The 52100-nt window shown below is 69.9% G+C and carries 78 protein-coding genes and 1 pseudogene (1 of these 79 running past the window's edge); 6 read left to right on the top strand and 73 right to left on the bottom strand.

Annotated features, from left to right (window positions below; all coding sequences use genetic code 11):
• On the top strand, positions 1–214 hold a 214-nt coding region (locus tag AB0L60_RS39960; protein ID WP_364625311.1), incomplete at its 5' end, for a hypothetical protein.
• Positions 215–236: 22 nt separating this feature from the next.
• Here the strand turns inward: AB0L60_RS39960 and AB0L60_RS39965 are convergent.
• Complete coding sequence (locus AB0L60_RS39965; protein ID WP_364625314.1) at positions 237–1208, bottom strand: tyrosine-type recombinase/integrase; 972 nt, start codon at positions 1206–1208, stop codon at positions 237–239.
• Positions 1209–1788: 580 nt separating this feature from the next.
• On the opposite strand from AB0L60_RS39965, the gene AB0L60_RS39970 reads away from it, so the two are divergent.
• Positions 1789–2028 carry a helix-turn-helix transcriptional regulator gene (locus AB0L60_RS39970; RefSeq protein ID WP_364625317.1) on the top strand — a complete coding sequence of 80 codons (240 nt, stop codon included), beginning with the start codon at positions 1789–1791 and terminating at the stop codon, positions 2026–2028.
• Between the two features lie 287 nt (positions 2029–2315).
• On the opposite strand, the gene AB0L60_RS39975 is transcribed toward AB0L60_RS39970, so the two are convergent.
• A complete protein-coding gene (locus AB0L60_RS39975) occupies positions 2316–2468 on the bottom strand; it encodes a hypothetical protein (RefSeq protein ID WP_364625319.1) in 153 nt (50 codons plus the stop codon).
• A gap of 282 nt (positions 2469–2750) precedes the next feature.
• Positions 2751–3932 carry a helix-turn-helix transcriptional regulator gene (locus AB0L60_RS39980; RefSeq protein ID WP_364625322.1) on the bottom strand — a complete coding sequence of 394 codons (1182 nt, stop codon included), beginning with the start codon at positions 3930–3932 and terminating at the stop codon, positions 2751–2753.
• Between the two features lie 133 nt (positions 3933–4065).
• On the opposite strand from AB0L60_RS39980, the gene AB0L60_RS39985 reads away from it, so the two are divergent.
• Together AB0L60_RS39985 and AB0L60_RS39990 are read left to right on the top strand one after the other, a co-directional pair.
• Complete coding sequence (locus tag AB0L60_RS39985; protein ID WP_364625325.1) at positions 4066–4602, top strand: flavoprotein; 537 nt, start codon at positions 4066–4068, stop codon at positions 4600–4602.
• 71 nt (positions 4603–4673) lie between these two features.
• Positions 4674–4877, top strand: a complete 204-nt coding sequence (locus tag AB0L60_RS39990) for a hypothetical protein (RefSeq protein WP_364625328.1) — start codon at positions 4674–4676, stop codon at positions 4875–4877.
• A 360-nt stretch (positions 4878–5237) separates the two neighbouring features.
• Here AB0L60_RS39990 and AB0L60_RS39995 read toward each other — a convergent pair whose 3' ends face one another.
• From AB0L60_RS39995 to AB0L60_RS40210, 44 genes and pseudogenes are all read right to left on the bottom strand, one after another.
• Entirely contained in the window at positions 5238–6113 is an 876-nt protein-coding gene (locus AB0L60_RS39995) for a hypothetical protein (RefSeq protein WP_364625330.1), read from the bottom strand.
• Positions 6110–6673, bottom strand: coding sequence for a hypothetical protein (locus AB0L60_RS40000; RefSeq protein ID WP_362706215.1), 564 nt, complete (start codon positions 6671–6673; stop codon positions 6110–6112). The genes AB0L60_RS39995 and AB0L60_RS40000 overlap by 4 nt, the downstream gene beginning before the upstream one ends.
• 37 nt (positions 6674–6710) lie before the next feature.
• Positions 6711–7220: a hypothetical protein gene (locus tag AB0L60_RS40005; protein WP_362706212.1), complete on the bottom strand. Its 510-nt coding sequence runs from the start codon at positions 7218–7220 to the stop codon at positions 6711–6713.
• Between the two features lie 136 nt (positions 7221–7356).
• Positions 7357–7608, bottom strand: a complete 252-nt coding sequence (locus tag AB0L60_RS40010) for a hypothetical protein (protein ID WP_362706209.1) — start codon at positions 7606–7608, stop codon at positions 7357–7359.
• Positions 7605–7844, bottom strand: a complete 240-nt coding sequence (locus tag AB0L60_RS40015) for a holin (protein ID WP_364625335.1) — start codon at positions 7842–7844, stop codon at positions 7605–7607. The genes AB0L60_RS40010 and AB0L60_RS40015 overlap by 4 nt, the downstream gene beginning before the upstream one ends.
• Entirely contained in the window at positions 7844–8698 is an 855-nt protein-coding gene (locus AB0L60_RS40020; RefSeq protein ID WP_364625338.1) for an N-acetylmuramoyl-L-alanine amidase, read from the bottom strand. Before AB0L60_RS40020 ends, AB0L60_RS40015 begins: the two co-directional genes overlap by 1 nt.
• Positions 8699–8763: 65 nt before the next feature.
• Positions 8764–9096 (bottom strand): H-type lectin domain-containing protein, encoded by a 333-nt coding sequence (locus tag AB0L60_RS40025; protein ID WP_364625341.1) that lies wholly within the window; start codon positions 9094–9096, stop codon positions 8764–8766.
• 9 nt (positions 9097–9105) lie between these two features.
• A complete protein-coding gene (locus AB0L60_RS40030; protein WP_364625344.1) occupies positions 9106–11901 on the bottom strand; it encodes a hypothetical protein in 2796 nt (931 codons plus the stop codon).
• A complete protein-coding gene (locus AB0L60_RS40035; protein WP_364625347.1) occupies positions 11882–12571 on the bottom strand; it encodes a hypothetical protein in 690 nt (229 codons plus the stop codon). Before AB0L60_RS40035 ends, AB0L60_RS40030 begins: the two co-directional genes overlap by 20 nt.
• Positions 12541–13470: a glycosyltransferase family 4 protein gene (locus tag AB0L60_RS40040; RefSeq protein WP_364625350.1), complete on the bottom strand. Its 930-nt coding sequence runs from the start codon at positions 13468–13470 to the stop codon at positions 12541–12543. The genes AB0L60_RS40035 and AB0L60_RS40040 overlap by 31 nt, the downstream gene beginning before the upstream one ends.
• Positions 13467–14144: a galactosyltransferase-related protein gene (locus AB0L60_RS40045; protein WP_364625353.1), complete on the bottom strand. Its 678-nt coding sequence runs from the start codon at positions 14142–14144 to the stop codon at positions 13467–13469. The genes AB0L60_RS40040 and AB0L60_RS40045 overlap by 4 nt, the downstream gene beginning before the upstream one ends.
• Positions 14141–14683 (bottom strand): class I SAM-dependent methyltransferase, encoded by a 543-nt coding sequence (locus AB0L60_RS40050; RefSeq protein ID WP_364625356.1) that lies wholly within the window; start codon positions 14681–14683, stop codon positions 14141–14143. Before AB0L60_RS40050 ends, AB0L60_RS40045 begins: the two co-directional genes overlap by 4 nt.
• Before the next feature lie 12 nt (positions 14684–14695).
• Positions 14696–17017: a phage tail tape measure protein gene (locus AB0L60_RS40055; RefSeq protein ID WP_364625359.1), complete on the bottom strand. Its 2322-nt coding sequence runs from the start codon at positions 17015–17017 to the stop codon at positions 14696–14698.
• A 9-nt stretch (positions 17018–17026) separates the two neighbouring features.
• Positions 17027–17377: a hypothetical protein gene (locus AB0L60_RS40060; protein ID WP_364625362.1), complete on the bottom strand. Its 351-nt coding sequence runs from the start codon at positions 17375–17377 to the stop codon at positions 17027–17029.
• 38 nt (positions 17378–17415) lie between these two features.
• Positions 17416–17739, bottom strand: a complete 324-nt coding sequence (locus AB0L60_RS40065; RefSeq protein ID WP_364625365.1) for a hypothetical protein — start codon at positions 17737–17739, stop codon at positions 17416–17418.
• A gap of 88 nt (positions 17740–17827) precedes the next feature.
• Complete coding sequence (locus AB0L60_RS40070; protein ID WP_364625368.1) at positions 17828–18451, bottom strand: hypothetical protein; 624 nt, start codon at positions 18449–18451, stop codon at positions 17828–17830.
• Between the two features lie 14 nt (positions 18452–18465).
• Positions 18466–18855 carry a hypothetical protein gene (locus AB0L60_RS40075; RefSeq protein WP_364625371.1) on the bottom strand — a complete coding sequence of 130 codons (390 nt, stop codon included), beginning with the start codon at positions 18853–18855 and terminating at the stop codon, positions 18466–18468.
• Positions 18855–19139 carry a hypothetical protein gene (locus AB0L60_RS40080; RefSeq protein WP_364625374.1) on the bottom strand — a complete coding sequence of 95 codons (285 nt, stop codon included), beginning with the start codon at positions 19137–19139 and terminating at the stop codon, positions 18855–18857. Before AB0L60_RS40080 ends, AB0L60_RS40075 begins: the two co-directional genes overlap by 1 nt.
• 1 nt (position 19140) lies before the next feature.
• The gene (locus tag AB0L60_RS40085) at positions 19141–19491 is read right to left on the bottom strand and encodes a hypothetical protein (RefSeq protein WP_364625377.1); all 351 of its coding nucleotides are present in this window, start codon (positions 19489–19491) and stop codon (positions 19141–19143) included.
• An 18-nt stretch (positions 19492–19509) separates the two neighbouring features.
• Entirely contained in the window at positions 19510–20091 is a 582-nt protein-coding gene (locus AB0L60_RS40090) for a hypothetical protein (RefSeq protein WP_364625380.1), read from the bottom strand.
• Positions 20091–20267 (bottom strand): hypothetical protein, encoded by a 177-nt coding sequence (locus AB0L60_RS40095; RefSeq protein WP_364625383.1) that lies wholly within the window; start codon positions 20265–20267, stop codon positions 20091–20093. Before AB0L60_RS40095 ends, AB0L60_RS40090 begins: the two co-directional genes overlap by 1 nt.
• A gap of 65 nt (positions 20268–20332) precedes the next feature.
• Complete coding sequence (locus AB0L60_RS40100) at positions 20333–21541, bottom strand: phage major capsid protein (RefSeq protein ID WP_364625386.1); 1209 nt, start codon at positions 21539–21541, stop codon at positions 20333–20335.
• Complete coding sequence (locus AB0L60_RS40105) at positions 21538–22392, bottom strand: HK97 family phage prohead protease (RefSeq protein WP_364625389.1); 855 nt, start codon at positions 22390–22392, stop codon at positions 21538–21540. Before AB0L60_RS40105 ends, AB0L60_RS40100 begins: the two co-directional genes overlap by 4 nt.
• 17 nt (positions 22393–22409) lie before the next feature.
• Positions 22410–24458 (bottom strand): phage portal protein, encoded by a 2049-nt coding sequence (locus tag AB0L60_RS40110; RefSeq protein WP_364625392.1) that lies wholly within the window; start codon positions 24456–24458, stop codon positions 22410–22412.
• Between the two features lie 14 nt (positions 24459–24472).
• Entirely contained in the window at positions 24473–26047 is a 1575-nt protein-coding gene (locus tag AB0L60_RS40115) for a terminase TerL endonuclease subunit (RefSeq protein ID WP_364625395.1), read from the bottom strand.
• Positions 26048–26233: 186 nt separating this feature from the next.
• On the bottom strand, positions 26234–26689 hold the full coding sequence (locus AB0L60_RS40120; protein WP_364625398.1) for a P27 family phage terminase small subunit: 456 nt from the start codon (positions 26687–26689) through the stop codon (positions 26234–26236).
• A 537-nt stretch (positions 26690–27226) separates the two neighbouring features.
• Complete coding sequence (locus AB0L60_RS40125) at positions 27227–27478, bottom strand: hypothetical protein (protein ID WP_364625401.1); 252 nt, start codon at positions 27476–27478, stop codon at positions 27227–27229.
• Complete coding sequence (locus AB0L60_RS40130; RefSeq protein WP_364625404.1) at positions 27462–27689, bottom strand: hypothetical protein; 228 nt, start codon at positions 27687–27689, stop codon at positions 27462–27464. The genes AB0L60_RS40125 and AB0L60_RS40130 overlap by 17 nt, the downstream gene beginning before the upstream one ends.
• Before the next feature lie 70 nt (positions 27690–27759).
• On the bottom strand, positions 27760–28179 hold the full coding sequence (locus tag AB0L60_RS40135) for a hypothetical protein (RefSeq protein WP_364625407.1): 420 nt from the start codon (positions 28177–28179) through the stop codon (positions 27760–27762).
• Between the two features lie 295 nt (positions 28180–28474).
• Positions 28475–28606 (bottom strand): annotated as a pseudogene (locus AB0L60_RS40140) (RNase adapter RapZ); the annotation flags it as partial.
• 70 nt (positions 28607–28676) lie between these two features.
• Positions 28677–28898 carry a hypothetical protein gene (locus AB0L60_RS40145; RefSeq protein WP_364625409.1) on the bottom strand — a complete coding sequence of 74 codons (222 nt, stop codon included), beginning with the start codon at positions 28896–28898 and terminating at the stop codon, positions 28677–28679.
• 117 nt (positions 28899–29015) lie between these two features.
• Positions 29016–30002, bottom strand: a complete 987-nt coding sequence (locus tag AB0L60_RS40150; RefSeq protein WP_364625412.1) for a hypothetical protein — start codon at positions 30000–30002, stop codon at positions 29016–29018.
• A 116-nt stretch (positions 30003–30118) separates the two neighbouring features.
• Positions 30119–30592, bottom strand: a complete 474-nt coding sequence (locus AB0L60_RS40155; protein ID WP_364625415.1) for a hypothetical protein — start codon at positions 30590–30592, stop codon at positions 30119–30121.
• 25 nt (positions 30593–30617) lie between these two features.
• A complete protein-coding gene (locus AB0L60_RS40160) occupies positions 30618–31565 on the bottom strand; it encodes a hypothetical protein (RefSeq protein WP_364625418.1) in 948 nt (315 codons plus the stop codon).
• A gap of 65 nt (positions 31566–31630) precedes the next feature.
• A complete protein-coding gene (locus AB0L60_RS40165) occupies positions 31631–31879 on the bottom strand; it encodes a hypothetical protein (RefSeq protein ID WP_364625421.1) in 249 nt (82 codons plus the stop codon).
• Positions 31876–32547 carry a nuclease-related domain-containing protein gene (locus AB0L60_RS40170; protein WP_364625424.1) on the bottom strand — a complete coding sequence of 224 codons (672 nt, stop codon included), beginning with the start codon at positions 32545–32547 and terminating at the stop codon, positions 31876–31878. The genes AB0L60_RS40165 and AB0L60_RS40170 overlap by 4 nt, the downstream gene beginning before the upstream one ends.
• Positions 32548–32574: 27 nt before the next feature.
• Entirely contained in the window at positions 32575–33771 is a 1197-nt protein-coding gene (locus AB0L60_RS40175; RefSeq protein ID WP_364625427.1) for a hypothetical protein, read from the bottom strand.
• Positions 33772–33803: 32 nt separating this feature from the next.
• Positions 33804–34127 carry a hypothetical protein gene (locus tag AB0L60_RS40180; RefSeq protein WP_364625430.1) on the bottom strand — a complete coding sequence of 108 codons (324 nt, stop codon included), beginning with the start codon at positions 34125–34127 and terminating at the stop codon, positions 33804–33806.
• A gap of 91 nt (positions 34128–34218) precedes the next feature.
• Complete coding sequence (locus AB0L60_RS40185) at positions 34219–34428, bottom strand: hypothetical protein (RefSeq protein WP_364625433.1); 210 nt, start codon at positions 34426–34428, stop codon at positions 34219–34221.
• Between the two features lie 35 nt (positions 34429–34463).
• Positions 34464–34649, bottom strand: coding sequence for a hypothetical protein (locus AB0L60_RS40190; protein WP_364625436.1), 186 nt, complete (start codon positions 34647–34649; stop codon positions 34464–34466).
• 18 nt (positions 34650–34667) lie between these two features.
• Positions 34668–34886, bottom strand: a complete 219-nt coding sequence (locus tag AB0L60_RS40195; RefSeq protein ID WP_364625439.1) for a hypothetical protein — start codon at positions 34884–34886, stop codon at positions 34668–34670.
• Between the two features lie 71 nt (positions 34887–34957).
• Positions 34958–35107, bottom strand: a complete 150-nt coding sequence (locus tag AB0L60_RS40200) for a hypothetical protein (RefSeq protein WP_364625442.1) — start codon at positions 35105–35107, stop codon at positions 34958–34960.
• Positions 35107–35781 carry a hypothetical protein gene (locus tag AB0L60_RS40205; RefSeq protein ID WP_364625445.1) on the bottom strand — a complete coding sequence of 225 codons (675 nt, stop codon included), beginning with the start codon at positions 35779–35781 and terminating at the stop codon, positions 35107–35109. The genes AB0L60_RS40200 and AB0L60_RS40205 overlap by 1 nt, the downstream gene beginning before the upstream one ends.
• Positions 35778–36182, bottom strand: coding sequence for a hypothetical protein (locus AB0L60_RS40210; protein ID WP_364625448.1), 405 nt, complete (start codon positions 36180–36182; stop codon positions 35778–35780). Before AB0L60_RS40210 ends, AB0L60_RS40205 begins: the two co-directional genes overlap by 4 nt.
• A gap of 138 nt (positions 36183–36320) precedes the next feature.
• On the opposite strand from AB0L60_RS40210, the gene AB0L60_RS40215 reads away from it, so the two are divergent.
• A complete protein-coding gene (locus tag AB0L60_RS40215; RefSeq protein WP_364625451.1) occupies positions 36321–37112 on the top strand; it encodes a GntR family transcriptional regulator in 792 nt (263 codons plus the stop codon).
• A 94-nt stretch (positions 37113–37206) separates the two neighbouring features.
• Here the strand turns inward: AB0L60_RS40215 and AB0L60_RS40220 are convergent, their stop codons facing one another.
• The 14 genes from AB0L60_RS40220 to AB0L60_RS40285 form a co-directional block, all read right to left on the bottom strand.
• Positions 37207–37548: a hypothetical protein gene (locus AB0L60_RS40220; RefSeq protein ID WP_364625454.1), complete on the bottom strand. Its 342-nt coding sequence runs from the start codon at positions 37546–37548 to the stop codon at positions 37207–37209.
• Between the two features lie 362 nt (positions 37549–37910).
• Positions 37911–38834: a hypothetical protein gene (locus tag AB0L60_RS40225; protein ID WP_364625457.1), complete on the bottom strand. Its 924-nt coding sequence runs from the start codon at positions 38832–38834 to the stop codon at positions 37911–37913.
• 88 nt (positions 38835–38922) lie between these two features.
• Positions 38923–39459: a 3'-5' exoribonuclease gene (locus AB0L60_RS40230; protein WP_362706106.1), complete on the bottom strand. Its 537-nt coding sequence runs from the start codon at positions 39457–39459 to the stop codon at positions 38923–38925.
• A 19-nt stretch (positions 39460–39478) separates the two neighbouring features.
• Positions 39479–39952 carry a hypothetical protein gene (locus tag AB0L60_RS40235; protein WP_364625459.1) on the bottom strand — a complete coding sequence of 158 codons (474 nt, stop codon included), beginning with the start codon at positions 39950–39952 and terminating at the stop codon, positions 39479–39481.
• Positions 39953–40019: 67 nt separating this feature from the next.
• Positions 40020–40808, bottom strand: a complete 789-nt coding sequence (locus tag AB0L60_RS40240) for a hypothetical protein (protein WP_364625462.1) — start codon at positions 40806–40808, stop codon at positions 40020–40022.
• Positions 40805–41410, bottom strand: a complete 606-nt coding sequence (locus AB0L60_RS40245) for an HNH endonuclease signature motif containing protein (protein ID WP_364625465.1) — start codon at positions 41408–41410, stop codon at positions 40805–40807. Before AB0L60_RS40245 ends, AB0L60_RS40240 begins: the two co-directional genes overlap by 4 nt.
• Positions 41407–41538: a hypothetical protein gene (locus tag AB0L60_RS40250; protein WP_364625468.1), complete on the bottom strand. Its 132-nt coding sequence runs from the start codon at positions 41536–41538 to the stop codon at positions 41407–41409. Before AB0L60_RS40250 ends, AB0L60_RS40245 begins: the two co-directional genes overlap by 4 nt.
• Positions 41535–41726 carry a hypothetical protein gene (locus AB0L60_RS40255; RefSeq protein WP_364625471.1) on the bottom strand — a complete coding sequence of 64 codons (192 nt, stop codon included), beginning with the start codon at positions 41724–41726 and terminating at the stop codon, positions 41535–41537. Before AB0L60_RS40255 ends, AB0L60_RS40250 begins: the two co-directional genes overlap by 4 nt.
• Positions 41723–42379, bottom strand: a complete 657-nt coding sequence (locus AB0L60_RS40260) for a hypothetical protein (protein ID WP_364625474.1) — start codon at positions 42377–42379, stop codon at positions 41723–41725. Before AB0L60_RS40260 ends, AB0L60_RS40255 begins: the two co-directional genes overlap by 4 nt.
• Before the next feature lie 71 nt (positions 42380–42450).
• The gene (locus tag AB0L60_RS40265) at positions 42451–42777 is read right to left on the bottom strand and encodes a hypothetical protein (protein ID WP_364625477.1); all 327 of its coding nucleotides are present in this window, start codon (positions 42775–42777) and stop codon (positions 42451–42453) included.
• Positions 42777–42977: a DUF6011 domain-containing protein gene (locus AB0L60_RS40270; protein WP_364625480.1), complete on the bottom strand. Its 201-nt coding sequence runs from the start codon at positions 42975–42977 to the stop codon at positions 42777–42779. The genes AB0L60_RS40265 and AB0L60_RS40270 overlap by 1 nt, the downstream gene beginning before the upstream one ends.
• Complete coding sequence (locus tag AB0L60_RS40275) at positions 42974–43624, bottom strand: hypothetical protein (protein WP_364625483.1); 651 nt, start codon at positions 43622–43624, stop codon at positions 42974–42976. Before AB0L60_RS40275 ends, AB0L60_RS40270 begins: the two co-directional genes overlap by 4 nt.
• Positions 43621–44355 carry an ATP-binding protein gene (locus tag AB0L60_RS40280; protein WP_362706082.1) on the bottom strand — a complete coding sequence of 245 codons (735 nt, stop codon included), beginning with the start codon at positions 44353–44355 and terminating at the stop codon, positions 43621–43623. The genes AB0L60_RS40275 and AB0L60_RS40280 overlap by 4 nt, the downstream gene beginning before the upstream one ends.
• Positions 44356–44365: 10 nt before the next feature.
• Positions 44366–45220: a hypothetical protein gene (locus AB0L60_RS40285; RefSeq protein ID WP_364625487.1), complete on the bottom strand. Its 855-nt coding sequence runs from the start codon at positions 45218–45220 to the stop codon at positions 44366–44368.
• Positions 45221–45341: 121 nt separating this feature from the next.
• Between AB0L60_RS40285 and AB0L60_RS40290 the strand changes: the two genes are divergently transcribed.
• On the top strand, positions 45342–45704 hold the full coding sequence (locus AB0L60_RS40290; RefSeq protein WP_364625490.1) for a hypothetical protein: 363 nt from the start codon (positions 45342–45344) through the stop codon (positions 45702–45704).
• Between the two features lie 95 nt (positions 45705–45799).
• Here the strand turns inward: AB0L60_RS40290 and AB0L60_RS40295 are convergent, their stop codons facing one another.
• From AB0L60_RS40295 to AB0L60_RS40350, 12 genes are all read right to left on the bottom strand, one after another.
• Positions 45800–46204: a WhiB family transcriptional regulator gene (locus AB0L60_RS40295; RefSeq protein WP_364625492.1), complete on the bottom strand. Its 405-nt coding sequence runs from the start codon at positions 46202–46204 to the stop codon at positions 45800–45802.
• On the bottom strand, positions 46201–47052 hold the full coding sequence (locus AB0L60_RS40300; RefSeq protein ID WP_364625495.1) for a hypothetical protein: 852 nt from the start codon (positions 47050–47052) through the stop codon (positions 46201–46203). The genes AB0L60_RS40295 and AB0L60_RS40300 overlap by 4 nt, the downstream gene beginning before the upstream one ends.
• The gene (locus AB0L60_RS40305) at positions 47049–47381 is read right to left on the bottom strand and encodes a hypothetical protein (protein WP_364625498.1); all 333 of its coding nucleotides are present in this window, start codon (positions 47379–47381) and stop codon (positions 47049–47051) included. Before AB0L60_RS40305 ends, AB0L60_RS40300 begins: the two co-directional genes overlap by 4 nt.
• Positions 47378–48106 carry an exonuclease domain-containing protein gene (locus AB0L60_RS40310; RefSeq protein WP_364625500.1) on the bottom strand — a complete coding sequence of 243 codons (729 nt, stop codon included), beginning with the start codon at positions 48104–48106 and terminating at the stop codon, positions 47378–47380. The genes AB0L60_RS40305 and AB0L60_RS40310 overlap by 4 nt, the downstream gene beginning before the upstream one ends.
• On the bottom strand, positions 48103–48627 hold the full coding sequence (locus AB0L60_RS40315) for a hypothetical protein (protein ID WP_351627863.1): 525 nt from the start codon (positions 48625–48627) through the stop codon (positions 48103–48105). Before AB0L60_RS40315 ends, AB0L60_RS40310 begins: the two co-directional genes overlap by 4 nt.
• 56 nt (positions 48628–48683) lie before the next feature.
• On the bottom strand, positions 48684–49739 hold the full coding sequence (gene bet / locus AB0L60_RS40320; protein ID WP_364625504.1) for a phage recombination protein Bet: 1056 nt from the start codon (positions 49737–49739) through the stop codon (positions 48684–48686).
• Positions 49736–49942, bottom strand: a complete 207-nt coding sequence (locus AB0L60_RS40325; RefSeq protein ID WP_364625507.1) for a hypothetical protein — start codon at positions 49940–49942, stop codon at positions 49736–49738. Before AB0L60_RS40325 ends, bet begins: the two co-directional genes overlap by 4 nt.
• Positions 49939–50529, bottom strand: a complete 591-nt coding sequence (locus AB0L60_RS40330) for a hypothetical protein (RefSeq protein ID WP_364625510.1) — start codon at positions 50527–50529, stop codon at positions 49939–49941. The genes AB0L60_RS40325 and AB0L60_RS40330 overlap by 4 nt, the downstream gene beginning before the upstream one ends.
• Positions 50526–50687, bottom strand: a complete 162-nt coding sequence (locus AB0L60_RS40335) for a hypothetical protein (protein WP_364625513.1) — start codon at positions 50685–50687, stop codon at positions 50526–50528. Before AB0L60_RS40335 ends, AB0L60_RS40330 begins: the two co-directional genes overlap by 4 nt.
• 71 nt (positions 50688–50758) lie before the next feature.
• Entirely contained in the window at positions 50759–51130 is a 372-nt protein-coding gene (locus AB0L60_RS40340; protein WP_364625516.1) for a hypothetical protein, read from the bottom strand.
• Complete coding sequence (locus AB0L60_RS40345; RefSeq protein ID WP_364625519.1) at positions 51123–51839, bottom strand: hypothetical protein; 717 nt, start codon at positions 51837–51839, stop codon at positions 51123–51125. Before AB0L60_RS40345 ends, AB0L60_RS40340 begins: the two co-directional genes overlap by 8 nt.
• A protein-coding gene (locus AB0L60_RS40350; protein ID WP_364625522.1) for a hypothetical protein crosses the window boundary here: on the bottom strand, positions 51836–52100 show its 3' portion. The gene runs 62 nt beyond the window's last position; only the last 265 of its 327 coding nucleotides appear in the window; the start codon falls outside the window, past its right edge — the gene reads right to left on this strand; its stop codon occupies positions 51836–51838. Before AB0L60_RS40350 ends, AB0L60_RS40345 begins: the two co-directional genes overlap by 4 nt.

A 52100-nucleotide genomic window follows, 5' to 3' on the forward strand; every position in this document is an offset into this window, starting at 1 on the left:
GGCGTGGACAGGGGGTCATGTGGCGACCGAGGTGCTTGTCGAGCGGACCAGCCTCGACGATGGCGTTGTGATGATCTTCAAGGAGTTCGGCCGACGAGTACGCATGGCTTTCGACCCTCGCAGGATCAGCGAATCCCGCGCACTCGACCTGCTCTGTCAGTACCTACCAAGACTGATCGGCGCGATGAAGGTAGTCCACCGCGCCGACGCCTAGCCCGCGACAGCCCCGGCCACCCTCACAACCGGTCGCCGGGGCTCAAGTCCCGGTGCGCACGCCGGGCCCTCTCCGCCCCAGACGACGCCGCGTACCGCGACAGCATCTGCCTCGATCGCCAGCCCGTGATCCGCATCAGGTCATCCTCGTTCCCGCCGTTCAACTTCCAAAGATGCGCAAACGTGTGACGGAACTGGTGCGGGTGGATGTGCGGGATACCGGCCTCCTTGCACCTGTTCTCCAGCATCGTGCCCACGCCCCAGATCGTCATCCGGCTGCCGCTCTTCACCCCCCACCACAGCGCGTCCTCTGGATCTAGTGCCCGCCCGCGGTGCTTCGCCAGGGCACGCAGATAGCGATCCAGGACCTGCGCGGTCGACCGACCGAAAGGCACGGCGCGCTCCCGGCCCCCCTTCCCCAGGACGTAGAGCACCATCAGGTCCAGATCGACGTGCTTCACGGACCGTTCGGTCAGCTCCGACAGGCGCGCCCCGGTGTCCAGGAACAGCATCAGGATCGCCGTGTCCCGACGCGACTTGAAGTCCTTGCCCTTGCAAGTGGCGAAGAGCTTCTTCAGTGCATCGTCGGGGATGACCGGCACTACGGTCTCCGGGACTGCCGGCGGCTTCATGGTCCGCATGGGGGACCGGTCCAGCTCCTCTTCGTCGACGAGCCAGTTGAAGAAGGTCTTCAGGCTTCGGAAGTACTGGTGTGCCGTCACGGCGGACGTCTTGACCATCAAGTCCGCGATGAATGCTTCCACGTGCTCGCGGTGCACTTCGTCCAGGGAAGTCGGGGCGGGGCGTGCCCCGTCCGCCGGGCTGTATTCGGTGAGGAGGTAGGCAGCGAAGCCGTCGCCTGCGCGCCGATAGACCCGTTGGGTGGCCTCTGAGAGGTTGCGGGCGCGGAGGGCTCTGATCCAGGAGGCGACTTCCGGCCGAAGGTCGCAGCGCGGTTCGCCGGACGGCTCACGGAGGAGGGGTGTGGTGGCCATGCGAGGTCCCCATTCGAGTATGCGAATGGCGGCTGCCGGTCGCTTCTCGGGTCGGTAGCCGCTGGGTTCCCCTGAACCGTACGCCGGGTCGCGCCAATGCGTGGGGCACTTGGCCGATTTGCGCTGTGCGTCGCGCGCACAAAAAGAATGACCAGCGTTTCCGCTGGTCATCTGGCGTTTGCGCCCCCGGCAGGACTCGAACCTGCGGCCAAGTGCTTAGAAGGTATACGGGGGTGAGCGCTGTGCTTACCTGCGTTTTTGCTGGCTCCGCTGCGCCCAATTAATGAAAGGCACTTGGCCAATCTTTCTGAGCAATTTGGCGAGTAGCCGCCCCTCCCGGGCAATGAAGCCGCCCCGGGAGTCATTCTGACACCCGGGGCGGCTTGGAGGGTGAGGCTCCGCCATCTGGACGGAGCGCCGCACCTCGCAGGAAGCGGCTGCCACACCCTCACTTCGCCCGCCGCACTCAAGGCGGGCAGTCTTCGGACCTCATACGAGCGCTACCCGGAGCGCACCAAGATCACACAATGGCCAATGGACTGTACAGACATTCGGGTCGGTGCCCCTTGAGCGTGGACGAGTGCCACCAGCCCCACCCCCCGATGACCGCGTCCTCGCAGCCAGACGAGCAGTCGGCGACCGCATTCGTGCCGCCCGCCTGCACGCGAACCTCACCCAGGAGACCGTTGCCCTGACCGCCGGCATCTCCCGGCACAGCCTGAACCGCATCGAGTACGGCCACGGGAGCCCACTCCTGGACACCCTGATCCGTATCGCCGACGCGATCGGGGTACCGCTCGCCGACCTCGTCCGGGAGTAGGGCCCCGGCCGGCCGACGGGGGGCGGCGCGACCGGGGCGGAAGGCCCGCCCGTGGCTGGCCGGCGCGATGCAGCCACGAACGGGAGATCAGGAACAGATCCGCAGTTTCTGGGGCGCGGTCGCCGCGTAGAGAGCGCGCCGGAATGCAGCCCGCGACCGGTCCCGCGGCCGGCACTCCGAGTCGCCCGGCGGGTGCGCGTAGGCGTCGGGCCGGGCCCCGGACATCGAGACGCCGTGAGTAACAGTCACGCAGTCGCCCGTGATGGCCCGGTCGCAGTCGACGCAGATCATCGGCGGGCCTCCCGCCAGACGCGGCCGAGCCGAACCGCGGTGATGCAGTGCGCCCCCGCACGGCATGCCGCACAGGCGTAGGTGTGGCCGAGGAACGTCCGGTACTCGTCGTCGCCGGGTGTGCGGGCGGGTTTCGTCAGGGTGATCACTGGTGGCCTTTCCAGCAGGTGGGGCAGCAGCGAGGAAACCAGCGGGCCGAGGTTCCATGAGCGTTCACGTAGCGCGGACCGAGGTCGTGCGCCGATACGTTCGATAGGGGCGCGCCGCAGAAGCAGCAACTCGCCCCACGCTGCTGCCGCTCCGTCAGGTCACTGACTGACGGCAAGTCCCTCACGGTCATGGTTCCCTCGGATCGTCGCTGATCTGGTGGGACGAGGGTGCCAGGGCGCGGAGGGCACAACGCTCACAGTTTTGTGAGCGCTGCGAGTGGCCTACAGGCCGATCCAGGCGGCCATGTTGACCAGCGTGTCCGAAGTACGGCGACTCGTGCGGAGCAGCCCGGTCATGGTTTCCCGGGTTCGCGGGTGATAGCGGGTCTGCTCCGGGGCGGCCCGGCGGGCCGCGACAAGGTGACGCAAGGATGCGTCCAGGTGCCCGGTCTCCATTTCTACGACGGCACGGTCCACGAGGAAGCGGGCCCGTCGCGAGGTCAGCGTCGCGGGCGGTAGTTTCACGGCTTGTGCCTGGCGGAGTGCGTCGTCGAATTGGCGCATGGTGATGGCTGCGCCCATCTCGTGCAAAGTCACGTTCATCTGGCCGAACGACAGCCAGTGAACTTCGCGGGCCTCACCACCCACGCGGTCGGCCAGCTCGCGGGCGGCGGCAATGTGCTGCGCGACTGCGCCTCTGTCCCCAGCTCGGGCGGCCACGGATGATGCGCCAAGGTGAAGTTGACCGGCAACGGCAAGCCCTTCCCGCGTGGTCTGGTCCGCAACGAGGTCTTGGCCGGCAGCGACCAGGCGCCGTCCGAGGCCCTGCTCGGCCTCGGCGTGAACCAGTGCTCTCCGGTATTGCCGGATCGCGGCAAGGCATGGGTCGGAAGCGTGGTCGGCGGCCCAGCCCATGCGGTCGAGAGCGACGATGGCGAGGTCCGAGAAGCCGAGCTTGATGGCGATGTCGTGCGCGGTTCGGTAGGTAGAGGCCAGGGCGCGCCACGCCTCCGTGGTCGGCGCTGTATGGACAGTGAGAGTCAGGTCGTTGATGACGCCTGGGAGTGCCCGGGCGGCCTTCCTGAGGTGTGTCGCCCGCACTTCTTGGCAGAGGCGATCGGCCTCGTGTACCAGCTTGTCCGCAGGGCGAGCAGGCCTGGCCCCGTCTGGGTCGAGGTCGTACAAGGCAAGGGACTCGCGGATCGGGCGCACAAGAGAGGTGAGGCGCCCGTGTTGCATTTCGGTCACGTGCGGCGGTCCTGTGAGGAGAGTGATGTCAATCCCGAGAGCCGCAGCGACGGCGGCGGTGAATTCAGCCGTTGCGACTCGGGCGCCGCATTCGACCTGATTGAGTAGGCTGTAGGAGTAGGGGATGCGCGCGGCCAGCTCGCGTTGGCTGAGTCGGGCGCGTTTCCGATGTTCCTTGATGCGGTTGCCTGTGCTGCTGTCGTCGGGTGTGGGCATACTGGTACCTCAGTTCCTGACTCGTCATCTGGAACGGTACCCGCGCCGTTCGGTGCTGGACCTCAATCGCCCCTGGTTCGAACCGGATTGGGGGCGGTTGCATGTTCGAACCCGGGCGCGATGAGATGGCGACATGACGACCCTCTACCTGCTCGGCTCCGCCGCTCCGCCAGTCCTGGAGATCGCCTCAGTGATCGAGGCGGCCCAGAGCCGCGGATACGACGTGTGCCTCGGCCTCACCCCGTCGGCGGCGCGCTGGTTGGCTCCGCAGATGACGGAGCTGGAGAGGCTGACCGGGCACCCGGTGCGGTCCGAGTACAAAGCTCCGACGGCGGCTGACGTATGGCCCCGCGCGGACGTGGTGCTCTTCGCGCCGGCCACATTCAACACGATCAACTCGTGGGCGCTGGGGATCACGTCAAGCTTCGTGGTGGGCTTCGCGGCCGAGGCGATCGGGAAAGGTATCCCGCTCGTCACGATGCCGTGCGTGAATGCTGCCTATGCGCGGCACCGTGCGCTCGACCGCAGCATTGCCGAGCTGCGCGAGATGGGTGTGACAGTGCTGTACGGCGAGGGCGGATTCGTGCCGAACGAGCCGGGCGAGCGCCGACCCTTCCCGTGGCAGGTCGCCCTTGATGCAATCGGTGCTGCTGTCAGCACCTCAACGTAACTGGCTCCCGAGGCGGTCCGGACTGGGTGGCGTCCCAGGGAGACGGGAATTAGCCAGTACTATCCGGCCACGTGGCAATCGAACTGAGCGATGAACTGATCGAGCTGGAGCGCGCGGCCTGGGCCGAGCAGCAGGAGAACCGCTTGACGGTCGAGACCGCGGCCCGGGTGCAGGCGGCGATCACCGCCCACGCCGAGGCGACGGGGCAGTCCCGGTACGAGGTCGAGGCCGCGCTGAAGCGGCTCGTACGGCACCCGGATGAGGACGGCGGCTGAGCCCGGACGCACGGAACCGCCCCCTCCCGCTGCGTGGGGGCGGCGCCGTCGAGGCTAGAAAACACAAAGCGCCCCCCAGCTGATCGCTGGAGGGCGCCCCTCAGCGCTCGATCACACCACAAACCGTCACGAAACTGGCGTCGGTGTTAGCGGCACCGATACCGACGGCTTGCGTCTGGCCCCGGAGCAAGGGGCCAAACCCCGGGAACGAACGATGCGCCGTAGAAGTCTCTGCGACCCACCCCCGTGCCGGGAGCTGTGCCAGCTTAGCTCACCGTCAAGCTGGAGGGCCCGGGCTACGTAGGCAGTTGGTCGTAGGTGTATGGAGAGCTGGTCGCGGGCGCATCTGTATCGACAGGGTCATCGCCGCCAAACATTCACCTTCTCCGTCGACAGCAGCGGAGCGCCGTCCGGGCCTTTCATGTGCGCGGGCACCCACGTCTGCCGGCGCAGCGACCGCCCCGGCCCGTGCGCCTGGTTCCGCCAGTGCCCGGAGACGATCCACCGGTTCCGGTACGTGCGCTGGTCCGTGCCCGCATCCGGATCACGGTCTTGCGGGGTGTACTGGCGGCGCAGGTCCACGGTCGTCACCTCAGGCATGGGAAGGCCATCACGGGCGTAGGCCCTGACGGTGGGCTTGTCCGCCCGCTCCCGCGTCCGGTCGATCAGCTGGGGTTGCTGCATCAACAGCCACGCTGCCGCCAGGGCCGCGACGACCGGTTGCGGGAGCTGCGGGTCGACTTCGGCCAGGGACACCGGCTCGCTCGTGACGGGAAGGGTTGCCGCGCAGACCGGAATCAGCGGCGGGACCTCATCCTCCGCAACCTCGTACCGGCCGATCCGGGCGACCTCGGCAGCAAGCCGGTTCCGGGACATCAACAACCAGAGCAGCAACCCGCCCTCGAACGGTCCCCACGCACATGCCTCGACCGGGATCCGTACCCCGTTGGCGTCGACGTGTCCGACGCCCTCGTCCCAGTACAGCAGCCCGCACGGCGACGGCCGGTCCGCCGTCGCCCACCGCGCGGCTGCCAGCTGTTCACCGGAGTGCATGGCCAGGGCCGTCATGTCCTGCCCGACCCAGAAAAGGTCAGCGACCTCCAGGTGGGATGCCAGAGCGTCCAGCCCCGGCGCCGTTCCGGAGTTCGTTTTGGCCCGCAGAGGCGATTCCGGGTCGTGGAGGTGGCGCAGCGTCTGACGTCGCAACCGAGGAAGCTGCGTGGGCCGGACCGTCACGCCGTGGTCCTCTCGGTGCGGTTGCCCTTCCCGGGGCGCTTGGCCAGGGCCTCCCGAACCTCGCCGGCGCGGAAGTAGGACTGCAGGCGTCCCGACTCCGGGTTCGGTCCGTAGTAAAAGGCTTTCACACCGAGGCGGGACATGGTGCGGGAGGCGGCCTTGGTCGGCTCCTTCGCCGTGGACTTCAGCTCGTCACGGGCGATGTCCTCCAGCGTCAGCGGGTCGTGCCACTCGACAATCTGGGCGAGGTCGATGTCCTCGACACACGCGGCGATGTCAAGGCGGCCGTCCTCATCGACCGGGTAACCGTCGAACTCGCCGCCGTCCGGGTACGCGGGCCCGATGAACTCCTCACCGCACAGGGACACGCCCGCGGGCAGCGCTCCCTCGATCGCGTCCCGGTACGCCTTCGTGATCTCGGCCAAGGCGCCGGATACCTCCAGGAGTTCCCGCCAGTCGGCGTCGCCGCCGCCGATGTAGTCGAGGACATCAGCATCGGGGCCGGTGCTGAAGGTGTTGATGCGGTTGCTCCAGGTGCCGTAGCTGGTCGTCGTGGTCATGAGGACGGTTTCTCCTTCGGGAGGTGATGAGGGTTTGTCAGAGGGCGGCGATTGCGGTGCGGACCGCGGTGAAGATGCGGTCGGCGATGGCGTCGCGGGTGAGGGAGCGCGGGTTACCCCAGCCCCACTTGATGTGGACGCGTCCGTCGGCGGCGTCGAAGTAGACCTTGTCGACGGCGGTGGCGAGGCGACCCCCCTCGGCGTTGGAGACCTTGTCTCCGTCGAGGCTGGCGTAGCTGATGCTGCCGGACTTGTAGTGGTCCAGCTCCAGGCCGGGGACGGCCTGGAAGCCGTTGAGGTAGACGCGGTCCATGCCGTTCTTCTGCCAGCGCTGGCCGCCGATGGCGGTCATCGTGTCGATGGTGAACGCGATCAGCTTCTTGGCAGGCTTCTTCATGGCACCGATGGCGATGCGGCGGGCAAGGGAGGCGGTGTCGATGACCCACCGGCCGGCGACCTTGGTCGCGGCAACGACGCCGTTGCGGGCCCAGCCGCGGATGGTGGCGACGGTGACCTTGGCGGTAGCGGCGGCGGTGGCGGTGTTCATCGGGTTCCCCTTCTCCCTTGGCGACGACTCCATAATGCCGTACGTACGGCATTATGGCAAGGGGGTCACAGAAAACACGAAACCGCCCCTGCTCCGGCCGAAGCCAGGCAGGGGGCGGAATGTTCTGGGGGCTGATCTACTGGGCAGCCTGCCACAGAGCCACGGCGAGACCGACCACGCTGACCAGCGCGGCAAGGGACGGCAACGGCCACCGGGCGCGCTCCAGAGACGCCACCCGCTCCTCCAACGCGGCGACGTCCGACTCCATCTGCTCCGTCCGCTGGAGCGCCAGGTCCAACCGGCCGTTCAGCGCGGCAAACCCTGTCCGGATCTCGCCGCGCATCTCCGCAAGTTCGACCGCTACCCGGTCGCCGCTCTGAGGCGTCATCGACGATCCCTCACGGTCTCGGTGAGCCCTGGACCGTCGCCAGTCCCGGACGCACTGATCGCGGTCAGCACCGCCAGCAGCGCCGCGCCCCCGGCGAGCGCGAACGCCTGGCCCCAGTCCGCGTCCAGGGCATCCGCCGCAGTGAGCCCCACGGCAGCGAGGAGAGTCTGCGCGGCCGTCCGTACGGCGCGCTCAGCGGTGGCTACCCAGAACGCCCCGCTGAACACGGACGCCATCACCCCTCCCTCGTGGCCAGCACCTTGTCGATCCGCCGCACCCGGGTCACCAGGTCATTGAAGACCGACCGGCCCGACCAGTAGTGCTGCGGCGACTTGGGGTCGTCGCTGTAGTCCGCGGCATCGGCCGGCGCGTCGAACCGATCGGCGGACAGAATCCGCTCGACTACCGCGTCCGCGATCCGCTTCACGTCAGCATCGGTCAGGGCCATGGGGTCCTCCTCGTTCGGGTTCCAGCTCGCCGGGTGCTTCAGCCGCTCGGCCACGTCGGTGCGCAGCTGCTGCATGGTGAAGCCGCGGGGGTCGACCTTGTCGTTCGACCACTCCAGGTGGCCGATCACGGACTTCGCCGACCAGCCGTGCGCCCGGCACAGGGCGGCCTGGACACGGACGATCGCGTCGTACTGCGCCTTGGGCCAGGGGTCCTTGCCGTCGCCGAGGTTCTCGCACTCCCAGCCGTAGAACCGGGCGTTGCCGTCGGTCCCGTTCGCGTTGCCACGCGAGGGCTTCGACGGCGCCGTGCCGTACGACTCGGCAATCACCTGCTCCAGGACCCGCGAGTCACCGCCCCCCGCGTGGTTCGTGCGGCCCCAGCCGACCATGTGCACCCGGCCGTCCTTCGCGATCATCCCGTGGCAGAGCGGGCCCGGCAGGGACGAGTACCCGTCACGGACCATGGCCACCGTGGACGCCGTGCCCCTGGTGACCGTGTGATGCACGATCGACCCGTTGACCGGGCCCCACGCACCCTTCGAATTTCGGTTGCGCGTCCGCCAGTTGCCGACCTCGACGACACGGACGCCCTCGGCGCGCAGCGCGGTGAGGATGGCGTCGGCGGACAGAGGGGCGGCCATGGGTACCTCCAGGCATAGAGAAAGCCCCGGCCGGACTGGCATGGGGCAGGTGGTACGGGATGGCGTCAGGTGGGCATCACAGCCATCCAGTGCACCGGAATGTTGGCCCACGTACCGGCCCCTTCCGCCGCGTCCGTGAGCAGAATGAAGAGAGTGAAGCCGGTGGCGCTGACGTTGATGGGCCGGGCCTCGAACCGACCGGTGCTCCCGGCGCCTGCTGCGATCTCGGCATTCATGACCGGCGCCACGGGGAAGGGCACCGGAAAGGTCACCGGCTGCGTGTACGAAGTCTGGTTCGTGAAGCTGACGCTTACGACCCCTGCCTGATAGTCCTTCGCGGCCAGGCGTGCGGCCGTGATCCGCATGCCTGGCTGCCACAAGGTGGCCGGAACAGCCATGAGCACCTCCTACAGAGCGACGATGGTGGGGATGGCAAGCCGGACATCGGTTCCGGCCGCATGCCCCTTCGCGATCCCGTTGACGGCGCGGGTGACGTGGAATTCCTGCGGGGACGTTGCCCCGCTGATGCTGTGCACGGTGACGACCTCGCCGCCGAGTCGGACGTCGAACGGGAACTCTGCCGGATCGGTGACCCACACGCGGCCGACCATGGTTGCGATCGACAGCGTCGTGTCCGTCGTCGACGCCGCGACTGCCAGCTCGGAGCCGTCAGTGTCCGCGCGGGACAGTTCCGGGTCCTCCAGCACGCCCACCGTCCACGGGCCGGCCGGGGAACAGTTCAGTGTCAGCGACCAGCTCGTCGGCGTGAACTTCTCTGAGTACCCCTGGGCCAGAACATCGACAGCGTCGGCGGGATGCTGCGGTGGCAGGTTGATGACCTGGACACGGTCCCCGATGCCGAGGCCCAGCCATTGGTTGATCACCTGCGGGGCAACGGTGAGGTCGGATGTCAGCGACGGGTAGCGCATGCCTGGCCACGTTCCCAGGTGCACTCGCCACCCGGCGATGTCGGGCAGTTGGTTGTCGCCCCATACGTTGAGGGTGACCTGCTCGTCGTACAGGCCGGACGATGCGATCGATGCTTCATCGACAGCCATGGCCGACGATCCGCCCTCGCGTGACACCTGCGACGAGTTGCGGATCCCCTGGTCGTCCAGCACCGGGGAGAAGGGGTTGGCGATCTCACTCCGCCCCGCGTCAAAGACCGCCGGAGTCTGGTTGTACAGCGTGCCCATCGGCCGGTACTCCAGCCCCGATGAGTCGAGTTGCTCGCCCAGGATGCCGCCGTCGGCTTCAGCGCACTCAGCCAGGAGGTCCAGCAGCTTGCCCGGGCGCTGTGCTCCCATGCGGGCCGTGCCGGATGCGAGCCCGAGCATCCGTAGCGGCACGCCTTCTTCCTTGCAGAGGCGGACGAGGCGTTTCCCGGCGGTCTCGCCGGCGAAGCCATCGTCGGCACCGTCGAAAATGTTTGATCCGGGGGCACCGGTCGGGTTCGGCGTCGGGGCCGGAACATCGAAGACAGCCAGGTGCCCGAGGGCCATGCGGTCCGTGGCCGCGCCCCATGTGCCGGTGATGCTGCTGATACGGCCCATTGCCGCAGGGGGCGACGTGTAGGCGTAGTAGTAGATGTTGGTGGTGACGTCCCGCCACCGCGCGACCACGTGCGTCGTCCCTGCGCCCGCGTTGACGGTGTAGATCGTCAGCCGGTTCCAAACCCCTGCGAAGGCAGCGACGGAGGATGCATTCGTGTTCACGAAGAATCGGATCACCCCGCCCTCGGCGTCGCGCACTTCGATGCGAATGCCGGCCGTCGACGCGAGGACCGCGACGGTACGCATCGTGGAGCCTGCCAACACGACGCGGATGATCTCCGCCTGGGCAGCGGGCAGGGCAGGCAGGTAGTACACGAACTCGACCTGCCAGCCCTGCCTGCTGGTGTTGGGCACGGATGCGGCCAAGCGCGCGGAGGACTTCAGTGCGGGCAGCGGACTGGATCCACCGAGGTTGCTGTTCGACGCCCAGTCCACGCCCGTCAGGGTGAGCGGTTGTACTCCGTCCAGCGGGCTGAACGCCTGCGACCGGGCCGCTTGGCCCTCCTCCATTGGCCAGTAGGCGATCAGGTTTGGGTCGGAAGGGATGCGCCTTCGGAGCGTGCTGTCCAGGGCCTTCGAGGGCTGGCCGAGGCGGCGCAGGATGCCTGACGCGGTGATGGCGACGCGGGATTCGCCCGGTTCGTCTCCGTGGGACAGGTCTCCGTAAGGCCAAGTGGGAGCCCATTCGGAGACATTGCCTACGAACCGCTGCTGCCAGTTCGTGATCTGGGCAGACCCATTCACTGACCATGGGCGGCCGGCCGTGTCGGTGAAGGCGGTAGTGCCCGATTCCAGCTGCAGGAAGTCCGGCGCGGCAACGACGGCCCCGTCGATGCCGGACCGGACCTCGGCACGGTGGTATCGGCCTGGGACCGGGAGCACGTTCGGTACGACCGTGGTCGAGGTCGGCGCGATCAGAAGGGGAGCTGTGGACGCGAAGATGCTGGTCGTCCCAGCCACTGTGAGGTCGCCGCCGAACTGCTGCCAGGGCCCATCCAGACTGGGGGCCCAGTAGAACCGGGCAGTCCACCCGCCGGCTCCGTTGTCTGCATCGAGGGTCGCCCTGATCGCGGCCCGGCGCGGCAGTGCGGGCAGTGCAGCGCCCGCAAAGAACGAGGCCACGCCAGTGGGCGAAAACCACAGCTGGACCACGCCGCCGATCAGATTGATTTTCCAGCTGCGCTGGTTCGTTACGGCGTCCCACTTACCGATCAGGATGTGGTCCCCTGCGGCGTACCAATCGACAGTGGCTTCCACGCGGATGTCGATGTCGCCCATGATGTCGAGTGACGGATCATCGGGCGTGCTGGCCGTGGCGGCGGGGGTTCCGTCGAGTTGGAGAGACGACTCTCCGGCCTGGACCGACACCCGGCACGGTGTGCCTACCACCACATTCGGGTAGTGGGCCGACATGGCGTTATCCGGCGTGTACGCCCCGGTCCGGTTGTCGAGGTCCATGGAGACCGTAGTGGGGGACGCCTGCGACGATTCGCTGGACCGGCCCCGGCTGATGGTGATCTGCTGCGAGAGCACGTCGCGGGACACGTCGGTCCACACCCAGTCGGACTCGGGCCCAGTCACGTCGGCACCGAAGGCAAGCTCAACCCGGAGGGGCAGCGTCCACGGTCGGTCAGGCCACGTCACAGCCATCGCCTCCTATCTCTGCGATCAGTGCGCGGATGGCGTCGGGGCGGCGAGCCACGTGCCGGTACCGGCGGTACAGGGCCATGCCCGTGCGCGATCCCCACCGGCGCGACACGCGCAGCTGCGGGGGATGCCACAGGTGCCACAGGGGAGCCTCGCCACGCCAGGGAAGGCCAGCCACGGCCCGCAGCGCGACCGCCCACGCTTCGTCTTCCTGTCCCCAGCCCCTGAACCGTGGGTCGAGGGGCACCTCGGCGTACAGGTCGCGGTCGAGGACGACGATGCCGCCGCCCTCGACGCCGCGGTAGGCGGGTTGGTCCAGTGCGCCGCCGATCTGGCCGCCGCTGAGTACGGCACCAGTGGCGGCCCGGGTGAGGCGGTGCACGGGCCCGTGCGGGATGGCCCACGGTTCTCCCGCTGCCACGGCGTCGACGGCGGCGGTGATGCCGTCTGTCCACACGTCGGCGTCGGCAATGACCAGGACCCGGGCATCCACCGCAGGGAGCGCCGCAGCGACGGCGGCCGCCTTGCACCACTCCCCGACCGGCGCCTTTCCGGGCACCGGCCGGTGCCCGGCTTGCTGCCACCGGTTCATGACCCAGGCGAGCGCCGCTTCCCGGTGCGGGCAGCCCGCCCGCCACGGGATCACGACAGCGACTCCACTGCCTCCACCCATGCGCTCAACTCCTTCTGCGTCTCCAGGGAATCGGCGCGTGCGCGCGCCCGGGCGGATGCCGCCGCCCAGCCAGGGCCGAGCACCGTGCGGAGTGCCTTCTCCCACAGGTCGATGTCGCCGGGCGCAGCCCACGTCCCGGCATCGCCGAGCGCTTCCAGGAGGCCCTCGGTGCGGGTGGCGATCGTCGGGATCCCGGACGCCGCGGCCTCGACTGCGACCAGGCCGTAGGACTCAAACTCGGAGGGCATCAGCAGGACCCGGGTCCGCGCCCACACGTCCAGGCGCATGTCGGCCGTAGCCGACTGCCACGTCACGTTGGACAGGTTGTTGCGCCGGATCTGCTCATGCCGCCGATACCCGCCCTCGACCACCAGGAACGGGGCGTCCGGCAGGCGCTCGGCCAGCTCGTAGAAGAGGCCCGCCCCCTTTTCCGGGAGCGGGTTCACGAGCGTCACCGCGTCGCCCGGCACTGTCCTGTGCCGCTCCGGCCATACCGGCGGATGCACCACAAGGTGCGGGGCGTGCATGCGCGGCCGGAGCCGCCCGGCCACCCAGTGGGTGTTCGCAACGTAGAGCGACGCCCCCCGCGCCACGTCGCGGGCGATCCACGGGGCGTCCGAGTGCAGCACCTGCACCAGCCGGGCCCGCGCACGGCGCGCGAGAACCCGCGCTGCGGGCACTTCCTTCAGGTGCGACACCACCACATCTGCGTCCACCAGGTCCGGCCGGCCGCCGTGCACGGTGACGCCGTCGACTGTGAACTCGCCGTCCTGGTCGGTCGCCCACACCTCGACCATGTGCCCGCGCGCGACGAGCGGCTGAAGGAGACCGTGCAGCATCACCTCGGCCCCGGCACGGTGCACGGGCAGGTAGTAGTGGACGACCGCTGCGATCCTCACGCCGCCTCCTCGGGGATGCCGACGAGCGCCCGCATGGCGGTGGGCGAGCTGCGCGCCCGCAGGTAGGTCTGGTACCGGCCGCGGTTGCGCCGGTACTCGGCCGAGCGGGTGTTGACGGCGGGGTCGTGCCGCAGGTGGGTGATCACCCCGTGATGGCGCACGGGCGCCCCCAGGAGCGTCGTGGCCGCCGTCCAGAACGCGTCGTCCTCAAAGCCCCAGCCGACGAACGACTCGTCCATACCGCCCGCCGCCCAGTACGCATCCGCCGTGATGACCCACACCCCGCCGATCGGACGCCTGGACGTCTCGGCGGCCGGGGCGTGGTGCGGGTCGAGACCGCGGGCGTAGACGGCGAGGGTGCCCTCGGCGGACAGGGCCCGGTAGGTCGTGTACGGAAGATGCAGCAGCCCGTCCCCGGCCGCGCCCGCGATGGCGTCGCGGAGCGGACCCGCCTCGGGCAGAGTATCCGCGTCGCACAGCACGACCACCCCGCCACCAGCCTGCCGCACAGCCTCGTTGCGCACGGCCGCACGACTGAACTGGCCGTCGACATCCACGCGCAGGTGCCGGGCCTCCGGGATCAGCTCGCGGAGGCGGGCGGTCACGTAGTCCGCGTGGATCTCCCGGTCCAGCGCCCCGGCCCGGAACGGCACCGCCACTGTCACCGTAGTCATCGGCCGCTCCGGGCCCGGTCAGCGGACCAGAGGTAGTAGCCCAGCACGTCACCCTCCCGGTACTCCACCAGCCCCTTCCCCAGTTCGCGCCGCATCTGCGCGGCGGTCCAGTGACCGCGGTGGATCTCGAACCAGTTCCCCTCATAGGCCCCCTGCTGGCAGTGGGCGAGGGGGATCGACACAAGGACGTGGTGGGCCCAGTCCCGCATGCGGGCCAGCACCGCACGCGCCTCAGCCTGCTCCATGTGCTCCAGCACGTCCGCCAGGATCACCAGGTCCGGCTGCCGCTCCACCGACCACGGATCCAGATGCCGGATGTCCGACACGATCACCCAGTCGTACAGGTCCCGCAGCCCGAACCGGGCGACGTAGGGCCCCCACGCCTCCACACCGATCCACCGGCACCCAGGGGGCGTTGTCTGGCGGGCCAGCCGGGCATAGGTCCCCTCTCCCGGGCCGACGTCTACCACCGTCGTCGGCGCGAGGCGTGTGATCACGTCCCGCGCCCACTCCTTGCCCTCACGATCCGACGTCGGCACCAGGCCCCCCTCTCACCGCTTGTTCCCGAGGCGCATCACGTCGCCTCCCAGGTCGTTGCGAATGCTCTGCTGCAGCAGTTCCAGCAGCACCTGCGACGCCCGGGTACCGTCCGCCCGCAGCACCAGCGGAGCCGGAGCCGCCGCCGGGCCCGTTGCCACCGTGGCCCGAACCACCGGGGCGTCCGGGGCCTCGACGAGGCTCTCGACCCGCTGGTCCAGACTGGTTTGCCCGCGGTCGATCCCGACCTCGATACCGGCGGGGATCCACTGCCCGACCTCCAGCGCGAACAGCCGTGACGGCGACCCGATACCGAGGGCGTCTTTCGCTGCGCCGAGCGCGTTCGAGGCGATGTTTCGCAGCGAACTGAACAGGGACCCTGCTGCGTTCCGGATGCCGCGGATGATCCCGGAAATGATGTCCCGGCCGATGCTGGCGAACCGGCTCGCGATGCCGGTGACTGCCTTGTAGGCACCGGTGATCGCATTCGAGATCGTGCTGCGGATGGCGGACCAGGCCGTGCTGGCAGCGGCCTTGATCCGGTTCCATACGCCGGATACCACCGACGACAGGCGTGATGCCGTGCTGGTCACTGTTGAGACGATGGCGTTCCAGACTCGCTGGATCAGGCCCTGCAGCCACGTCCACACCGCCTGCGTGGCGGCCTTGATCTCGTCCCAGTGGGAGATGATGAACCCCACCGGGCTGTAGGTGAGGAACAGGTCGACGATCCAGTTCCACGCTTGGCTGATGATGCTTTTGATCCAGTCCCAGGCAGCCTGAACGCCGGAAACGAGCCCGGACCACAGTGACGCGAACGTCGACACCAGCCAGTTCCACGCCGCCGACGTGGACTCCTTGATCCAGTTCCACGCCGAGACCACGGCCGCGACGATGTCGTCCCAGTAGACGATGCACAGCACGATGATCGCGATCAGCGCCACGATCGCCGCGATGACCCAGGTGATCGGGTTCGCCCAGAACGCGGCGTTCAGCAGCCACTGGATACCGGTCCACACCGCGGTGGCCACGCGCGCGACAACCATCGCACCCTGATACAGGCGCAGTGCGACCGTGGCCGCGACCACGCTCGCCGCGATCGCACCAACGGCGACGGCCAGCGCCATGGCGGTCCCCTGGTTGTTCTTCAGCCACGTCGACGCGGCCTGCAGACCAGGGGCGAGCTGCGTCGCGAGCGCGACACCGAGCGAGCGAATCGTCGAAGTGAACACGTGCATCGGGTCGGCCGAGACCGCGCCGACCATCGCGTCGGCCGCCCCGGCTGCTTTGTCCATGCCGGCCGACGCGGCCGCAGTCGCGGGGTCCATGGCCCACAGCGCGTCCACACCTTCTCCGGCCATGTCGCCGAAGAGCTGCACCGCCAGGGCGGACTGCTGCGCGGGGTCCTTGACGTCGCGCAGCGCGGCCAGGGTGTCCGTCAACGCCGTCTTGGCCGCAGGACCGCCCTTGGCGAGCTCGGCCAGCATCTTGCCCGAGTCGAGGCCCAGCGCCGTGAAGCCTTCCGCCGCCCGGTCCGTCTCCTCCGACGTGATGCGCCCGAACTCATGCAGCACGTCCGCGGCCTGGTCGAGGTCGCGTCCACCGGCCTGCACATACTGCGACATCAGCCCGAACGCGGTCTGCGCGTCCAACCCGATCCGCTTGAAATGCACGCCGTACTCGGAAACCACGTCCGGGATATCCGCGCGCATCGCGGCCGGGACAGCCTGTGCCCCCTTCGTGAGGACGTCGAATGCCTCCGTCGCGTTCTTCGCCAGGCCGTTCTTGATCAGATTTCCAGCGGCCGACGCAGCGTCGCCGACGTCCCACTCGAAGGTCTGCGCAAGTACCTGAGCCTGCGTCGACAGCTTCTTGAGCTCAGAGTCAGAGACCGACCCGAGTTCGGCCACCGAGGAAACGACCGCGCTGACGGCTGCCGCGGACTCGTCCATGCTCTCGCCGAATCCGGCGCTGAAGACGTCCCCCGCCACGGCGCCGACGCGCTCGGCTTCCGCCTCCGTCAAACCGAGCTGCGCGGTGAGCTTCGCGGTGGCCGCCGACGCATCCATGGCGGTCGACAGGCCGTAGCCGAGAGCCGCAGCAATTCCTGCCCCTGCCGCCGCGCCGATCGGCGCCATCTTGTCGGCTGCGTTCTGCGCCGACTGCTCGAACGACGACGCGAACGCGTCCCCCGCCGCGTCACCGGCGGCATCTCCGGCGTTCTGCCCGGCTCGTGCCAGGTCCCCGGACAGCCCGGACATGACGTTCGAGCCGAAGCCCTGAAACGACGGGGTGATCTGCACCCACGCGGTACCGACCTGGGGCCCGCTGGCCATGACGCCCCCTCACTGTGTCCGTGGACGTGGGCGGGGACGCTGCCGCTTCAGCAGTGCCCGCCCGCGGTTGATGAGCCTGTCCCGCGCTTCGCCGCGCGTCGCCTCGATCTTGCTGGGGCGCGGCACCGGCTTCGGTGCCGATCCCGCGTTGCTGGCCTTCTTCGACCGCTGCCAGTTCGCCACCGCCAGTGCGTCGAACACCCCGGCCAGCAGCTCAACGTCGAGCGGGAAAGCGCCCTTCTCCCGGGACTTCGCCCACGCGAGCGAGCTTCGGGAGGTCTTGGGGATGGTCTGGATGAGCCGCCAGACACGGCCCCACGTGAGATGCGGGGCGCCGATCTCGTCGAGGTCCAGGCCCATCAGCAGGAGGTCGTGCTCAATCTCCCCGCCGTACTCACTCAGGAGCTCGGCGAGGGCGAGGATTCCCCCAGGTCGGCCCCCTGCGCCGCCTTGTACTCCTCCAGCAGGAGCGCCACGTCGTCCGATCGGCCGCCCGCCGCCACGAACTTCTCGTACTCCTTGGCACCCATCAGCTCGCGGACGAACGGGATGTCGCCGTCCTCACGGCTACGCCGCGCCATCTCCTTGACCCGGTCCGGCCAGAACCCGGGCACGGGGATGGTGAAGGGCGTGCCGTCGATGGTGATGGTCAGCTTGTCGCCGCCCTTGCGCTGGGCGGCCCGCTGCCGCAGTTCGTCGAGGCTGAACGTCGTCTTGCTCATGCGCGGTCTCCTTTGCGCGCGGTCGCGGAACGGGGAAGGGGCGCCCCCGGACCGCGCATGGCGGGGGCGCCCCAGTCAGGCCGGCCGATCAGCTGCCGGGCTGGATCATGGCCGGGTTGTTCGTCAGCTCGATCAGGGAGACACCGCGGTCCGCGCCGTCGATAGTCATCGGCGCGACCTTCGCGAGCAGCGTCATCTCGTAGAAGGTGAGCTCACCTGCGGTGTGGCTAGTGTCGCCCGTCTCGTCCAGGACGAGACGAGGGATGAAGATGCGCTTCCAGATGCCGCCGTCGACCAGGTCGAGAACGCCCGTGCGCACGTCCTCGCCGGACTGCTGCACGACCACCGTCTGCGTCACATCGCCCGTGGTCGTCACGATCGAGTCCGGGTACCGGAGCCCGGCCACCACCCAGTTGTCCTCAAGGGCCTGGATCTGGAACGTGTGGTCGTCCTCGGTGACCGCGGTACGCACGATCGAGTTGCCCTGCCAGGCGCGGAACCTTTCGACGGTGCGGTTGCGGCCCTGGGTCGGGCCGTCCTCGGACAGCCAGCCCACCTCGTAGAACTCGTCCCCGGGCGGCTGAAAAACCCCAGCCGCGTCGTAGACATCGGGGATCGCCTCGAAGTCCGGCATCGGCTCCCCGGGCATCGTCACCCACAAGCCGCTGTCGAACCCGTACCAAGCCCGCACATTGTCCGTGCTCTTCGCCACGGCGCTCTCCTCTCTTAGGTCGGGACCGCGCCGCGGACCGACAACACCACTGTCAGCAGCACCCGCGGGACATCCGAGGGTGCGTCGGGGATGAGATTGGGGCCGGAGTCCTCACGGAACTGCCGGACCTCTGGCACGTGCTGGGGCATGGCGCCGAGGTGGTACCGGGCCTGTGCCGCGATGGCCACGGCCCGCTCGTCCGAATCGGCCCACACCTGCACATCGAGGCGGGCGTCATCCGTGAGCGGGCCCCGCTGCGGGCCGCCCACCCGCCGCAGCACCACAAATTCCACCGGCCGGTCTGCGGGGATTCGGGACCCGACTGGCATTCCGCCAAGGCGCGGTCGCAGGTACTCCATGGCCAGCAGAGTGGCATCCGGCCACGCCACCACCGGGGCGGCCATCAGCCGGCCGCCGCGTCCATCGCCGCGGCCAAGAACCGGTGCTGCGCCTCCGCGTAGAGGACGCCTGGATGCCGGGCGGTGACGATGCCGCGGACACGGTCGCTGCCGGTGCGGGTCGTCGCCTCGATCTCGATCTTGCCCTCGCGCATCGTCGGCGCCGCCGCCACAGCAGCAGCCCGCACAGCGAACGCCCGCCGGGCCATGTCCGTGCGGACGCCCGGCGACCGAGCCAGATCCCTGATGCCGTCCCGGTTCAGTTCGATACGCACACGCGCTCGCGCCACGTCAGCCCTCCACCCTGGTCAGCATCAGCTCGATGTGGGCGATCCGTCCGGACGGGCCCCGCCACGGGTCCACATCGCCGTCGATCTCCCACACCGAGCCCGCCCACTCGATCCGGTCCGTGCGCACCACGTCCGCCCCGTGAGGCCCGAAGGCGCGGCGCATCCGCTCCAGGCCCTCGCGCGGGATCGTCTCCGCCGTCTTCAACCGGGTGCCCTGCACCGGCTGGACACGCCACCCCGACATCGGCACCCGGCCCGCCGCAGCCCAGTCCCGCACCCGGTTGCCGTAGGCATCTGTCACCAGCGGGGCCCGCAGCCGCACCACCGTGTCCCGAAACCACGAGAACGCCACGATCACCACCCCACTCGGTCAGGGCCGGTTCTCCAACCGGTACCGGTCCAGCACCCGCCGCTCGGCCCCGGTCAGCATCCCGCCGCCGCCCGAGTCCTCCGACCCGCCCGATGTCGAGTACGAGATGCTCTCTCCGCCCGCGGCCTCTGCGCTTACCCCGACCGGAGAGGTCCGGGTGCGGGCGGCAAGGGCGAGGAGCACGGACCCGACCGCCCCCGGCGGGTCCGTGTATCCCGAGTCCATCGTCGCCCGCAGGCGCCGCGGACCGTCCGGCCAGGCTCCGCACCGGTACAGCCAGCCGCCCTCGGACCAGTCCCACCGGCCCGTCACCGCCGTCCAGGCCGCGGGGTCCTGGTCGCCGTGCGGCCGGGTCTCCACGGCCGTCACCTCGTGGAGCATCAGCGACGGCAGGCCGGCGACCGGTCCGCCGACCGTGTCGACGACCACCGTCACCGTTTCGCGGGGCCACACCTGCCAGCCGCAGTAGTCCCGCACCGTGTCCGCGGCCTCGGCGATCAGGTCGTCGGCCTCGGCGTCGGTGAGGTCGCCCATGCCTGGCCGTCGGCGCAGGCGGTCCCGCAGCTCGGCCAGGCTCGCCACTACGCCGCCTTCGTCGCGGCGGCGCGCGCCTTGTTCGCGGCCGGCCGCGCCTTCACCTCACGGACACGGCGCGCGTCCCCGTGCTCGGCCACGAACTCGGGGCTGAGCTTCATCGTCACCGATGTCCCCGGCCGGATCTCCACCTCGTACTCGCGCAGCCTGCTGCTCCTGGCCATCGCGCACCCCTTCTCTCAGGTTGGCGGCCGGGCAGCTGCTCGCCGCCCGGCCGTACATCGTTCGGTCAGGACCCGGTGCCCGCGAGGGTGACCTCGCAGAACGCGGCCGGCTGGTACACGGCGAGGAGGAGACGCTCCTCCGCCCGCAGCGTGACCCGGTTGTGGATGAAGTCGTCCTGATCGGAGTTCGTCATCTCCACACTCACGCCGCCCTTACGGAGCACCTGGCCCCCGATCTCGAACGCACCGACCAGGGCGGTGCCCTGCTCGATCGCCGAGGTGACGACGGTGCGCTGCCCCCACAGGCCGGGACCGATCTGCAGGCCACCGTTGCCGTAGGCCCCGGTGAACGGGCCGCCGCCGAAGTACTGCTCGTTCCCGTCCCGGGTCAGACGCAGCCGCATGTAGTCGAGCGGGTTGATGACCACTGCATCGACCGGGAGCTGCGTCGCGAGCTCGACGTTCGTCATGCCCCGGAAGATCGCGTCGAGGTCGTCGTCCGCGCCGGCGCTGGTCTCGGTGAGGATGCCCGCCCGGTTCAGCAAACCCGTCATATTGATGCCAGTGCCGTCACCGTTGAGGAGCTGGTCCTCCTCGGCCAGGACGAGGCGCAGACGCATCTGCTGCTCGATCACCGACACCAGGTAGGGCACGTCCTGGAACGCCTCGTCCGAGATCTTCGTGATCCCGGCGATCTTCGTCAGCGTCTCCACCTCGGGGGTGAACGCGAAGTCCAGCGCGGGCTTCTGGCCCAGCTCCGCCACGGACGCGAACTCGCCCGTGGTCGGGCCCTGCACGTAGTAGGTGAGGGTCGTCGCCGTCATGGTGCCCGCGCCGAGGAGCTGGGCCACCGTCGGGCGGCGCAGAGCCTCCGGGACGACCTGCCCGTACTGGGTCTGCACCAGCCCGCCAGCCGCGCCGCCGGTGCTGAAGTCCTTCGCGTCGAACTCGGCGGTGCGCTGCGAGAACCGGGTACGCGCCCCGGACGCCAGAGCCGCGGACTTGTACGCGGCGTCCGCCTCTAGCTTCGCCTTCACCCCAACGAGCTCACCGCCGCCGGACGGCTTCCCGTCCTCGACGGCGAACGCGCGCTTGAACAGGGCGTCCGACTCCGCCGCCTGCTTGATCTTCCCGGCGAGGTCGTCGGCGGTGGCGAGGTGGCCCTTCACCGCCGTCTGCTCGTCCTCGGTCAGCACACGGCCCTCCTGCTGGGCCTTCTCCGCCACGTCCCGGGCGGCCTTGAGCGCCGTCTGGCGCTGCTCATGCAGGTTCATTCCTGCGTACTCCTCATCTCGATTTCGATCAGGGCCGCCAGTGGGTCGGCGGCGAAGACAGGCATGGGCTCGCTCGACTTGGCCCCGTCGGGCTTCTCGTCGGCGGCCGGCTCCCGCTCCGTGGCCGGGTCCTCGTCCTGGCTCTTTTCCTCATCCGCGTCGTCCTCCACCGGCGAATCCGCCGGGGGGTCGAGAGCGGACAGCACGTCGTCGATCGCGTCGATCGCTTCGACCAGCTGCTCCCGCGCCTCGCGCAGGGTGTCCTCGTTCTTGCCCGACAGGGCGCGCCCTGCCTTCACGGACTCCAGGGCACGGGCCGCGGCCCGGCTGGTCCGCTCGCCGAGCGCCTTGACCGTCTGCAGCTCGGTCGCGGGATTCGCGCCGACCGGGACCACCGACACCTCATAGAGGTCGATGTCCCGTAGCTCGTACACCTCGCGGTCGTCCTTCGTGCCCCACCCGGCGTCCCGCACCGAGTACCCGAAGGAGAATTCCTTGACCCGACCGCCCTTCAACAGCCGGTACACCTGCGGGGCCTTCGGCGACTCCATGTCCAGGCGGGCCCGAATCTGGAGGCCGCGCTCCGTCTCCACCGCCTCCAGCACGGAGCCGATGTTGTAGTCCGGATCGGACAGGTTGTGGCCCCAGTACACCGGGATCGGATAGCCAGAGGCGGACCACTCCTTGAGCGACCGGTCGAACGCTCCCGGCTGCACCACGTCGCCGTAGCTGTCGACGTTGCCGAACACGCTCACCAGCGCGGTGAACTCGCCCGTATCGACCGCCCCGCCGTCCTCGGCCGTGACGTCGGTGACCTTGACCCGCAGAGCGGGCGCATCCTTCACCAGCACAAATGCCCCCTTCGGGCCTAGAACTCGAACGCGACCTCGACCGCGCACTTACACCCGGCACGCTGCGCATCGTCCAGGCTGGAATCAGCCGGCCACCGGGCGCCGTTGGAAAACCGGGCATCCAACGGAACGGTCTCCCCGTCCATCCGGCGGTGCGCCGGGCGCGGGTCAGTCGACTGCACCCGCCACGTCTTGGTGGCCTCGCCACCAGCCCCGCGGGCTGCCTCGGTCTGCCCGAACCCGGACATAGACGTCACCTGCGACGACGCGATCTCCGGCACCCGAGACCCGGCCGCCGCAGCTAGGCCAGCCGCCAACCGGGCCTCCGTCGGCACCGGATCGCCTTCCTCGTCGACGCGGTCCGTGTCCGCGAGCGCCTCATCGGCCTCGGCAAGCGTCGCCCCGACAATCCCCTCCGCGACACCCGCGGCCATGACCGTCAGCCACGCCACCGTCGCCGCTTGGTTGTAGTCCTCCGGCGGCAGGCCCACCTGCTCCAGCAGAGCCTCGGCCGCCGCAGTCGACGTTGCCAGGCCCAGCGTCAGCAGAAGGTCCGCCAGCGACGCCTGCCACGCCTCGCGGTCCACGAAGTCTGTGGCCGCCTTGACACGCACCGGGCCGCGCTTCGCCGAGCCGTACCCGGAAAGGACCGCGGCAGTGAAGTCGTCGAACCACCGGCCCAGTTGCTTCTCGTACCGGGCCTCGAAGGTGTCAGCCCGGACCGGGTCCGCGCGGACCGTGCGGGCTTTTCCCCGCACCATCCCCGCCCCCGACGTCTCCCGAGGCGGAGCGTCCGACCCGAGCGACGGCGGCGGCGCCGAATCCTGCGGCGACGCCTGCCCACCGATCAGCACGTTCAACGGGGTCACCAACTCGTCGGCGTCCCCGCCCATCGCGGGCATGTTCTGCAAGCCGCGCGCTTCGTCTGCGGTCATCCACGGCCGGCCGACGCTCGCCTGAAGGACGGCGGCCTGCTCCTCGAAGGACCCGCGGAGCTTCTCGGCGAGGTTGAACTCGACGTACCGATCCTCGGGTTCGTCCAGCATCGGCAGGAGGAAGCCGTTCAGCCGGTCCTGGATCAGCGACAGCCACGGCCCCAGCGAGTCGCCGTACAACGACCGGCGGAACTCCCTCACGTTCGAGTAGTTCGCGTTGTCCAGGACCCCGACCATCGTGGGATTGACCTGGTACACGCTCGCGACCGTGGTGAGCGACAGGGTGGCCGCTGCCACGAACTCGTCCTCGCGGGCCGAGAACGACGCCTTGACGAGCTTCATGCCGTCCTCGAGGATCGCCGTCCCGCCAGCCTCCGGGCCGGTGCCCGTATATGCGGACTGCCACTCCCTCTTGAACCGCTCCTTGCCTTTGCTGCCCCACTGCGGGGCGTCCATCGGGCGCTCGATCACAGCGGCGACGCGGCCGCCGCGCTGCCAGACCTGCTCGCGGTACTGGTAGGCGTGGATCTGCTCGCTGAGGATCAGCTTCAGGGCGGCCACCGGAGACGATCCGGTTCCGGGGTCGTCCGGGTTCCAGCCGTGGAACACGATCATCTGCGAGGCCGGGATCACCAACTGCTCGGCGCCGTGCGGCGGCCGAACCACCCACTCGGCCGCCGCAAACACCGACCCGCCGACACCCTGCACCACCCACGCAGCAGGGATCGGACGAATCTGCCACCCCGACGCCGCCGACGCGTCCGGCCGCACCCACCAGTACGCCCGGTCGTACAACGCCATGTCCGCGACGAGCGCGTACACCAGCTCGTACATCGTCTGATCCGGATTCGGGCGCCGCAGCAGCGCCGCAACGCCCTGCCCCGTCACCCGGCGCCGGTCCGTATCCGACACCCGGTCATAAGCCCGTAGCCCGAGTTGGGCGATGTTCCGTGCGACGAAATCAACCACGGTCCGCAGGTGCGGCTGAGTCCGCCACAGCTCCGCCGGGTCCATTCCCAGCACCCACGACTGATCCAGCGGCAGCCACGACCACCCCGGGCGCTCCCACGCCCCGGCGGCCAGCCGACTGCCCCACCACGCCAAAGACTTCACCCGCGACCAGAAGCCCACCCCTGCACCTCCAGTCACGCGACGTCTGTCTCGTCGTCGTAGTCGTCATCGTCTTCGTAGGCCGACCGCCGCACCGGCTTCCGGTTCCGCGCCCGGTCCAGCGCCATGACCAGCGCCACCACGCCATCGATCTTGTCCGCGCTGTGCTTCTTGTCGGGCTTCACGTTCTCCGCCGGATCCGTCATGACGGCGAGGTTGTCGATCTGCCACCGCATCGCCGGGTTCCCTCCGTGTCGCAGCAACGGCACCTCTGGCGTGCCTTGACGCAGCAGACGCGCCAGTTCCTTCAGCGGCGGCGACATGGACCTGTACCCCTGCCGGAACTCCACCAGCGGCGCCTCATCCGCCATCAGGTCGGACACCAGCTGAGTCGAGTTCCACGGGTCGTAGGCGATCTCCTGGACGCCGAATGTCTCGCGGTCCTGGTTGATCGCATGCCGGATGTGGTCGTAGTCCATGACCTCACCGGGGGTCACCGTCAGCCAGCCCTCACGCACCCACACGTCCGCCGCCCCGGCCGTCCGGTCGTCCAACTTCGGGAGGTTCGCCTCCGGCGTCCACAGCCGCCACAGGGCCTGGTAGCCGTCCACGCCGCTGCCGGGCGCACCGTCCGGAAACACCAGACAGAAGGCTGACAGGTCGCTGGTCGCCGCCAGGTCGAGGCCGCCGTAGCACTCCGCCCGCCGCAGCGACGCCCGGTCCACCATCCCGGCGTTCCGGTCCCACTCGGCGAGCGAGATGAACTTGCTTTCCTGCTTCGTGCGGATACCGAGCCGCAGCCGCAGGAAGCTGGCCAGCTCCAGTGGGTTCTGCCGGGCCTTCGCCGCGGCTTTCTCCATGCTCTCCATCGTCGGGCTGTCGCCCGCCGCGAGGCCGGGGTTGGCCTTCAACCACGTCTCGGGCGCGAACGGATCGTCCTTCTTGTCCGCAGCGAACACGACGCCGTAGAACGTCGGGTCCACCAGCGCACCGCGGGCAAGCTTCTCCGCGTACTCGCGGATCTCCGCGTATGGCGTGAACGGCGCGCCCGCGTCTGCGGTCGTGGCGTACATGATGAGCGGCTGCTCGCGGGCACCTGTACCCGTCTCTACCGCCTCGATCAGGTCCCGCGACTTGTGCAGGTGCACCTCGTCGACGAACGCAGCGTGCGGGCTGGTGCCGTGCATCGCCTCGCCCGCCGACGACATCACCGAGAAGTACGAACCCGACCGCGGATGAAGGATCTTGTCCTTCATCGGCTTCACGTGGCCCTTGAGGTCCGGGGCGTGCATCGCCAGCAGCCGCACCGGGTCGAAGCACAGCCGCGCCTGGTCCTTGCGGGTCGCGAGCGCGTACACCTGGGCGCCCTGCTCGCCGTCAGCGCACGTCAGGTAGATGCACTGCCCGCCGCCGATCGTCGTCTTGGCGTTCTTCCGGGGGATGTCCAGATACTGAGTCTGGATGATCCGGGCCGTCCGGCCGTCCTCCGTCGGCCGAACCCACCCGTAGGTCGGGCCGATCAGGTACGCGATTTGCCACGAGCGGAGCGTGATCGGACGGCCGGCCCACTTGCCCTGCGTGTGCCGGAGTCGACTGAACGCGTCGACCACTCGGTCCACACGGGCCGGATCGAAGAACGCGCCGGGTACGTCACGTGGCTCCGGAGTTTTCCACTGTGGCGGGCAGTTCGGCAGCTCGTATCCCCTGTCCAGCAGGTACCACGCCACCTCGGGCGACAGCTTCAGCCGGGCCAGCTCGCGCTTCCCGGGGACCTTGACCGCCACGGTGGTCACCCCCTATGCAAAGGGGTTCACCTCCCCGCCCTCATCCTTCGCTGGCATCCGCGCCCGCGCCGCGAAACTCATTCCCAGCTGCTTCGCGTACTCCAGGAACAGCTGCGACTGGCTGCGCATCTCGGCGCCGGCCGGGTTCTTCTTCGCCGTCCCGCCATGCGCGGCATCGTCCAGCACCACCTCGCCGGACTGGAGCGCGTCACCCGCCTTCCGGGCCGCGAGGAAATGCCTAATGGCCAGCTCGACCGTAGGCCCATCAGCCCGGGTGAGGAGCCCGGCACGGTCCAGCTCGGGGACGATCGCGTCCCACAGCTCCACCATCTCCGGGTCGTCCGGGAAGCCGGGCGGTCGAGGGGGAGCCGAGGCGTCGACACGCTCAGCGACCGTGGCGGCGTCCGAGCCGGGATCGGGTACCGCCTGGAGGTGCTTGGGGATCTTGAGGGGGCCACGAGTAGCCATCTCTTCACCTCCCCTCACGGGCCATCACAAAAAGGGAAAACTATTGGCGGGAGCTTCCGCACCACCTGGGCGGTCTCCGCTATGTCCGTTTTGTGCGATGCGGACGCCCCTACCCCTCCGACCTGCGGGGTTTCGCCCATCCGCCTGGGGTGGTGCGGGCTGTGTGTCGGTCGTGGCATCCCTTGCAGAGTCCGCGGCCGCGTGCCGGGTCGTTGGGGTCGTCGCCTTGGGTGACGATCTGTCGTCGGGTGAGGGGCCAGTGGTCGGCGACGGTTGAGAGTTCGTCGCAGTCGTGTGCCGTGTGGATGGGCTGGCGGCCTGGTGTGGTGCAGTCCTGGTCGCAGGTGCAGACGGGGTCGCGGGCGAGGATGGCTGAGCGGAATCGTCCTCGGTGTCGTCGTCCGTAGCCTCGTTGGTGTGCGGTGCCCCGGCGCTGGTCGGCCTCGCGTACCCCCCGGGGGGTGCATTGGGGGCAGGGGACCCCGGGGGGTGTTGGCTGGCGGCACCCGAGGCATACCCGCGGGGGTCTCATCGGCATCACTGGCCCCCCGTCCGCTCGCGGATCGTCGCCTGTGCACGGGCGAACAGATCGGCCTCGTCCTCCGGCGTGAACCACATGGGCTCGCTGCCGTCGCCCATCAGGCGCCAGCCCGTCACTGCGCCGTCGTCATCTGTCACGAGGCCCAGGGCCAGGCCGTGCGGGTGGAACGTCACGCGGTTAATCAGCCACAGTAGGCCCGAACTCCGCAGGTCAGAGAGCGGTCGGTTGCTGTCAGTCGTGTTCGCCATGGCGCCCTCCGTGGCGGTGTTCGCCTTGCCGAGCGACTGCATCGGCAACGGCGAGGAGCGCGGACGCGATGGCCAGGTTCGACTGGGCGGTGAGCACGGCGGCGGCAACGTCCCCAGCGACCGATCGCCCCCCAGTGATCAGGTTGAGACGTGTGGCCGTCTCGTTGATGGTTTGAAGGGTGTAGTCATAGGGCGTGCGAGCTTCGCTCACGGCTACCTCTCCGGGTATGGGGAGGCCCGTCCGCGACGGGGGAGCGCGGACGGGCCGGTCTGTGGACGAGTTAGAACTCGGGGCAGAGGTACGTGTGTACGGCCGCGACGATCTTCTCGCCGGTCTCGGGGGTGGCGATGTCGGGGAGCCGGGTGGTGATAGTGAACCGCTCCAGCGCGGACTCGGCGAGCTTGGACTTGTCCTTGGTCGTCTTGATTGAGGAGCACTGATTGAGGCCACGGCTGACAGCTTGGTCTTCCTTGCCCGCCTTGATGATGCGCGGGTCGATGCCGTTCAGCGCGTCGATGTATGACTGCCGGGATTTGGCGTCGGGCTCGACCGGGAGGCCGGCGGCTGCACGGGCGCTTGCCCGGTCTTCCGGGCGGAGGGTGGCGTTCGGCGCGGGCTCGGTGGTGGTGCTGCACGCGGTGAGCGCGACCGTGAGGACGGCGGTGGCTGCGGCGATGAGGCTGCTGGTCTTGGTGCGCATGCAGCAGAGCGTGCCGGATTGTGTGGGAGGCGTGGTGGGTTTTCACCGTCTCGTGACATGCGAATGCCCCGCTCGGTGGCGGGGCGGCTTCTGTTCCCGGGGTGTTTCTGGGCATGCGGAACTGCGGCCGATTTTGCGACATATGACCGTCTGGAGTCAAGCGTGTGCGATGTAGGGCGGGTACGAGACGGCCCCGCCTGTTGCGACCAGGCGGGGCCTTGGGTCCAGCGCGCAGCAGCCAGAAGCGCGGATGGGATGCGTCCAACCGTACGCGCCAGGACCGACAACGGGGCGGTCATCGGTCGACGACGTCTTTGTCGAGGTCGCGATGGACTAGGTGGACGTCCAGGCCGCGGGCGGCGCAGCGCTCGGCAAGTGCGCTGGCCACTGTTGCGGCACGATGCCGGCCGCCCGCGCATCCGACCGCGACAGTGACCGGTTCCTCTTGCCGGGGCCCGGCGAGACGGGCGGATCAGGCAGCCGTCAGGCGGTCGGGCTCACTTGCGGTCGAAGCGGCAGGACGGGGCCAGATCCTCGACCCGGAACCCCGCGCCGTACCGGCGCTGGAGCTTCGCGGTCAGGTCCGGGAACAGCCGCTGGCGGATCTCCTGCTCGGTCGCGTCCAGGGGCGCGAGGACCTCGCCCTCGGAAGCGATGCGGCGGCCCGTGCCGGGCTCGTCGCACTCCACGATCCAGGTCCAGTAGGTGGTAGTGGCCATGTCTCTCTCCTCGGGTTCAGTGGCCCGCTCCCCTGCTGGGATCGGGCCGGTAGGCGGGTAGGCAGGCGGTCGGTAGGCGGCGGTAGGTAGGCAGGCTGACCTGCGACGACTACCCGGCTACCGGGTCCCCTGGGAGGGGGCCAGGGCCGCGGTCGGGGAGGGGTCGAGCGGCGCCCCTCCAGCCGCCCCGGGCGGGGTGCTGGCGGGGGCCTCGGGGCGGGCCCCGGACGGAGCCCCGGCGGGGTGCTGGGAGGGAACCAGGGCGAGCCCCTCCCCGGCCCCCGCCGGGACACCTTGCGGGGCCTTCTCCGGGGGCCTCCCCCCGACCGGTCCGGCAGGGGTCTCGGGGGCGGCCGGGAGGTGCTCCAGCCGGACCCCGTCGCGGGTCCGCGCGGGTGCCTTCGGGAAGGTGAGTTTGAAGGAGGTGACGGGCAGCAGCCAGACGTCCTTGAGCGCGGTCTTGAGGTCGGCCTGCTCCCATCCCTCCAGCTCGGGCTCGGGCAGGAGGTCGGAGAGGTGGACACCGAGGTGGTGCGGGTGGCGGGCTGCGACTCTCCGGACGACCGCGGCGATGTCGTCGAGCGTCAGCTCGTCGTCCTCCACCTCTTCGTCCTGGTCCTCCTCGATGGGCTCGGTGGCCTGGTCCTCTCCGCCCGTGGCTTCCGCCGCGTCCGTTCCGGCCCGGCGCCGCTCGGCAGCGGCCTTGATCCTGGCCTCCGCCGCGGCCTTCGCCTTCTTCGCGACGTCCTCCCGGGCCTCGGCCAGCAGCCGCTCCCGCTCGGCGTCCTTCGCTTCCTGGGTCGCGGTTCGGACGGCGACGGCGAGCTCGGTGTGCTGACGGGCCACCAGGCACCACGACACGATCGCGGGAGGGATCACGTAGCCGGTGTAGATGCCGAGCGAGGCGAACACGCTTCGGCCGACCGCGTAGGCGACGAGCGCGACCCCGCCAGCCCGCATCGCGGAGTCGCTGTCCCACCCTTCCGCGCCCCGGATCCAGGCCCAGCAGCGGCCGAGCAGAACTGCCGATCCTTCCCCTACCCCGGTCATCAGCCCGGCGAGATTCCGGGGGGTAGGCAGGTAGGCGCCCAGCTCAGCGCACATCTCGGCCACCCGGCCCCGCTCCGCCTCCTCCTCGATCCGCTCCTCGACAAGAGCGAGCCGCGGGCGCTCCGCGTGCTCCTGCGACGTGAGCTGCTTCGCGGCTTCCTGGGCGCCCATCAGGAGGCCCCCAGCGCACCGGCGGTGGTCAGGATCACGGCCTCGGGCAGGCCCCAGATACCCCCGGCCTGCGCCCAGACGCCCGCCGTGATGATCCCGGTGGCGGCCGCGAAGCCGGGGCGCATCTCCCGGAAGTAGAGGAGGGCCGCAAGGAGAAGGGACACCCCGCCCAGCCCGGTCACGCCGAATTTTCCGCTCGTGAAAATGTCAGCGAACGCTTCGCTCAGGTCCTCACCGGTGGTCCAGATGCTGCCAGCCGCCATGTAGCAGGTGCCCGCCGTGACGCCCACCACCGACGCCTCCGTGGGCGTCAGCTTGCGGCGGACCTTCCCGCCCTTCTTCGGCTCCCGGATCCCGGCCCACAGCACAGCGGTGAGGCCGATCGCGAGACCGCCCGACCCGACCGAACCGAGGATCTTCCCGCCCTCGATGCCCGCCGCGAGCGCCTGCGCCGTCTCGATGTGCTCAAACATGAAAATTGTCCCCTTTAGTGAAACGTCAGGATTGCCACGCAGGCGCGTACAGGGCGAGTGCGGTGATCGCGGAGGCCAGCGGGATCCGGACGACCCACGCCAGAAGCGGGTTCCAGTGGCGGGTCTTGCGGTCCCAGACGTGCGCGACGACCAACACCACGCCTCCGCCCAAGGTCAGCGCTCCGCCGATCGAAGTCGCACGGCCGCACTCCTCGATGGCGCGGCCGATCAGCGGGACGAGCCCCAGCCAGTACCCGGCCCCGGCCGCCCCCGCGTTGGCCAGCAGCCGCAGCGTCCCCGGCGACAGCGCGGGCCGGGTCTCCCCGTCATCGGTGACCTTGGGAGAGAGGGGGTTGGGGATGCGCGGGTAGTACCGGCCCGTGGCCCGCAGCCACTTGCCGGCCCTCCCGTGGACCTCCTCGATCGACAGGCGCGCACCGCAGCCCTCGGCCGCGCACACGTAGCTGATCAGCTTCCCGCTCTCTGAGCGGGCTTCGAGCCGCTGCTCGTGCTCGCAGTCCGGCTTCGGCCCCGGGTCTGTCGCCGGGAGCCTGAGGTTGCAGTCCAGGCACAGCCGGGCAATGACCTCGCCGTCGCCCTGGTCAGCCTCATCCCTCAGGGACAGGAGCGAGGCGTGCCCGCACTTGCCCTCGGCGCTGGTCCTCTTCGGCTCCGCCTCGGCCGTCTGCTCGGCAGCGGGCTGGGGGGCCGGCGCCGGGACGTCATGGGGGACGCCGTTGATCCACTTCACGCCGTCGGCGGCTGGCCTGGGGGTGGTCAGCTGGGTCTTGTCCTGTTCCCACCAGTCGGGGACGTGGTGGTTGTCGGTGCGGGCTGCCCGGCCCACCCGGGCCGCCGGGATGGTCGGCGGGTCGGCGGGCATGGGCGGTGGCACGGGAGGCGTCTCCTCGGCGGCGGGCTCCTCGTCCGTCTCCGGGGCGGCTGGTCGGCGGAACTGGAAGACGTCGCGCACGCGGAACGGGCTTTCGTGCTCCGCCTCAAGGGCCTCGGTCTCGTCAGTCTGCGCCTCGGTGTCGTTCATGCCGCACCCCATCGGCTGATCGCGCGGAGCATGGTGGCGCGGGCGTGGAGCTCGTCCCTCCCAGGGGCGGTCGGGTCGCCGCCGTGGATGACGGTGAGGGTGGGGCGGTGGGCCCAGGAGTACCCGTCGGGCAGTGCGGCGCCGAGCGTCTGCCGGACGTCGCCGTCGTGTGCCGAGCAGCTGGCGGGGCGGGCCTGCCTCGGGTCGGCCGGGCGGGGCCGCGGGGCGTAGTACGTGGTCGTCATCGGGGCTTCCTCGTGTACGGGGGGAAGTTGCTGGTGGCGAGGCGGGCGAGCGCTTGTGCGTCGCGGCTGGTGCGGGTACTGCCGATGGACCGGAGCACGGCCGGGGCGCGCTCGGCGGGGACGATCCGGATGCCGTCGTAGGTCAGTTCGCCGCCCTCGATGGGGGCGCCTTCCATGACGACGAGCGGGATCACCGGGACGCCGAGCACGCGGGAGACCGTGCTGGCTTCGTGGCGGAGGCCGCGGAGACGGTCGGTGACGTCCCGCTCGCCGTGGAGGAGCCGCCCGCCGTTGGCCCTGACCCGGTAGCGGCCACTCCAGCACTTCGTGTCCGGCATGATCACGACGCCTGTCGGGCTGATCGCGAGGTGGTCCACGTTGGCCTTCCCGGACGGGAGTGCCAGGTCGTGGAGGACGACCCATCCTTCGCGGCGCAGCGGATTGATTCGGGCGGCGGTGCGCTGCTCCGCTTCCGCTGCGACCGCGTATCGGCTGGCCTCCTGACCGCGCTGGGTCGGGATGTTGAGCGCGTCGGCGATGCGCACGGCTGGGGTGCGGAGCTGGCGGGCGCGGGCGTTCGCTGATGCTCCGGCGCCGGGGGTGGGGCGCTGGGGGCGTCGGTAGTAGAGCCATGCGGCGATGACGGCCAGGACGATCAGGGTGGTCACGGGGATCCTTCGGATGGAGGGCGGCGATTACGTGTTGTGACCGGTGACCTTGGCGTGCACCTCCTTGTAGAGGGCGCGGATGTCGTCGGTCTTGAGGCCGTAGCCCTTGTCCCGCCACGCCTTCTCGAAGGCGTTCTGCGAGGGTGCTGGCCCTGTCCCGCGAAGATCGAAGTAAAGGTCGAACGCGAGGGTGCGCCGACCCTCATCGCCTCCGTCGGGCCCCTTGTTCGCCTTCGCCTCGCCCGGGTTTGCCTCGGGCGCGCCTTCACCGCGTCCTGTGGTGCGCCCCGGTGTGCCCCCGCTGGTCAGAACGGTGTCGTCGTCGGGCGCTACCGCTGGTGCGCCCTGGGCTGTGGTGGTGGGGCGCAGGGAGCGTAGGGCGTACGGCTCGGCCCGGTCGGGGAGGTTCTTGAAGGCCCGCATGCGGTCGATGCGGGTCGTGATGCGGAGTTCGACTCCGTACTCGTCGAGGGTGTCGTTCAGGCCGTGGAACGATGCGTCGCCTGCCCGCATCAGGGCCTTCTCGTAGGCGCGCCTACGCATGAGTCGGGGCCTACCGAGGGTGACAAGGGCGACGAGCTTGTCCTGGGCGTTGCGGCGGCTGATCGACTCGGCGTCCGCGCCGCGTGACCCGATGCCGAGCCTGGATTCGAGGCGCTTGAGCCGGTCGCGCCAGGCCCGAGCAAGCAGCCCATCGGGCAGGATCTCGACCTTGCCGAGCTTCGCCTCCAGGCCGAGGAGCTTGTGGAGGCCGTAGGCGAGCATGACCGGGCCGACGATGCGGACGAGGGCTGTCCCGGGGTCCTCGTGTTCCTGCCGGACGACCTCGATGGCGCCGACGGCCTGCGCGAGGACGAGGAGGTACGCGGCGCGGGTTGCGCCCTTGTCGGTGAACGCCCAGGCATACAGCGACAGGCCGAGGACGATCGCCTCCAGGACGAGGCCGACCGTCATGTGCCACGGCGACTCCAGGTTGAGGCGCTTCTCCGCGAAGCGGGCGCTGGTGTTGGTCGAGAGGGCGAGGCCGGCGGTGACGACGAGGCCCATGCCGAGGAAGCCGATGGTGCTACGGCGCTTTTTGGTGTCGCGTGGCTTCTGACGCCTGGCGCGGCCTCGGAGGTTCGGTGCGATGCGGTAGCCGAAGGCGAGGGTCACCATGGCGAGCAGGACCGCCCATGCTTGCACGGGCAGCTGCTCGGCCGCGTCCTGCATCTGGGAGAGCATGGGCGGTCCTTCCGGGGATGGGTGATGGGTAGTCAGGAGGTCGGCTTCGGCATGGCGCGGCACTTCTCCGCGTGCGCCTGCGCCCACTCACGGGCCCGCTTGTCGGCCGCCTCCGGCTCGTGCTTCTCTTCCAGGGCACCAGCGAAGGGGTAGTGGGAGCGCCAGTGGCTGGCCTCCTCGGTCGCCTGGCAGCCGGTGCAGGTGGCGAGCGTGGCGAACGGCTCGGGCGGGTTGTGGATGGTGAGCCGGTGGGTCAGGTCGACGGCGAGGTCATCGCGGCCGAGGGACGACCCGGCCACGGTGAGGTATCGGGCGAAGACGTTCGTCGGCCAAGCGGCGGTGGTCTGCGCGGTCATGACGGGTCCTTCCGGTTGTCGGCTGGTGCAGGGGAGTGCCCCGGGCCGGAGTCGCTCCGGCGCCCTCACGGCGTGGCCGGGGCAGTGGCGGTCAGGCGTCCTGGCTGGTGATGGCGTCGAGGACGTCGCGGAGCATGTCGGCGGGAAGGAGGCCGTTGTCGATGGCTGCGAGGGTGGCGAACTCCTTGGCGATCCGCTCCCTGCCCTCGGTCAGGAGCGCCGGGTAGTTGCGGTTGTCCTCCTCGTTTGTCGCTGCGGCCTTGCGGAGCAGTGCGGCGGCCTCTTCGAGGTAGCGGCTCACGATCGGACTCCTCTGGTTATTGGGGTGGTGGCTGGCTACTGCGGGCGGGCGGCGCGGAGGTCGTCGTCGGTGGCCCCGGCGGCGTGGGCGGCGGCCACGGCGGTTCGGGCGGCCCGCAGTGCGCTCTCCGCCTCGGGACTCGTCCGGCCGTACTCGTTGATCGCCGTGGTGGCGACCGCTACGGCGTTCACTGCTGCCTGTACGGCGTCCTTCTTGTTCACGCGGTTCTCCTCTGGGTGTCAGTCCTGGTTGAGGCAGGCGATGTACTTGATGCGGTGCTCGGGGATGATCTGGCGGAAGCCGTGCTCGTAGCAGAGCACCAGGAAGTCGCCGTCGTGCTCGTAGGACTCCAGGCGGGGGGCTTCACCGCCGAGTTCGGTGAAAGTCCCGGTCTGGAAGCGGCCCTGGATGTGTGCCTGGCCGTCGGTCGTGACGATCTGGAACGTGGGCTTGGACATGGGGTGTCCTCTCGGATTGGGTGGCCGGGCCGCGCGGGGGGATGTGGCGCGGCCCGGCCGGACTGGGTTGGTCAGCTGGCGGCTTCGTTTCCGTGCATGCGGGCGAACGCGAGTGCGTTTCGGGCCTCGGCCTCCCGGGCTTGTGCGGCGGCGTATTCGGCGGCGGCCTGGCGCTGAAGCTCGGCCACGCGCTCGGCGGCGGCCTCTTCTTCAGTGGGCATCAGAGGGCACCTCCGACCTGGGCGAGGACCCGGCGCCCGTACTCGCCGCGACTGATCTGGCCCGTCGGGAACGGCAAGACGCGGAGTACGGGTCGCGCGGCGGCGGCGCTGCCAGCGGTGCGGAGGGCGACCGTCATACGGGCGGCCTCGGTCATCGGGTCGGCCGGCCGGTGCGTGGTGAAGTGCGAGGCGATCTTTTCCAGGGCCGCGGACTTGCGCGGCTTGATGCGGCGGAGGGCTTCCTCCACGTCCGGGTCCGAGTCGCCGTTGTGGGCTGTGGCGGGCAGGGCCTTGAGGGCGTCGCGCATGGCGCGGGCGGTGGGGCCGTAGAGCGGCTGGTCGACGGGGACCGCGTGGAGGGGCTCGTTCGCGACCGGGTTGGAGTCGGCGGCCACTCCCGAGACGACGTGCGCGACGGCGACGGCGGCGGGGTCGCCGCTGCGGGTGGCGGCGGCGGTGAGCTGGTCGACGGTGTCCTGGGTGGCGCGCTCGGCGGCCTCGGCCTCGGCAAGCTCCTCGCGCTGCCGGGCGACGTACTGCACGAGGCCGGACAGCTCGGAGGCTGCGTTCTGGCGGTCGTAGTGGCTGTTGTGCAGGTGCCAGGTCCGTTCCAGGCGGGCGATTCGCTTCTCGCACTCGGTGATGTCGGTGCGGATGTCGTCGGTGGTGCTCACTCGGTCACCCCCGCGAGGAGGCGTGCGCGGGCGGCGATGTACGCGGCCTTGCGCGGCCGGTAGACGGCGAGCGCGGCACGAAACTGGTCGGCGGTGTAGCGGACCACCTTGCGGAGGCGACCGCGGCCGTCGACGGTGCGGCGGGTACGGCCGGCCTTCCCGGTGAGGCCGAGGCGCTTCGCGGCGGTGCGGAGGCCGTTGGCGATGCCCTTCGCGGTCTCGGCGGTCTCGCCGCGCGCCACGATGTGGCTGGCGAGGGAGTGGGGGCGGTTGGCACGGGCGCGGTCCCGGAGGACGGCGCGGGCGGCTCGGCGGCCTGCGCGGCGGCTGCGGCGGGTGTTGCGCGACTCTCTGCCCGGCCCGGACAGAGAGATCCTGGACAGGATAGTGTGCGTGGCCATGTGGACCTTCCTCCATGCACGAGGTTGGTTTGCATAGGCCCTGACCTGGGTTCCGACGCCATAGGTCAGGGCCGCTGCGTTTCTGACACCGCAGACACTACCCCACATAGTGCGTGCCTGTATAGGATAGGAGGGGAGATGACACGAGAGGACGAGCCCATGGCGAGCTTCAGGGGCGTCGCGGAGCTGATCCGGCAGGACGTCGAGGCTGGCGAGTGGCCGACCGATCGACCGATCCCCGGAATCGACCGGCTCCGCGAGCGATACGGCGTAGCCCGAGAAACCGCGCACCGCGCGGTCAAGCACCTCGTTGCCGAAGGGCTGCTGTACAGCATCCCGAGACGCGGCACCTTCATCCGACCGCCAACGCCCGCGCCGACGCACATCCGCGACCGGCAGGCCCACCGGGACGAGATCGGGTACTTCTTCGACCTCGGAGCCCAGGACTGGCGTGCCGTCGGCCCTGCCGTGCCGCCAGAGGTCGGCGTGCCACCAGCTGATGTCGCCGACATCCTCGGCGTGCCGCACACGGAGCACGTGATGATCCGGGACCGGGCCATAGGGCCGCCAGCCGCCGAGTTGCCCGAGCAACTCGCGACGTCGTACCTGCCGATGCCGCTCGTCGGGCAGCTCCCGATCCTGGGCGCGCCGACGACGGGGCCTGGCGGGATCTACGACCGGATCGAAGAGCACTTCGGGAAGGCGATCGAGTGGGAGGAAGCCGTCTCCTCTCGCCCTGCGAACACCCGTGAGCAGCAGATGCTGCGGATCGGGGCTGGCCTGCCAGTGCTGATCATCACCCGGACGTCGCGGATCGACGAGCAGGTCGTCGAGGTGAATCAGACCCGGATGGCCGCTGACCGGTACGCAGTGTCGTACCGGGTGTCGCGCAACGAGACTGCGGCCTACCCGCGACCGGACAACTCCTGATCACGACGCAGCAGAGCCCCCGCCTCGATCGATCCGAGGTGGGGGCTCTTCGCTGCCCGCAGTCAGGGTATCGGCGCGTACGGCGGGGCCGGGGTCAGTGGGTGAGCCAGCGAATGACCATCAGGATCAGGACCCCGCCACCAAGGAGCATCGCGGCCTGCCGGAAGTACTCGGTTTCCACCATGTTGCGGACTGTCTTCGAGGTGAGCCCGCGGTGGATTCCTCGGCCGATCAGTCGGGCCCCGGCGGCGGCGGTGTCCCACACGAGGCCGCTTAGTTGGTCGAGTGGGCCTGGAGTTTCGATGATCTGGTCGTCCGGGCGGGCGCCGTCGTGGGCCCGGTACATGTGGGCCTTCCGGTCGGCCTTGGCCTCGTAGATGTCGTCACGGGGATCCCAGGTGAGGCGGCAGACATCGCAGCGGTAGGTGTATCGCACAGCGCTGGACCGTATCGGCCGGCGTGCGGCCGCGTCGGGGAATGCGTCAGGCTGTCCGGGAAGCGCCTGCTCCGTTTCTGGTGGGCGTTACCTCCATTGACGGAAAGGAGGTCCCGGATGGCAGGGACCACGGGTCTGGTCGTGGCTGTGCTCGGCGTGTGCGCGGTAGCAGTGACCGCGGTGCTCGCGCGGGCTCGCGTTGAGATCGCGCGAATCACGGCACGGTCCGGTAGCGGTCGCGAGAGGCGTTGACCGGTCTCCGTGTTCGGGGTCAGTCGGCCGGGGCGCGGGGAGTCAGGTTGTCCGAGAAGCACCCTGATCTGCCAGGGGGCGCCCCAGATGTGTGGGCCGCCCCCTGGCCACTATGCCGCCGCGGCCCGCTCCTTCGCGGCGGCCCGCTGCCGGCGGCGGTCCTCGGCACGCCGCGCCCGGCGCTCTGCCTCGGCCATACGCTGCTCGGCCGCGTCGAGCGCCCGCCGCAGCGCCGCGAGTTGCTCGACCGACGACCACACCCGCGCCCGACGGTCGACGTCGAACGGCGCCGGCGCGTTGCAGTCGACCAGGCCGGTCGCGCACGTCACGCTCGTAACCGTGCCAGCCTCGCTATGCATGACCAGGTCCCCGCCGCACCACGGGCACGGCATGCCGGGCAGGACCGCCGAGGTCTGCCCGATGCCGAGGACACGGTCGATCCGGGCAGCCGCTTCACGGGCGTACTCGGTGATCCTCGCCCGGTCCGTGTCGTGGGTCGGGCAACATGGGCCGTCGCCGAGCTGGGTGAGCAGCCACCGGGCGGCGGCCGGTGCGGTGCGCTGCTCGCGGTCGGCGTGGTACCAGTCCGCCGGGTCGGTGGCGTCCCGGGCCGCGATCGAGTCCGCGAGGGTGCACAGCGAGATCTCGATCGCGCGGCAGGCGTCGGCCACATGCAGCCGGACCGGGGCCGGCCGTTCACCGAGCTGTTCCGGGTCGCGGTCCTCACGCACCGGGTGCGCCTGCCCCTCACCGACGTGCTCGCAGAAAACACACTGGTAGTAGAGCTGCCCGGTGTGGTGCTGCGTGGTGATGAGCCTCTGGGGGTGGGAGAGGGCGTGCGCGAGCGCGGCGGCAAGCTGCTGCTCGGCCGTGTCCTGGTCGTCGACGACGCGCAGGTACTCGACGCCGGGTCGGGCCGGGGGCCACGTGGTGCCGGGGCCGGTGGTGTCGAGCGCGTCCCGGAGGTGGTCCCAGTGGGAGATGACGTGCTGCAGGTCATCGGCGGCGGTGCGGGCGGGGGCGGTGTGGTGCATGCGGGTGTCTCCTGCGGTGCGTAGGGTGATCTCACCGCGCTGGGGCGCGCCGGTCCGGCCAGACAGCAGGCGCGCCCCGCCGTCGCGTTCAGGACCGGGCAGCCTCGTCTAGGAACTGGGCTCGGACGAGGTTGTGGCGAGCATCAGCGAGGGCGTTGTGCAGCCCGTCCGGCTGAGGCGGGAGATCCGCCGGAGTGAGCCCGAGCCGCTTGGCCTCGGTGACCAGGTCGTCGGTCTGCATGGGGATGCCGGGCGGCAGCTCGCTCATCGGGCCGAAGAGCTGGGCCAGGGCGACGTGGTCGTAGGCCGCGTAGTACGCCCACAGGTCAGGGTCCGGGGTCTCGGTGATGAACTGGTGCACCATGCGGGCGATCTGGGCTCGGGGGCGTACGTCGGGGTGGGTGACGTCTAGGCGGTCCATGCCGCGCTGGCCGGCGGGGTTCTTGGTGATGGGGAGGGACGGCCAGACGTTGGCCATGAGCCAGCCGTGGCGGCGGATGGCGTCCTGGTCGAACTCAGAGGAGACGGCGTAGAGATCGCGGCCGTCCTCGGCCACCATGCCGATGGAGATCAGGTCGATGGTGTGGCCGTTCTCGAGGAACTCGGTGTCGTAGAAGATCCGCATGGTCATTGCTCCTTCGTGTTCAGGCGGCGTTGTCGAGCATGCTGAGCAGTTCACGGGCGTAGCTGCTGGCGGGGGCTCCCTGCCCGTACCAGCGGCTGGCGAGGTCCCGGGCGCGTTGGACGGCGCACACGTCCCGGAGAGCCCGCTGGCAAGCGCTGCGCTGCGCCTCGGCCTGGGCCTGGAGTTCGGCCCGGAGGTCGGCGATCTCGTTGTCGGCGCCGCGGATCGCCCTGATCGCTGCGGTCAGCCGGGCGCGGAGTTCCGTGTCCGTGGGCTGGCGGCGCGGCAGGATGCACCCGCTGCTCTCGTCCTCGTCCAGGCGGAAGTGCACGACGCCGCCCGTGGCGGGATCCTCGGCGGGGTCCAGCCGGCTGGCCCACTGCATGCCGCGCATGTCCTGGTGGATGTGGCCGCGGTGGCCGGGGCGGAGGACGCACGGGCCGACGGGTGGGCGGTCGGTGTGGGTGGAGTACTCGGCGCAGATGCTGGTCATGGGTGTTTCCGTTCGCGGCGGTTGGGGTTCGGGGGCCGCCCCGCGTGCTGCGGGGCGGCCGGGCGGGTCAGGTGGGCTGTTCGTCGGTGGTGAGTTCGCCGTGGCAGTAGCCGACGCGGCCGTTCTTCATGTAGCGGCGGGGCAGGTGCGTGGTGGTGGCTCCGCAGTGTGGGCAGCCGCTCGGCTGGGCTGTGATGGGCTGCTCGTCGAGGGCGCGGACGGTCGAGCACGGGTACGGCACGGGCACGTTGTCGGTGCTGCCGAGTCCGTACCCGGAGCAGTCGGCACAGATCGTGCGGCCGCGGTGGTCGACGGGGGCGTGCAGGTCCCGCACGCGGTCGATGGCGGCCTCGGCCTGCTCGGCGCGGGTGACGGCCTCACAGGTGCGGTCGTTGTGGTTGCGTGCCTCGTTGAGCTCGCCGTCGACTTCGGCGAGTTGCTGTTCCAGCTCGGCGATGCGGGCGCTCATCTGCTTGATGTGCTCGGCCTGCTGGTCGGCCACGGTCTCCAGCGAGAGCAGGCTCGGGGTGGCCTCGGTGAGGTCGCGCATGCGCTGGTACTTCTCGTCGGTGGTGTGGCCGTCCCAGCCGCGGCAGATGCGGTTCGTGGGTTGGACGTGGGTGAAGAGGTCCATGTCGCGCTCGGCGATGTGCCAGGTCATCTGGCCGGCGGGGGTCTCGATGGTGACGACGGCCCAGTCAGGGGCGGCCGGGTCGGTGTGACCGATGTGGGAGGGGTGGAGGGCTGCGAGGTGGGCAACGAGGTGGGCGCGCTCGCGGTACGTGGCGTTGAGCTGGTCGTGCAGGGCGTCGAGTTGTTCGTCAGTGAGGTCGTCGACCGAAAGCCGCTGAGTCATGACAGGTCTCCCATTCCGATCTTCTTGCGGGCCCGGTAGCTGGCAGTGAACGCACGCTGGCAAGCGCGACAAACACGCCTGCCACGTGCTGTGTAGTGGGTGTTTTCGGCGTCGAACGGGTGCCCTTTGGAGCAGTGAGTCTTGGCCGCATTTGCAGCCTGGAGACTGTTTCCGCGCAGCGTGTTCTCTCGTGCGGTGACAGGCTCCAAGTGCGACGGGTTTACGCATCGCCGGTGCAGGCAGATGACGCCTCCGGTGCATGACGAATCACTGGTGTGACACAGATGGTCGAGCTGAAGCCCGTCCGGAACGGGGCCGACGAGTCGTTCATAGGCCCATACGTGAGCTGGGTACCGAGCGCCGTTGAAGTGGAATTGACCGTACCCGTTGGCGCTGTGGGTGCTTGTCCATAGCCAACAGCCGCTTTTCGTCTTGTCCACGCGGGACATGAAGCGCTCGTCGATATTGCCGGAGAGGTTCAGCAGCGGCTCGGCATGAGGATCTCTACTTCGCTTCCACCGGTTGTAGTGCGGCCCGCAGAGACCGCGGGCATGAACTTTTGCCTCGCAGTTGTCAGCGGCGCAGGGGATGCGGTCGCTCATCGGCTCGGCTCTCCGTACCAGAAGTCCTCGGCCGCTTCGGGGCCGATATTCTCGGCGACCCAGTCGCGGTATTCCTCGTCGGTCAGGGCGTCGGTGGACACGCTGTGGGTGCCGTACCAGTCGCTCATCGGGGCGTCTCCTTGGTGGCGCGGCGGGCGTGCATGCGGGCGAGGATCTGCGTGTTCGTGGGGCGCTCCCAGGCGTGGATCCCGGCGGAGCGGACGTAGCTGAGGCCGTGGGCGCCTTGGGCGTCGCCGCACCATCGGCAGCCGTACGGCGGTGGTGCGGTGCGGTGTCGGACCAGAGTGGCGCTCATCGGGTCGGCTCCTCGGTGGCGCCGAGCGCGCGGCGGGCTTCGTCGACGGCGGTGGCCGCGTTGGGCCAGCAGAAGAGTCGATCGACGCAGAGGGCGCTGATCGCTTCCTGCCAGCCTTCCCGGGTCCAGGCTCGGCCGCCGCCGTATCCGGGAACCATCACGGCCCAGCCGAGCCCGTGAACGAGTTCCTGCCGTCGTACGCGCAGTTCCGTCCCGCCGTGCTCGGGGACGGGGACGCGGTACTCGGTGGCGCAGGCGGCCAGCAGGTCGGCGGCGGCACGCGGCACCTCGGTCACGGCGAGGGCGGCCATGCGGCGGAGCGTCTCCAGCGCGGCCCGGTCCTCGTCGGTGAACTCGTCGCCACGCGAGGCCATTTCGTCTGCGGCCAAGTCCAGGGCGAACGAGAGGAACTGGCGCTCGCCGTCGTCGAGCCGCGCAGTCGTGGGCTTGAGTCCCTTCGGTCCCTGATCGCCGAGGATCTGCCGGGCCGCTTCCGGGCTGGTGTTGATGAGCGCGGTGGCCAGCTCGGACCGGGCGCCGAGGGCTTCGACGCCGGGGTCGGTGGTGTTGGCGATCAGGTCGTCGAGGGATTCGAGGGCGCGCTGGGCGGCCGAGCGCAGACGGGCCGTGTCGTCGGCGGGTGTGGTGGTCACGTGGTCCTCCTGGTGGTGGGTAGGTTGGGTGGGCGCCCGCCCCGAGTCCGACGGGGCGGGCGCGCGGCGTGTCACGGGGTTCGGCGGTCGATGTCCGATACCCATGCGGCGCAGACGGCGGCTACCTGGATCAACTCGGTACGGAGCTTCGCGTGGTCGCGTTCGGCAAATGCCTCAGCGACCTCCTCGGCGAGGATGTCGGCCCACGTCCCGTAGCCGGAGCCGAACGCGTCCTGGCACCAGCGGCGGGCACGGTCGGCATCGTCCTGCTGGCTCTTGTTGCCGGTGCCGTCGGGGTGGTGCTGGTCGCCGAACTTGGCGAGCTGCGCCTGCCGTTCCTGGTCGATCTCCTCGGCGAACTGTCGGATGCCGGGTGTGGTGAAGAGGGTGGGGTACATCAGAGGCTCCAGAGGGTGGGTTGCAGGTGGGTTAGGGGGAGTTCGGTCTGTCCGGGTACGTGGTGGTCGGGTGGTGGTGTGGGGATGTGGGGTCCTGTGTGACCTCCTGTGCGTCTGTGGCAGGTGGGGCCGACTCCTCGGGCCTTGGACGTCTCGGACTTCAGGAGACGGCCGCACACGCGGCACGACGGGGTGGTCATGGCTCCTCGTCGAACTCGTCGTTAGGCCACTCGTCCGCGGTGAACGGCCCGCCTAGATCAGGCATTGCGAAGACGCTCCCGAAACCACCCGTCCCCTCCACGAACCGCAGCTCACGGTCAACCGCTCGGTACGCACGCACCTTCTCCATCGACCTCCGGCAGACGCGGCACCGCCACGGCCTGCGGAGCGTGATCCACTGGCTGCGGAAGCACCAGGTGCATGCCGCGTAGTACAAGGACGGGCCGTGCGGCGTCTCCCAGTTCGCGTAGCCGCACAACAGCCGCCGGCCGGGCCGCGTCGGGTCGGACGGGAGCTGCTGTCGTCCGATGAGGACGAGCTCCCCGCCGGGCCAACGGCAGGCGCAATCTCCGGCACAGCAGCAGGCTCGGGTCTGCGCGAGCTCCACGGTCTTCTCGACCCGGGGGATGCCGGGTCCCTTGGCCTCGATCCAGGTGCCGAGTTCGGGTAGCCAGAAGTCGGGGATGTAGACGGCGCCGGAGGGGAGCGTGAGGGTCTCGGGCTCGTACTCCCACCGGATGTGGTTGGCGTCGAGGGTGCGGGCCCAGTCGGCTTCGAGGCGGGAGCGGAAGGTGGTGTCCCCGTAGGTGGTGGGGACAGCGTCCAGGTTGGTGAGCGGGTCGGTCACGAGACACTCCGCAGTCCGCGACGAAGGTCGGGGCCGTCGAAGCCGACGACAGTCGCGGTCTGCGCGAGACGGGAAGCGAGCCGGTCACCCAGGCGAGTCACCAGGTCAGGCGTAGGCGACCCGGTCTTGATCGGCAGGTTGGTGGTGATCAACAGCGGCAGAGACTCGTTGTACCGGTGGTTCACGATCCGGTACGTGGCCTCCTCGGTGAACTCGGACAGCTTCTCGGTGCCGAGGTCATCGAGAAGGAGGAAGGGGATCCGCATGAGGCGCTTCAGCTCGGTCTCGCTGCCCTTGTCGGACCCACCGGGGCGCAGAAGGCCGTACAGGTCGGGCGCGGTGGTCGCGATCATGTGGAAGTTGCAGGGCCCGGCTTCTGCGACCCTTCGCAGCGCCCCGTATGCCTGGTGGGTCTTCCCGGTACCGATGTTGCCGTGAAGGACGAGAATCCCGGCGCTGCGGATATCGATCGAGGCGTGGTCGGCCCACGCCTGCACCACCGGGTCGGTGGCTGTTGCCTGCCGGTATCGGTAGGGGGCGGCGGTGGACCAGCGGCTGAGGGCGAACTCGGCGCGCTGGCGGCGGTGGTACTCGGGATGGCCAGGATCGTCGGGGGTGGGGGTGTTGTCGACGGGGCCTGCGGTGACGTCGGGGGCGTGCTGGGCAATGCCGGCCATGAGGCGGGCGAGCATGGACGGCTTCTGCTCGGCGAGGGTCTGGGGTTCGGGCACGGGGTGCTCCTTAGAAGTGGCCGAGGTCTGCGGCGCGTTCTTCGGGGGTGGGTTCGCGGTACGGCTGCCAGCCGCCAGACACGGCGCGGAGCGGCGGGCGCTCGGTGCCGGGGCGGGGCAGCGGCGGCAGTTCGCTCCAGCCGCGCATGAAGTACTTCGCGGAGTCGATGTTGGTGCGGGCTGCTGCTCGGACTGCGTAGTCGATGAGGGCGGGGACGCCGCTCTTCGTGATGAGGGCGAGGACGGGGAACCACTGGTCGCCCTTGAAGGGCCAGCGGACGTTGACGCCTGCTGCGGTGATGCCTTCGACGAGGGGCAGGGCTGCTTCGGGGATGCCGTAGCTGAGCCGGTCGTCGGCTGGCTCCTCCTGCTTGCTTGCTGAGGGGGTAGTAGAGGAGGGGTAAAGAGGGGTAGGGGTCCCGGATTCCGGGACACTGACGTCCCGGATTCCGGGACACTGAGCCGGTTCAGTGTCCGGGTTTTCGGGACACTGACCAGACTGCTCAGTGTCAGCAATTCCGGGACGCTGAGGGGTGTCAGTGTCAGGAGAATCGGGACACTGAGAAGGGGTGTCAGTGTCCGGGTTTTCGGGACACTGAGGTTCCGCGAACATCGGGATCTTGTACTTCGCGGTCCCGTTCTTCTGGCCGGCCGTCAGCTTCTCCAGGGCGCCCTTCGCGGCGAGCGTCTTGAGGACGGCGTACAGCTGGGAGCGGCTGAGCTTCGCCCCGCGCAGCACCTCGGGGCGCTCAACGCTGTTCCACGTGATCCGGGTGTCTTCGTTGGCGTCCTCGGCCAGGACGACGAGGAGAAGCTTCTCCCGGTGCGTCAGGGCCTCGGGTGCGCTGTTGAGCACCTCGACCATCAAGCGGATTCCCACGGGCTGTCTTCTCTCAGTCGTGCGTGGTTGAAGGGCTGCGTCTTGGCAGGTCCGGCCCTCCCCTGCCATGCTACTTTAAAGATTGGTAATTATGGAAAGGATGGTCATGACTTACACTCTCGCCATGGCGTCTGATCTGGAGCCCCGCATTGCCGAAGACGGCATTCAGGACGTGCCGCTCACCCGGGCACGCGCGCTCCTGACCCGACTCATCGAGCAGGTCCGCGAAGACGGGCTGGTCAGCGCCCTCACCGTCCGCGGCCGGCGCCGCGCCTACCTCGTCACCCCGGACGCATTCGACGCGGCACAGTCGGATCACCGCATGGTCCGGGCCTTCCACGCTGCTGCTGGGGAAAGGCCGCAGCCGGAAAGGACGGCGGACTTCCTGGCGCTGATGGCCCGCAAGCTGACGGAAGTCGAGGAGCGGGACGCTGCTGCTGCACGGCGTATCGCTGACTACGAGCCCTGAGCGCATCCCGTCCTCCTCTCTGGCCCCGTACCGAGGTGCGGGGCTTCGTGCTGTGCGGGTGGTGGCCCGGGGCGCGGCGGCCCCGGGCCGGAGGGTCAGCCCTGTGCGAGCTGTTTTTCGTACGCGTCGCCTGCGGCCTGACACGCGTCGTCGACCGGTTCGCCAAACTGGAGGTGCCGGTAGTACGCCTTCGTCGTCCCGCAGACGGGCCAGCTCTCCTGGCTGCTGGCCTGCTCGGCGAGCCACCGCTGCCGCGGGGTCATCCCGGCGCGGACGCCGAAGCGGTGCTTCAGGCCCTTGCCTGCCTCTTCCTTGGCCGTCGCTTCCCGGCAGGCGTCGATGACGGGGCAGGCGCGGCAGAGATTGATCGCGAGGAGTCGGTTGGCCGCCTCGCCCTGGTCGGCGTACCAGAGGTCGCTGCCCGCGTAGGGCGGCCGGGCGCACACGGCGTTGGCGGCCCATTCCGCCAGCCGGACCAGGGTGTCGGGGGCGCAGCTCATGACGCCTCCGTCCTGGCCAGGTCGTGCGCCAGAGCCCGCTCGAGATGGCGTTTGGTGACACCCAGACGGTGCGCGGCCTGCTCGCGGCTGTAGCCCTGCGTGCCGGTCAGCCACAAGGCGTCCTCGGCGATCGCTGTGTACCGGTCGACGCGCTCTCCGAGGTCCGGCGCGGCGGCAGGACTGTCGATGTAGTCGTCGTCCCACGCGGCAGGCGGCGCCCATCCACGGGAGGCTGCGAGAGCGCGAGCCTCGCTGACCCACCTGGGCCCGATACCCGCGGCGGCGGGGTCCTGGTCCCACAGCTCCTCGTACAAGCTGCGGACGGTCAGGGCAGTGGCCGCGTACGTGGTTGTCACCGACTGGTTGACCTGGTCATTGATGGTGTTCCGGTCGATGCCCGCACGGCGTGCGATCGCGCTCTGCGGCCAGCCGACAGCGACCAGGGCGCGGAGACGACGCTGTGTGCCGCACGCGTCGACGAGCGCCGTCGGCGCCACCGATTCGAGGACCGGCTTCACCGCGAGGATCTTGTCAGCGGTGGCGGCACGGACCCGCTTGGACGGGCCACGTCCGCCACCGCCGTACATGAGGCGGCACATGGTGCTGGTGGCCAGGCCAGCGAGAATGCACGTGCGGTTCCGTCCGATGCCGTATCCGGCGAGCATGTGGACATGGGCGCGGACGGGTTCGGCATCGACGTAGGGCTGCCAACGGCCGTACGCGATGAGGCGGGTGCGGGTGTTCATGTAGTCGCGGAACCGACGCGTGCACTGGGCGCATTTGCAGTGGTGATACTTGGCGCGAGTCAAAGTCCCGTGAGCGGGGAGCGGCCGAGCAGCGGTGGTCACTGGTCCCCCTTGGTCGTGCCGCACCAGGTGCAGGCCCAGGACCGCGGCGCGGCGGCCGGGATGTGGCGGGTGGTCATGTGGCGGCAGACTGGGTCGTCACACGCCAACCAGCGGGTGCCTGGTACCAGTTCGGCCCCGTTGATCTCGGCGGTGCGGCGCCCGCACGCCTGGCAGGTCAGCACCCCGCCGTCGACGGTGTGGGTGGTGAGCCGGTCCCAGCCACAGCAGAGGCACCCGGCGACGCGGGTGATCCGCGGCGAGTCCATCGGCACGGCCCGGTGCTGGCCGGCGGGAGCAACGAGGCGGCGCACAGCGGTCAGCGGGTTCATGCCGTCCTCCTGCTCTGGTGCGGGACGAGCGGCCACTCGGGCCGGACCGTGGCCGCTTCGTGCTCGCGGCCGGGGGTGCGGGCGAGGTAGCCCGCGTACGACGCGGCCTGCTGGGCGGCCCACTGCCGCTGAACGGCGTGCAACTGGTCGAGGGCGGTGCCGCGGAGCTGCGGCCACCGCTCGGCCAGCACCCAGGCGACGCGGCAGGCGGCGAGCGCGTCCGCGTCGGCGGTGTGCGCGGCGTCGAGCCGGAGCCCGTAGTGCGCGCACAGGTCGGTGAGACGTCGGCGGCCGGGCCTGTACGGGTCGACCGCCTTGTCCATCACCCGCGGGTCGATGACCCGGAGCTCGTCGCCGACCAGGTCAGCGAGGGGCGTGACGCCGTACCGGCGGGCCTCGCGGTCCAGGAGTGTGAGGTCGTAGGGGGCGTTCATCACGACGATGGGCGTGCCGTCGGTGACGGCCTCGGCGAGGGCGTGGACGATGTCCTCGACCACCTCGGCAGCCGGGCGACCATTCGCACGCGCCTGCTCGGTGCTGATGCCGTGGACGGCGGTGGCCTCGGCGGGGATGTCGATGCCGGGGTCGGCGAGCCAGATCCTGGGGGTGACCGGTTGTCCGTCGCCGCATCCGACGATGCAGGCGGTGACGATGCGGTCGGCCTCGACGTCGACGCCGGTTGTCTCCAGGTCGAAGCCGACGAGGCGTCCGGTGTGCCAGCTCATGCGGCACCGCCGGTGATCTGCGGGAGGGGCAGGTGGGACAGGGCGCCCGACCGCCATGCCTCGGCGATCAGCTCACGCTTCTCGTCCGGCACCGTCATGCGCGTGTACGCCGTCCGCCCCTGCAAGGCCACGCCGGGCACCTCGTGGATGACGCCGGTCTCCGGATCGGCCCACTCCGCACGGCCAGTTGCAGTGACCTCCTTCAGCACCAGCGCCTGCCATGCCGGACGTACCTCGGTCACGAGCCGGGAGGAGATCTCGGTTGGCCGGACTTCGCGGGCCCACTTCAGGAACAGGTCCGGGTCGGTGACCGCCGCGGCGGCCTTCGGCTGGACGAGCGTGGCCTTGCCGATGTCCTGCCCGTCGGGGAGAGAGAGCCCGATTTGCTGGGTGCCGGTCTCCTCCTTCGCGGCCCGGAGGCCGTCCTGCAACTCCTTCTTCGCGGCCTTCAGTTCGTCGCCGATGGCTTCGTGGAGGGTGGTGAGGATCGCGGCGCGGGCCGCGATGTCCTTCAAGCTCATGGGATGCTCCTTGGTGGGGCCGCCCGCATTCCCCGCGGGCGGCCCCGATAGCGGGGTCAGGCGGCGGCGGGGCGGATCTGCGCGGTGAGCGCGCGGATCGCGTCGACGGGGGCTTCGGCGAGCGGCATGCCGAGTGCCTGCTCGGTGCCGGTCTCGAAGTCCTCCAGCCGTGCCTCCTCGGCGGCGGCGCGGAGGTCGGCGACCGCGGCGGCGTAGTCGTCCTCGGGGCTCAGCACCTCGGCATCGACCACTTCGTCCGCCGGGGCGGGCTCGGCGGCGGGCGCCGCAGCGGCGGCCATCGCCTTGCCGACAGCGGCGATCTGCGCCAGGTACTCCGGCACCGCTCCGTCCTGCGCGGCCTCGCGGTAGATCTGCCGCACCGCATCGGCGTCAGCGGCCTCGTGAGCCTCGTGGAGGTAGTCCCGGCCCTGCGCGGCGGTCTGCGGTGCTGCCGTCGCCCACGGGTCCGTCTCGCCCGGCTGGACGCGGCGCAGGTGTCGTTCGGCCGGGGCCGGGTTGTCCGCCTGTGCCATCTCCTCAGCCGTGTACACCCCGGCCAAGTCATGCGGGAACGCCATCCGCAGAGCGAGCGCCTCGGCGCACTTCGCCGTCATCGTCGCGGGCATCTTCAACCACATGCCCGTCGGCGTCCCGTCCTTCTTCGTCTGGACGTACTCCGAGTACCGGGCCACAGCGGGGAACCGCTGGCCGTTCCGAACCACGACCACCTTCGCGGCGGCCGGCGGCTCGTCCGACAGCCACACGTCGTGCCAGCGGCCCGACTTGTCACACCACAGGGTGTCCTCGTAGCCGAGCGCACCGCCGTGCTCGGCGATGACCCGGTGAGCGATGACGCGGTACCCGTCGATGCTGGTCTGCGGGGTGAACACCTTGCGGCGCTGCTGCCCGTTCCACCGGCCGATCAGGTAGATCTGCCGGGAGAACGGGTCGAGCAAGGTGCGCTGGCAGAGGTGCAGGAACGCAGACAGCTCGGCGCCGGTGACGTCGTTGTCGATGCCGGACTGCTGAAGTACGGCCTGCTGGTCCGGGGTCCACGCGGTCTGGTCGGGGCGGATGGCGAGGCTGCCGCCCGCCGTGGCGATCTCGGTCATGCGGTCACTCCGGTGGTGTGGAGGAGGGCGGCCACGAGGGCCAGCCCGGCGAGGGGAAGAGCGAGGATGAGGGCGCAGGACGCCCCGGCGGCGGGGCCGTGGTCGAAGGACGCGCGGTCCTGGAGTTCGCGCATGCTGCGGCCCGTGGTGGGCCGGGTGTCGCGGGTCCAGGTCCCGCCGAACGTGGACGGGCGGTTGCTCATGCCGCCACCTGCTGACGAGCCGCGTCGTACAGGTCGATTCCGTGGCGGATCGCGTGGCAGCACCACAGGAACTCGGGCTCGTAGTCGTGGAAGTCCCACTCCCACACGTCGCTGAACTCGTAGCCCTGGTAGCAGAAATCCTCAATGAGGTTCCGCGCCGCGTGCTCGTCGCTCAGGTCGTCGTTGAGGACCCACCTGCGCAGGTGCTTGCCGGTGCCGGGCGGCACGCCTTCCCAGCGGGCGTCGTTGACGAACTGCTCGACTACGCGCCGACGGAGCAGCTGCTCGGAGTACTCCTTGACGGAGCGCCGCCCACCGCCAAGCTTCTCCGCCCAGTAGTGCGGGTTGATGCCCGGACGGTCGGAGCGGAAGAACTGGAACATGTCGTCGAGGCGGGTGAAAACGTAGCCGCCGCCGACGTCGCCCCGCATGGCCAGGGATCCGGGCCAGGTGACGATCTCGAACCAGTACTCACTGTTCTGGGGATTCATGAACCGCAGGTGCCGGTACAGGCCATCGTCGTGGAGGACGGTCATCGCGTGGTTGGCGGTGTCCCGGGCGAACCGGGCGGTGATGTCGGTGGTCACAGCGCGCCTCCGTGGGCGTGGTTGAGGCGGTAGCAGCGGCGTCCGGGGTCGGTGTCGTCGAGGACGAGGAGCCCCTGCCGGGCGAGGGTCGCGAGGTCGTCGCGGGCGGTCTTCCGCAGCGGGGCGGCGTACTCACGGGCCCGGTACAGGCGCTGCACCCGACAGGTCGTCCACTCGCCCTGGTAGTCACGGACCGCGCGGCGCAGGAGGGAGAGACGGTCGGCGGCGCTCATGCGGCCCCCGCCTCACGCTGTGCCGGGACCGGGCGCGGAGCCACAGCCAGGCGCAGAGCCTTGACCAGTCGCAGCACCTGCCCGCCATACATCGGCACCGTGCCGCCGTCGGTCAGCTCGTCGAGCAGGGTCTGGACGGCTGCGTCCCGCTCGTGCGTGGCGTGCGAGTCGCGGCCCTGGTGCCGGGCGGACCGGTCCAGGTCGGCGATGGCCTGGAGGTCGTCGAGGAGACCGGGGCCGTCCTCGGAAGCGGCCTCCGCCAAGGCGAGGACCAGCGTCGACAGGTAGTGCGTCATGTCGAGGGCGACCCCGGACGGGGTGGCGTCGACGGAGATCCGGAACGGGCCGGTCACGGGGAGCTCAGACATCGGATCCTCCGTCGTGCTCGTCGTCGTGCGTGAGGACCCACCGGCGCGCCCGCAGGTCCCACTCGATGTGCTCGTCGCTGAAGGGCGCGCTGATGTGGCCGTCCGGCTCGACGTGGAACACGACGTCCGCGTCGACCAGGGCATTCAGCCCGGCGACGGCCTGCTCCCACGGGGATGCCTCCTCCGGCCCGGCAACCTCGTCCTTCGCCCGGAGCATCCGGCGCGCCGCCTCAGCACCCGGGCGCAGATCGCGGGGAGATACGACCGGGTCCAGCGCGGCGCGGGTGTTGCACGGCCACGTCTCGTCGTCGGCGAAGCAGTGATCCGAGTCCGCGTGCTTCCGATGCAGGGCGAGGACCGCAGCCTGCTGCGCCTCCAACTCGGCGACCCGGGCCCGCAGCTCACGCCGACCTCGACGCGCCGACTCCAGTGCCAGCCGCAGCCGCACGTTCTCCCGTTGCTCCTCCCACGCATCGAGGTACGCCTCGGTCAAAGTGGTGTGCATGCTGGTACCGGGCTCCAGCGCCAGCCACCCGGCAACCTTCGGCCGGTCGTCCAGGTTCAGCAGCAGCGCCACCGGCCGCCCGTCGGCCGCGATGCAGCCGATCGTGAGGACCTGCTCCTCCTCCGGCGCGGGCTCCATCGCGATGTCGAACCGGCGAACGATCAGCGGCTCGTCGCCCGGTTCCGGCGTCATCGGGGCGCTCATGCCGCCACCGCCATCGCGCGCGTCGCAGCCGAGCAAATCCCCTTGACCTGGATCCGCACATCACGCCACGTCACATACAGCGAGGCGCTGTACATCCGGCCCGACGCCCCGACGAACTCCAGCTCGCGGACCTCGCCGCCCAGCACCTCGGCGTACGCGCCAACGACCGGCCGCATGTCCACGCCGGCGTTCACGACGACGCCCATCAGCGGGCCGCCGCCCTCCGGCAGCGTCCAGTCGAGCAACGGCAGATGCGGGTTC

Origin of the sequence: Nocardia sp. NPDC051981 (assembly GCF_040680715.1) — a bacterium.
Taxonomy (GTDB): Bacteria; Actinomycetota; Actinomycetes; order Mycobacteriales; family Mycobacteriaceae; genus Nocardia.

Bases quoted from the DNA above. Each gene is read 5' to 3' on its own strand.
- AB0L60_RS40295 (WP_364625492.1), bottom strand. From the start codon at position 46,204: ATGAGCTGCGCCCCCGACACCCTGGTCCGGCTGGCGGAATGGGCCGCC.
- AB0L60_RS39980 (WP_364625322.1), bottom strand. From the start codon at position 3,932: ATGCCCACACCCGACGACAGCAGCACAGGCAACCGCATCAAGGAACAT.
- AB0L60_RS40125 (WP_364625401.1), bottom strand. From the start codon at position 27,478: ATGGCGAACACGACTGACAGCAACCGACCGCTCTCTGACCTGCGGAGT.
- AB0L60_RS40175 (WP_364625427.1), bottom strand. From the start codon at position 33,771: ATGCTCTCCCAGATGCAGGACGCGGCCGAGCAGCTGCCCGTGCAAGCA.
- AB0L60_RS40100 (WP_364625386.1), bottom strand. From the start codon at position 21,541: ATGAACCTGCATGAGCAGCGCCAGACGGCGCTCAAGGCCGCCCGGGAC.
- AB0L60_RS40180 (WP_364625430.1), bottom strand. From the start codon at position 34,127: ATGACCGCGCAGACCACCGCCGCTTGGCCGACGAACGTCTTCGCCCGA.
- AB0L60_RS40265 (WP_364625477.1), bottom strand. From the start codon at position 42,777: ATGTACCCCACCCTCTTCACCACACCCGGCATCCGACAGTTCGCCGAG.
- AB0L60_RS40250 (WP_364625468.1), bottom strand. From the start codon at position 41,538: ATGAGCGACTGGTACGGCACCCACAGCGTGTCCACCGACGCCCTGACC.
- AB0L60_RS40075 (WP_364625371.1), bottom strand. From the start codon at position 18,855: ATGGCCGCCCCGGTGGTGGCGTGGCCGGATGCCACTCTGCTGGCCATG.
- AB0L60_RS40135 (WP_364625407.1), bottom strand. From the start codon at position 28,179: ATGCGCACCAAGACCAGCAGCCTCATCGCCGCAGCCACCGCCGTCCTC.
- AB0L60_RS40015 (WP_364625335.1), bottom strand. From the start codon at position 7,844: ATGGCGTCCGTGTTCAGCGGGGCGTTCTGGGTAGCCACCGCTGAGCGC.
- AB0L60_RS40315 (WP_351627863.1), bottom strand. From the start codon at position 48,627: ATGAGCTTGAAGGACATCGCGGCCCGCGCCGCGATCCTCACCACCCTC.
- AB0L60_RS39965 (WP_364625314.1), bottom strand. From the start codon at position 1,208: ATGGCCACCACACCCCTCCTCCGTGAGCCGTCCGGCGAACCGCGCTGC.
- AB0L60_RS40025 (WP_364625341.1), bottom strand. From the start codon at position 9,096: ATGGCTGTTCCGGCCACCTTGTGGCAGCCAGGCATGCGGATCACGGCC.
- AB0L60_RS40095 (WP_364625383.1), bottom strand. From the start codon at position 20,267: ATGGCCAGGAGCAGCAGGCTGCGCGAGTACGAGGTGGAGATCCGGCCG.
- AB0L60_RS40150 (WP_364625412.1), bottom strand. From the start codon at position 30,002: ATGTGCGCTGAGCTGGGCGCCTACCTGCCTACCCCCCGGAATCTCGCC.
- AB0L60_RS40215 (WP_364625451.1), top strand. From the start codon at position 36,321: ATGACACGAGAGGACGAGCCCATGGCGAGCTTCAGGGGCGTCGCGGAG.
- AB0L60_RS40155 (WP_364625415.1), bottom strand. From the start codon at position 30,592: ATGTTTGAGCACATCGAGACGGCGCAGGCGCTCGCGGCGGGCATCGAG.
- AB0L60_RS39985 (WP_364625325.1), top strand. From the start codon at position 4,066: ATGACGACCCTCTACCTGCTCGGCTCCGCCGCTCCGCCAGTCCTGGAG.
- AB0L60_RS40020 (WP_364625338.1), bottom strand. From the start codon at position 8,698: ATGGCCGCCCCTCTGTCCGCCGACGCCATCCTCACCGCGCTGCGCGCC.
- AB0L60_RS40045 (WP_364625353.1), bottom strand. From the start codon at position 14,144: ATGACTACGGTGACAGTGGCGGTGCCGTTCCGGGCCGGGGCGCTGGAC.
- AB0L60_RS40240 (WP_364625462.1), bottom strand. From the start codon at position 40,808: ATGACTCAGCGGCTTTCGGTCGACGACCTCACTGACGAACAACTCGAC.
- AB0L60_RS40120 (WP_364625398.1), bottom strand. From the start codon at position 26,689: ATGGCTACTCGTGGCCCCCTCAAGATCCCCAAGCACCTCCAGGCGGTA.
- AB0L60_RS40030 (WP_364625344.1), bottom strand. From the start codon at position 11,901: ATGGCTGTGACGTGGCCTGACCGACCGTGGACGCTGCCCCTCCGGGTT.
- AB0L60_RS40200 (WP_364625442.1), bottom strand. From the start codon at position 35,107: ATGCCCACTGAAGAAGAGGCCGCCGCCGAGCGCGTGGCCGAGCTTCAG.
- bet (WP_364625504.1), bottom strand. From the start codon at position 49,739: ATGACCGAGATCGCCACGGCGGGCGGCAGCCTCGCCATCCGCCCCGAC.
- AB0L60_RS40230 (WP_362706106.1), bottom strand. From the start codon at position 39,459: ATGCGGATCTTCTACGACACCGAGTTCCTCGAGAACGGCCACACCATC.
- AB0L60_RS40290 (WP_364625490.1), top strand. From the start codon at position 45,342: ATGACTTACACTCTCGCCATGGCGTCTGATCTGGAGCCCCGCATTGCC.
- AB0L60_RS40035 (WP_364625347.1), bottom strand. From the start codon at position 12,571: ATGGGTGGAGGCAGTGGAGTCGCTGTCGTGATCCCGTGGCGGGCGGGC.
- AB0L60_RS40000 (WP_362706215.1), bottom strand. From the start codon at position 6,673: ATGACCACGACGACCAGCTACGGCACCTGGAGCAACCGCATCAACACC.
- AB0L60_RS40145 (WP_364625409.1), bottom strand. From the start codon at position 28,898: ATGGCCACTACCACCTACTGGACCTGGATCGTGGAGTGCGACGAGCCC.
- AB0L60_RS40060 (WP_364625362.1), bottom strand. From the start codon at position 17,377: ATGGGCCTGGACCTCGACGAGATCGGCGCCCCGCATCTCACGTGGGGC.
- AB0L60_RS40065 (WP_364625365.1), bottom strand. From the start codon at position 17,739: ATGAGCAAGACGACGTTCAGCCTCGACGAACTGCGGCAGCGGGCCGCC.
- AB0L60_RS40210 (WP_364625448.1), bottom strand. From the start codon at position 36,182: ATGGCCACGCACACTATCCTGTCCAGGATCTCTCTGTCCGGGCCGGGC.
- AB0L60_RS40055 (WP_364625359.1), bottom strand. From the start codon at position 17,017: ATGGCCAGCGGGCCCCAGGTCGGTACCGCGTGGGTGCAGATCACCCCG.
- AB0L60_RS40325 (WP_364625507.1), bottom strand. From the start codon at position 49,942: ATGAGCAACCGCCCGTCCACGTTCGGCGGGACCTGGACCCGCGACACC.
- AB0L60_RS40340 (WP_364625516.1), bottom strand. From the start codon at position 51,130: ATGTCTGAGCTCCCCGTGACCGGCCCGTTCCGGATCTCCGTCGACGCC.
- AB0L60_RS40005 (WP_362706212.1), bottom strand. From the start codon at position 7,220: ATGAACACCGCCACCGCCGCCGCTACCGCCAAGGTCACCGTCGCCACC.
- AB0L60_RS40305 (WP_364625498.1), bottom strand. From the start codon at position 47,381: ATGAACCCGCTGACCGCTGTGCGCCGCCTCGTTGCTCCCGCCGGCCAG.
- AB0L60_RS40225 (WP_364625457.1), bottom strand. From the start codon at position 38,834: ATGCACCACACCGCCCCCGCCCGCACCGCCGCCGATGACCTGCAGCAC.
- AB0L60_RS40245 (WP_364625465.1), bottom strand. From the start codon at position 41,410: ATGAGCGACCGCATCCCCTGCGCCGCTGACAACTGCGAGGCAAAAGTT.
- AB0L60_RS40285 (WP_364625487.1), bottom strand. From the start codon at position 45,220: ATGGTCGAGGTGCTCAACAGCGCACCCGAGGCCCTGACGCACCGGGAG.
- AB0L60_RS40165 (WP_364625421.1), bottom strand. From the start codon at position 31,879: ATGACGACCACGTACTACGCCCCGCGGCCCCGCCCGGCCGACCCGAGG.
- AB0L60_RS40345 (WP_364625519.1), bottom strand. From the start codon at position 51,839: ATGAGCGCCCCGATGACGCCGGAACCGGGCGACGAGCCGCTGATCGTT.
- AB0L60_RS40310 (WP_364625500.1), bottom strand. From the start codon at position 48,106: ATGAGCTGGCACACCGGACGCCTCGTCGGCTTCGACCTGGAGACAACC.
- AB0L60_RS40195 (WP_364625439.1), bottom strand. From the start codon at position 34,886: ATGTCCAAGCCCACGTTCCAGATCGTCACGACCGACGGCCAGGCACAC.
- AB0L60_RS40010 (WP_362706209.1), bottom strand. From the start codon at position 7,608: ATGACGCCTCAGAGCGGCGACCGGGTAGCGGTCGAACTTGCGGAGATG.
- AB0L60_RS40255 (WP_364625471.1), bottom strand. From the start codon at position 41,726: ATGAGCGCCACTCTGGTCCGACACCGCACCGCACCACCGCCGTACGGC.
- AB0L60_RS40235 (WP_364625459.1), bottom strand. From the start codon at position 39,952: ATGACCAGCATCTGCGCCGAGTACTCCACCCACACCGACCGCCCACCC.
- AB0L60_RS40270 (WP_364625480.1), bottom strand. From the start codon at position 42,977: ATGACCACCCCGTCGTGCCGCGTGTGCGGCCGTCTCCTGAAGTCCGAG.